At 64.6% G+C, this 57,671-nt stretch carries 54 protein-coding genes (2 of these 54 cut by a window edge); 22 read left to right on the top strand and 32 right to left on the bottom strand.

Annotation, left to right across the window (positions count from 1 at the left end; genetic code table 11):
- A protein-coding gene (locus tag BS38_RS0103525; protein WP_028269559.1) for a sensor histidine kinase crosses the window boundary here: on the bottom strand, positions 1–1,594 show its 5' portion. 92 nt of this gene lie to the left of the window's left edge; only the first 1,594 of its 1,686 coding nucleotides appear in the window; its start codon is at positions 1,592–1,594; its stop codon lies off the left edge, out of view.
- Between the two features lie 278 nt (positions 1,595–1,872).
- Between BS38_RS0103525 and BS38_RS0103520 the strand changes: the two genes are divergently transcribed.
- Positions 1,873–2,721, top strand: a complete 849-nt coding sequence (locus tag BS38_RS0103520) for a response regulator transcription factor (protein ID WP_028269558.1) — start codon at positions 1,873–1,875, stop codon at positions 2,719–2,721.
- 49 nt (positions 2,722–2,770) lie between these two features.
- Here BS38_RS0103520 and BS38_RS0103515 read toward each other — a convergent pair whose 3' ends face one another.
- The 19 genes from BS38_RS0103515 to BS38_RS24270 form a co-directional block, all read right to left on the bottom strand.
- A complete protein-coding gene (locus BS38_RS0103515; protein ID WP_028269557.1) occupies positions 2,771–3,235 on the bottom strand; it encodes an Hpt domain-containing protein in 465 nt (154 codons plus the stop codon).
- A gap of 109 nt (positions 3,236–3,344) precedes the next feature.
- Positions 3,345–4,229 (bottom strand): type II secretion system F family protein, encoded by an 885-nt coding sequence (locus tag BS38_RS0103510; protein ID WP_028269556.1) that lies wholly within the window; start codon positions 4,227–4,229, stop codon positions 3,345–3,347.
- Between the two features lie 7 nt (positions 4,230–4,236).
- Entirely contained in the window at positions 4,237–5,169 is a 933-nt protein-coding gene (locus BS38_RS0103505; protein ID WP_028269555.1) for a type II secretion system F family protein, read from the bottom strand.
- Positions 5,170–5,176: 7 nt separating this feature from the next.
- On the bottom strand, positions 5,177–6,802 hold the full coding sequence (locus tag BS38_RS24275) for a CpaF family protein (RefSeq protein ID WP_231511024.1): 1,626 nt from the start codon (positions 6,800–6,802) through the stop codon (positions 5,177–5,179).
- Positions 6,803–7,999: an AAA family ATPase gene (locus tag BS38_RS0103495; protein WP_028269554.1), complete on the bottom strand. Its 1,197-nt coding sequence runs from the start codon at positions 7,997–7,999 to the stop codon at positions 6,803–6,805. It lies immediately after the preceding gene.
- Positions 7,996–8,769: a Flp pilus assembly protein CpaB gene (cpaB, locus tag BS38_RS0103490; RefSeq protein WP_028269553.1), complete on the bottom strand. Its 774-nt coding sequence runs from the start codon at positions 8,767–8,769 to the stop codon at positions 7,996–7,998. Before cpaB (BS38_RS0103490) ends, BS38_RS0103495 begins: the two co-directional genes overlap by 4 nt.
- Before the next feature lie 38 nt (positions 8,770–8,807).
- A complete protein-coding gene (locus tag BS38_RS0103485; protein ID WP_028269552.1) occupies positions 8,808–9,848 on the bottom strand; it encodes a pilus assembly protein TadG-related protein in 1,041 nt (346 codons plus the stop codon).
- On the bottom strand, positions 9,836–10,225 hold the full coding sequence (locus BS38_RS0103480) for a TadE/TadG family type IV pilus assembly protein (protein WP_028269551.1): 390 nt from the start codon (positions 10,223–10,225) through the stop codon (positions 9,836–9,838). The genes BS38_RS0103485 and BS38_RS0103480 overlap by 13 nt, the downstream gene beginning before the upstream one ends.
- A gap of 121 nt (positions 10,226–10,346) precedes the next feature.
- Positions 10,347–10,586: a Flp family type IVb pilin gene (locus tag BS38_RS0103475; RefSeq protein ID WP_028269550.1), complete on the bottom strand. Its 240-nt coding sequence runs from the start codon at positions 10,584–10,586 to the stop codon at positions 10,347–10,349.
- A gap of 410 nt (positions 10,587–10,996) precedes the next feature.
- Entirely contained in the window at positions 10,997–11,875 is an 879-nt protein-coding gene (locus BS38_RS0103470) for a type II secretion system F family protein (RefSeq protein ID WP_028269549.1), read from the bottom strand.
- A gap of 11 nt (positions 11,876–11,886) precedes the next feature.
- Entirely contained in the window at positions 11,887–12,828 is a 942-nt protein-coding gene (locus tag BS38_RS0103465) for a type II secretion system F family protein (protein ID WP_028269548.1), read from the bottom strand.
- A 2-nt stretch (positions 12,829–12,830) separates the two neighbouring features.
- Positions 12,831–14,315 (bottom strand): CpaF family protein, encoded by a 1,485-nt coding sequence (locus BS38_RS0103460; RefSeq protein WP_028269547.1) that lies wholly within the window; start codon positions 14,313–14,315, stop codon positions 12,831–12,833.
- Positions 14,312–15,511, bottom strand: coding sequence for an AAA family ATPase (locus BS38_RS0103455; RefSeq protein ID WP_028269546.1), 1,200 nt, complete (start codon positions 15,509–15,511; stop codon positions 14,312–14,314). Before BS38_RS0103455 ends, BS38_RS0103460 begins: the two co-directional genes overlap by 4 nt.
- On the bottom strand, positions 15,511–16,272 hold the full coding sequence (cpaB, locus tag BS38_RS0103450) for a Flp pilus assembly protein CpaB (RefSeq protein WP_028269545.1): 762 nt from the start codon (positions 16,270–16,272) through the stop codon (positions 15,511–15,513). Before cpaB (BS38_RS0103450) ends, BS38_RS0103455 begins: the two co-directional genes overlap by 1 nt.
- A gap of 59 nt (positions 16,273–16,331) precedes the next feature.
- Positions 16,332–17,387, bottom strand: coding sequence for a Tad domain-containing protein (locus BS38_RS0103445; RefSeq protein WP_051628704.1), 1,056 nt, complete (start codon positions 17,385–17,387; stop codon positions 16,332–16,334).
- A complete protein-coding gene (locus tag BS38_RS0103440; protein WP_028269543.1) occupies positions 17,375–17,782 on the bottom strand; it encodes a TadE/TadG family type IV pilus assembly protein in 408 nt (135 codons plus the stop codon). The genes BS38_RS0103445 and BS38_RS0103440 overlap by 13 nt, the downstream gene beginning before the upstream one ends.
- A gap of 121 nt (positions 17,783–17,903) precedes the next feature.
- A complete protein-coding gene (locus BS38_RS0103435; RefSeq protein WP_028269542.1) occupies positions 17,904–18,095 on the bottom strand; it encodes a Flp family type IVb pilin in 192 nt (63 codons plus the stop codon).
- A 121-nt stretch (positions 18,096–18,216) separates the two neighbouring features.
- Positions 18,217–18,411, bottom strand: coding sequence for a Flp family type IVb pilin (locus tag BS38_RS0103430; RefSeq protein WP_043437555.1), 195 nt, complete (start codon positions 18,409–18,411; stop codon positions 18,217–18,219).
- Between the two features lie 222 nt (positions 18,412–18,633).
- Positions 18,634–19,317, bottom strand: a complete 684-nt coding sequence (locus BS38_RS24270) for a prepilin peptidase (protein WP_051628703.1) — start codon at positions 19,315–19,317, stop codon at positions 18,634–18,636.
- 334 nt (positions 19,318–19,651) lie between these two features.
- On the opposite strand from BS38_RS24270, the gene rplM reads away from it, so the two are divergent.
- A complete protein-coding gene (gene rplM, locus BS38_RS0103420) occupies positions 19,652–20,095 on the top strand; it encodes a 50S ribosomal protein L13 (RefSeq protein WP_011692756.1) in 444 nt (147 codons plus the stop codon).
- 37 nt (positions 20,096–20,132) lie between these two features.
- On the top strand, positions 20,133–20,642 hold the full coding sequence (rpsI, locus tag BS38_RS24265; RefSeq protein ID WP_051628702.1) for a 30S ribosomal protein S9: 510 nt from the start codon (positions 20,133–20,135) through the stop codon (positions 20,640–20,642).
- 62 nt (positions 20,643–20,704) lie between these two features.
- Here rpsI and BS38_RS24260 read toward each other — a convergent pair whose 3' ends face one another.
- Both BS38_RS24260 and BS38_RS0103405 read right to left on the bottom strand, forming a co-directional pair.
- Positions 20,705–22,414, bottom strand: coding sequence for a glycosyltransferase family 39 protein (locus BS38_RS24260; protein ID WP_269319487.1), 1,710 nt, complete (start codon positions 22,412–22,414; stop codon positions 20,705–20,707).
- 206 nt (positions 22,415–22,620) lie between these two features.
- Complete coding sequence (locus BS38_RS0103405) at positions 22,621–23,838, bottom strand: glycosyltransferase (protein ID WP_442853332.1); 1,218 nt, start codon at positions 23,836–23,838, stop codon at positions 22,621–22,623.
- Between the two features lie 212 nt (positions 23,839–24,050).
- On the opposite strand from BS38_RS0103405, the gene glmM reads away from it, so the two are divergent.
- Entirely contained in the window at positions 24,051–25,409 is a 1,359-nt protein-coding gene (glmM, locus tag BS38_RS0103400; RefSeq protein ID WP_028269538.1) for a phosphoglucosamine mutase, read from the top strand.
- Positions 25,410–25,492: 83 nt separating this feature from the next.
- Here the strand turns inward: glmM and mscL are convergent, their stop codons facing one another.
- On the bottom strand, positions 25,493–25,885 hold the full coding sequence (mscL, locus tag BS38_RS0103395) for a large conductance mechanosensitive channel protein MscL (protein WP_028269537.1): 393 nt from the start codon (positions 25,883–25,885) through the stop codon (positions 25,493–25,495).
- 203 nt (positions 25,886–26,088) lie between these two features.
- On the opposite strand from mscL, the gene BS38_RS0103390 reads away from it, so the two are divergent.
- On the top strand, positions 26,089–27,150 hold the full coding sequence (locus tag BS38_RS0103390) for an acyltransferase family protein (RefSeq protein WP_028269536.1): 1,062 nt from the start codon (positions 26,089–26,091) through the stop codon (positions 27,148–27,150).
- Positions 27,151–27,210: 60 nt separating this feature from the next.
- Here BS38_RS0103390 and BS38_RS0103385 read toward each other — a convergent pair whose 3' ends face one another.
- On the bottom strand, positions 27,211–28,089 hold the full coding sequence (locus BS38_RS0103385) for a M15 family metallopeptidase (protein WP_028269535.1): 879 nt from the start codon (positions 28,087–28,089) through the stop codon (positions 27,211–27,213).
- 47 nt (positions 28,090–28,136) lie between these two features.
- Entirely contained in the window at positions 28,137–29,111 is a 975-nt protein-coding gene (gene coaA, locus BS38_RS0103380) for a type I pantothenate kinase (RefSeq protein WP_197024893.1), read from the bottom strand.
- 125 nt (positions 29,112–29,236) lie between these two features.
- Here coaA and glmS point away from each other — a divergent pair, with 125 nt between their 5' ends.
- The 8 genes from glmS to BS38_RS0103340 all read left to right on the top strand — a co-directional run bounded on the left by glmS (position 29,237) and on the right by BS38_RS0103340 (position 41,995).
- Positions 29,237–31,129, top strand: coding sequence for a glutamine--fructose-6-phosphate transaminase (isomerizing) (gene glmS, locus BS38_RS0103375; protein ID WP_028269533.1), 1,893 nt, complete (start codon positions 29,237–29,239; stop codon positions 31,127–31,129).
- Between the two features lie 5 nt (positions 31,130–31,134).
- Entirely contained in the window at positions 31,135–31,482 is a 348-nt protein-coding gene (locus tag BS38_RS0103370; RefSeq protein ID WP_011692749.1) for a holo-ACP synthase, read from the top strand.
- Between the two features lie 54 nt (positions 31,483–31,536).
- Positions 31,537–33,063, top strand: coding sequence for a bifunctional ADP-dependent NAD(P)H-hydrate dehydratase/NAD(P)H-hydrate epimerase (locus tag BS38_RS0103365; protein ID WP_028269532.1), 1,527 nt, complete (start codon positions 31,537–31,539; stop codon positions 33,061–33,063).
- 90 nt (positions 33,064–33,153) lie between these two features.
- Positions 33,154–35,409, top strand: coding sequence for a glycogen debranching protein GlgX (gene glgX, locus BS38_RS0103360; protein WP_028269531.1), 2,256 nt, complete (start codon positions 33,154–33,156; stop codon positions 35,407–35,409).
- On the top strand, positions 35,406–37,778 hold the full coding sequence (gene treY, locus BS38_RS0103355) for a malto-oligosyltrehalose synthase (protein WP_028269530.1): 2,373 nt from the start codon (positions 35,406–35,408) through the stop codon (positions 37,776–37,778). The genes glgX and treY overlap by 4 nt, the downstream gene beginning before the upstream one ends.
- Positions 37,778–39,532: a malto-oligosyltrehalose trehalohydrolase gene (gene treZ / locus BS38_RS0103350; RefSeq protein ID WP_028269529.1), complete on the top strand. Its 1,755-nt coding sequence runs from the start codon at positions 37,778–37,780 to the stop codon at positions 39,530–39,532. Before treY ends, treZ begins: the two co-directional genes overlap by 1 nt.
- A gap of 129 nt (positions 39,533–39,661) precedes the next feature.
- Positions 39,662–40,705, top strand: coding sequence for an L-glyceraldehyde 3-phosphate reductase (mgrA, locus tag BS38_RS0103345; RefSeq protein ID WP_028269528.1), 1,044 nt, complete (start codon positions 39,662–39,664; stop codon positions 40,703–40,705).
- 204 nt (positions 40,706–40,909) lie between these two features.
- Positions 40,910–41,995, top strand: a complete 1,086-nt coding sequence (locus BS38_RS0103340; protein ID WP_028269527.1) for an inositol-3-phosphate synthase — start codon at positions 40,910–40,912, stop codon at positions 41,993–41,995.
- A gap of 93 nt (positions 41,996–42,088) precedes the next feature.
- Here the strand turns inward: BS38_RS0103340 and BS38_RS0103335 are convergent, their stop codons facing one another.
- Positions 42,089–42,712, bottom strand: a complete 624-nt coding sequence (locus tag BS38_RS0103335; protein ID WP_028269526.1) for a MerR family transcriptional regulator — start codon at positions 42,710–42,712, stop codon at positions 42,089–42,091.
- Between the two features lie 100 nt (positions 42,713–42,812).
- Between BS38_RS0103335 and BS38_RS0103330 the strand changes: the two genes are divergently transcribed.
- On the top strand, positions 42,813–43,322 hold the full coding sequence (locus tag BS38_RS0103330) for a DUF2306 domain-containing protein (protein ID WP_028269525.1): 510 nt from the start codon (positions 42,813–42,815) through the stop codon (positions 43,320–43,322).
- Positions 43,323–43,367: 45 nt separating this feature from the next.
- Here the strand turns inward: BS38_RS0103330 and BS38_RS24255 are convergent, their stop codons facing one another.
- From BS38_RS24255 to mshA, 3 genes are all read right to left on the bottom strand, one after another.
- Positions 43,368–44,048 carry an endonuclease domain-containing protein gene (locus tag BS38_RS24255; RefSeq protein ID WP_231511022.1) on the bottom strand — a complete coding sequence of 227 codons (681 nt, stop codon included), beginning with the start codon at positions 44,046–44,048 and terminating at the stop codon, positions 43,368–43,370.
- A 79-nt stretch (positions 44,049–44,127) separates the two neighbouring features.
- Positions 44,128–45,825: a formate--tetrahydrofolate ligase gene (locus tag BS38_RS0103320; protein WP_028269524.1), complete on the bottom strand. Its 1,698-nt coding sequence runs from the start codon at positions 45,823–45,825 to the stop codon at positions 44,128–44,130.
- 62 nt (positions 45,826–45,887) lie between these two features.
- Positions 45,888–47,153 (bottom strand): D-inositol-3-phosphate glycosyltransferase, encoded by a 1,266-nt coding sequence (mshA, locus tag BS38_RS0103315; protein ID WP_028269523.1) that lies wholly within the window; start codon positions 47,151–47,153, stop codon positions 45,888–45,890.
- A 132-nt stretch (positions 47,154–47,285) separates the two neighbouring features.
- Between mshA and BS38_RS0103310 the strand changes: the two genes are divergently transcribed.
- The gene (locus BS38_RS0103310) at positions 47,286–47,822 is read left to right on the top strand and encodes a GNAT family N-acetyltransferase (RefSeq protein WP_269319486.1); all 537 of its coding nucleotides are present in this window, start codon (positions 47,286–47,288) and stop codon (positions 47,820–47,822) included.
- A gap of 12 nt (positions 47,823–47,834) precedes the next feature.
- On the opposite strand, the gene BS38_RS0103305 is transcribed toward BS38_RS0103310, so the two are convergent.
- Positions 47,835–49,256, bottom strand: a complete 1,422-nt coding sequence (locus BS38_RS0103305) for a family 4 glycosyl hydrolase (protein ID WP_028269521.1) — start codon at positions 49,254–49,256, stop codon at positions 47,835–47,837.
- 116 nt (positions 49,257–49,372) lie between these two features.
- Here BS38_RS0103305 and BS38_RS0103300 point away from each other — a divergent pair, with 116 nt between their 5' ends.
- Complete coding sequence (locus BS38_RS0103300; protein WP_028269520.1) at positions 49,373–50,464, top strand: PfkB family carbohydrate kinase; 1,092 nt, start codon at positions 49,373–49,375, stop codon at positions 50,462–50,464.
- Between the two features lie 34 nt (positions 50,465–50,498).
- Here the strand turns inward: BS38_RS0103300 and BS38_RS0103295 are convergent, their stop codons facing one another.
- The gene (locus BS38_RS0103295) at positions 50,499–51,236 is read right to left on the bottom strand and encodes a VOC family protein (RefSeq protein ID WP_028269519.1); all 738 of its coding nucleotides are present in this window, start codon (positions 51,234–51,236) and stop codon (positions 50,499–50,501) included.
- Positions 51,237–51,330: 94 nt separating this feature from the next.
- Between BS38_RS0103295 and alr the strand changes: the two genes are divergently transcribed.
- Genes alr through tsaD form a run of 5 tightly spaced genes read left to right on the top strand, consistent with a single transcriptional unit; the run spans position 51,331 to position 55,460 of the window.
- The gene (alr, locus tag BS38_RS24250) at positions 51,331–52,569 is read left to right on the top strand and encodes an alanine racemase (protein ID WP_043437553.1); all 1,239 of its coding nucleotides are present in this window, start codon (positions 51,331–51,333) and stop codon (positions 52,567–52,569) included.
- On the top strand, positions 52,566–53,129 hold the full coding sequence (gene tsaE / locus BS38_RS0103285; protein ID WP_028269518.1) for a tRNA (adenosine(37)-N6)-threonylcarbamoyltransferase complex ATPase subunit type 1 TsaE: 564 nt from the start codon (positions 52,566–52,568) through the stop codon (positions 53,127–53,129). The genes alr and tsaE overlap by 4 nt, the downstream gene beginning before the upstream one ends.
- Entirely contained in the window at positions 53,129–53,800 is a 672-nt protein-coding gene (gene tsaB, locus BS38_RS0103280) for a tRNA (adenosine(37)-N6)-threonylcarbamoyltransferase complex dimerization subunit type 1 TsaB (RefSeq protein ID WP_028269517.1), read from the top strand. The genes tsaE and tsaB overlap by 1 nt, the downstream gene beginning before the upstream one ends.
- A gap of 56 nt (positions 53,801–53,856) precedes the next feature.
- Positions 53,857–54,372, top strand: coding sequence for a ribosomal protein S18-alanine N-acetyltransferase (rimI, locus tag BS38_RS24245; RefSeq protein WP_051628714.1), 516 nt, complete (start codon positions 53,857–53,859; stop codon positions 54,370–54,372).
- Complete coding sequence (gene tsaD, locus BS38_RS0103270; RefSeq protein WP_028269516.1) at positions 54,369–55,460, top strand: tRNA (adenosine(37)-N6)-threonylcarbamoyltransferase complex transferase subunit TsaD; 1,092 nt, start codon at positions 54,369–54,371, stop codon at positions 55,458–55,460. Before rimI ends, tsaD begins: the two co-directional genes overlap by 4 nt.
- Positions 55,461–55,486: 26 nt before the next feature.
- Here tsaD and BS38_RS0103265 read toward each other — a convergent pair whose 3' ends face one another.
- On the bottom strand, positions 55,487–56,638 hold the full coding sequence (locus BS38_RS0103265; RefSeq protein WP_028269515.1) for a glutamate--cysteine ligase: 1,152 nt from the start codon (positions 56,636–56,638) through the stop codon (positions 55,487–55,489).
- Between the two features lie 177 nt (positions 56,639–56,815).
- Here BS38_RS0103265 and BS38_RS0103255 point away from each other — a divergent pair, with 177 nt between their 5' ends.
- Positions 56,816–57,671: the 5' portion of a glycoside hydrolase family 3 N-terminal domain-containing protein gene (locus tag BS38_RS0103255; RefSeq protein WP_081818803.1), read on the top strand. Its footprint extends 809 nt past the window's final position; only the first 856 of its 1,665 coding nucleotides appear in the window; its start codon is at positions 56,816–56,818; the stop codon falls past the right edge of the window.

Raw genomic sequence — 57,671 nt, 5'->3', positions numbered from 1 at the left:
GCAGGTCCACGATGGCCTTCGTGATGGAGAGCCCCAGGCCGACGCCGGGGATGCCGGACTGCAGCACATCGCGGCTGCGGAAGAACCTGTTGAACACCTGCGCCGCGTCGGCCGGAGTCATTCCCATCCCGGTGTCGTCCACGCGCAGGTACACCTGCTCGGCTTCCGCCCGGGCCGTGACCCGGACCGTCCCGCCGTCGGGCGAGTATTTGATGGCGTTGGACAGGAGGTTGTCCAGGACCTGGCCGAGCCGGAGCGGGTCCACCTGCGCCCATAAAGGCACCGGCACGTCGGCACGAAGCGACACCTTGGCGGCGGCGGCATGTTCCTGCGCCGAACCAACGCAGAAATCCACCAGTCCGGACAAGTCCGTCCTCCGCGGATGCACCGGCAGCGACGCCGACGCCGACAGCAGCAGATCCGACACCAGGGTGAGGAGCCGTTCCGTGTTGCGCTGCGCCACCTCCAGCCGTTGAGCGGCCAGGGGCGGGAGTCCGTGCTCGCCGTCGAGCACCAGATCGAGGTTCCCTATGACGGAATTCAGGGGGGTGCGCAGTTCGTGGGTCACGTTGGACAGGAAATCGTCCTTGGCCGCCATCGCCTCCACCAGGCCGGTCACGTCATTGAACACCACCACGGCGCCGTTGAAGTCGCCGTCGTCATTCCTCAGGGACCGGGCCGCCGTGGAAATGGCCCGGCGCTGCGGTCCTTCACCGAACCAGACCAGGTAATCGGCAAAGGACTCACCCTGGGTGGCCCGGTAAACGGGACGTTTATCCGGGGCCAATGGCGATTTCCCGTCCTGGCTGAGGAGTGTCAGTTGCTCCTCGATTCTCGATGCCGGCAATTGATCCGAAAGACCTCCCGGGGACGCCGCGGCTTCCAGCTGGGATTGCCGGACATTTGTCAGCAGCCGGTCACCCTTGGCATTCACGGCGACAATGCCGACGTCGACAGTTTCCAGGATTGTGTCCAGCAGCTTTTCGCGCTCCTTGCTTTCCTCGAAGAGCGCACGCATTTCACGGTCCTTCGCCTCCAAATCCCGCTGTTGCAGCTTCAGGTTCACGCTGGCGAAGCGGATCGCGAGGGACACTGTGAGCATCATGAGCGGCAAAAGCAGCGCGGACGCCACGTCCGAGGCGGAAACCGCCGGAAGCCGGGAAAACAACGGGGGCAGGGAAATTAACAGGGGCCCGCAGAAGCTTAGGAAGAGGCTGCTCCGGGCGGGCAGCGACGAGGCGGACACCCAGATCACCGGGAAAATTGCCAGGACGCCGAGGCCCGGAACGCCGGGCGGCACGCCGAGGCGGGTCAGCCAGATGGCGATGAAATCAAACATGGGAATGAATAGCGGAACGTACGGCCCAAGCTTTTCCCAAGGCAGCAGGATGCATGCCAGGAAAAGGAGGGCGTGCATCCCCAAAGCCATCAGGAAGACGTCGTTGCCGAATATGCCGGGCCAAGCGAGGAATGCCGTGACTGCCAGTGCCAGGACCACAAATGAAAGCGGTAATTGGCACAGGATCACCTGGGTGCGAGGCCCCAGCGCACGGAAGAAACGGTCGGCGCTGGGAGCCAGCGATGTCTCAGCCACGCAGGTGGGCCCTGGTCCCCGCCCTGAGCACAACGCCGCCGGCCCACTCACCTTGGCCGGGCGAATGCTGGTGGCGAATGGTGGCAATCATGGGGCCCGGGCCTTTCTTGGACGTCATTGTTTACTGTGAAGTCATGCTAATTGACATTCATACATCTGCCACGGAAAAAGAGCCGCCAATAAGCGAGATTTCTTGTAGCGTAGTCCTTTGGGGGGTGTAACAGGCATTTGCGATGGGCAGATGCTTGCATGGGGTCTGGGGATTTATGGGGTTGACCATGAGCGATCTGGGAGTAGCTGTGGTTGTCGAGGACGACAAGGACATACGTAACTTGTTGGAATCGGTCTTCCTTCAAGCGGGGTTTGAGGTGCACACCGCCTCGGACGGCCGCGAAGGCGTGGAATTGGTACGACATCAACAGGCGAATATTGTCACCTTGGATGTGGGGCTGCCGGACATTGACGGCTACGAGGTGCTGCGGCGCATCCGGCAGTTCAGTGATGCCTACGTGGTGATGCTGACAGGCCGGAGCGAAGAACCGGATATGTTGACCGGCCTGCACTCGGGCGCGGACGACTACATCACCAAGCCGTTCCGTCCCCTGGAACTCCGCGCGAGGGTGGCGGCCATGATGCGGCGGCCACGGTACAGCGGCGCGCAACGCCAGGACGGGCTGCGGCAGGACGCACAGCAGCAGCCGGCGCCGGCGAAACCGGCACCGCATGCCCAACCCGGCGCCGCGCACGGAACCGGGGCAGCGCATGGAACCGGGGCAGCGCACGGAACCGGCACCAGGGACGTCCTGGAGCACCGCGATCTCAGGCTCAGCCCCCGGACACGGTCCGCCGAACTGGCCGGCAAGGAACTGGAGCTGACGCGCAGCGAGTTTGTGTTGCTGGAGGAACTGCTGCGGGCCGGCGGCGGTGTGTGCACGCGGGCTGACCTGGTGAAAGTGGTCCGAGGGGACTACTACCAGGACGACACGTACATCAGCGAGGCTGACGAGCGTGCCGTGGAGGTCCACATCGGCAACCTCCGCAAAAAGCTCCACGAGGATGCCCACACGCCGCAATTGCTGCAGACCGTGCGGGGCGTGGGGTACCGGCTGGGAGCCGCCAAGCTCTAGCGGCTCCGGCAGGCTGCCTGGCCGATCGGGCTACCAACGGCCCGGCGGGCTACTCGGCCGAGTGGCCTGCCGGCAGGTAGCTCCGGCGCAGCTGCGCAACGGTTTCGCGGCCGAGTTCTGCGATGAGGGCCAGCATTGACTGGCCCTTGTCCCAGCACCCTGACCGGATGATGGCCTCGACGTCTTCCGCAAGGCGGGCCAGGCGGAGGCCTCCCACCATTGCCGAGCCGATCTTCAGGCTGATCGCGGCATCGAGTGCGGTGGTGCGGTCCTGGCCGGAAATTGCGTTCCTCAGGTTCACGTAGCGCTGATCCCAGATTTCGATGTAATCCAGGGCGAACTTCCTGGCGACGGCCGGCTGGGCCAGCTGGCTTTCAAGGTCCTGCAGCACCAGGAGGTCCACGAGCGGGATTTCCTCAAAAGCCAGGCTGGCGTCAGTGCCCGGGGCAGCCGAGGGAAGGGTGCAGATGTGGTCCGCACCTTCGTCTTCGGTACAGCTGCCTGAAATGGACATATGACAACGCTACTTCCTGAATCTGTCAATTCGCTCGACCTAGGCAGATATTGTGCAAACCTTGAGTCTCTTGGGGTAACAAGCGGTGATCGGTGTCACTTTGGGCACTCTATTGACTGCTGAATGTGACAACGGTGTTGATGACGGCGGGGCCCAGAATGGCGATGAACAGCACCGGGAAGATGAAGAACAGCAGCGGGAACAGGATCATCACGGGCAGCTTCATGGCTTTTTCCTCCGCGCGTTGCCGTCGCTTCACCCTCATGACCTTCGCCTGGATCCGCAGGACCCGGCTGATGGCGATGCCGTAGGTGTCGGCCTGGACGATCGCCTGGACGAAGCTGCGCAGCTCCGGGATGTTGGTCCGCTCGGCCAGCGCGATGTAGGACTCCCGCCGGCTTCGTCCCACCTGCATGTCCTGCAGCGTGCGGATGATTTCCTCGGCCAGCGGGCCCTTGCCGTTTTCGCCTGCCCGGGCCATGGCACCCTCGAAGCCGAGGCCGGCTTCCACGGAGATCAGCATCTGGTCCAGGGTGTTGGCGAGTTCCAGTTGCATGGCCTTCTGGCGCTCCATGCCTTTGCTGTACAGGAGCAGGTCCGGGATGAAGTAACCCAGGAAGAGCAGGAACAGGCCGGCGAGTTTGATCATCGGTTTGGGGCTGCTCATGCTGATGAGGATGAAAAGGGAGGCCCCCACCAGTCCGAGGACGGGCTTCGCCGCGAGGATGCGGCCCAGGGGCCAGGCAACGGGCCGGCCGGCCAGGGAGAGCAGCCGGTCGAGTTTGCGGACATAGGCGGCGGGTGTCAGGCCGTAGCCGATCCTGTCGAGCAAATTGCCCCGGGTCTTTTCGGGGACGTCGGCAGCCCTCCTGCCACGGTTGAGGATGGCCACTGTTGCGGTCCGGGACTTGCGGTCCACGGACAGGACGGACCATGCCAGGTAGCCTACGGGGAGGCAGACCAGGAGGAGCGAGGCGAGCACCACGGGATTCATGGACACCTCAAAATTTCAGATCGATGATTTTGCGCATCCACAGGCTGCCGATGGTCATGAGCACCACGGATCCGGCCATCATGGCCCAGCCCAGGGGGTGCGTGAACATGGCGTCCATGTAGCCGGGGTTCACCGCCATCAGCATCAGCACGATGCCGATGGGCATGGCAATCAGGATGTAGGCGGAGAACTTGCCCTCCGCCGCGAGTGCCTTGATATGGCCCTTGATCTCGGACCTTTCCCGGATCGTTTCATTGACCTGGTCGAGGACCTCCGCCAGGTTGCCGCCCACCTCGCGGTTGATCTGGATGGCCTGCGCGATCCAGACGAAGTCCTCGTTCTTCATGCGTTCCGAGGTGTCCGTCAGGGAGGCCAGCAGGTCCCGGCCCAGGCTGGTTTCGGTGATGACCCGGCGCATTTCTTCCGAGGTGGGGCTTTGGGACTCGGCAGCGGCGGCATCGATGGCGCGGAGGATGCTGTGGCCGGCCCGCAGCCCGCCGGCGAGGAGCTGGAGGGTGTCGCCGAGCTGCTGGTCGAACTTGGCACGCCGCTTGCCGGCCAGGAAGCCGAGCACCAGGTGCCCCACGAAGGGGGCGAGGATGACGAGCAGGACGGACACGGCGGGCACGCCGATGACCAGGCCCACCAGGGCGCCCACGATGGCGCCGGCGATCACCAGGACAATGAACTCGGCCTGGGTGAGCCGGACACCGGCCGTTTCCAGTGCCTCCCGGTTGTAGAGGCGGACATTCCGGGCGGCCAGGAACCGGTCCAGGGCGCCGACGGTGAGGTTGGCCAGGCGTGTCAGCCGCGAGGGCGGGTCAAAGGCGAACGGCCGGCGACGGCTGAGTGCGATCTCCGGAGCGCCGGGGATCAGTATCGCCACGCCGAGCAGCAGCGGTGCAAGGAAAAGGAGCGCGGCTCCGATGGTCATGAGCATGGCGCCCCTAGGCCGTTCCGTGGCCGGAGGGGGCCGCATGGCCGCCGTGCCGGCCAGGACCGGAGGGCCCTCCCTGCCCGGAAGGCCCGCTGGTTCCGGGCCCCGCGGGCGTGGCGAAGACGGCGGGGGAGACGTGGATTCCGAGGTCCTCGAAGCGGTCGATGAAGCGCGGGCGGATCCCGGTGGCAACCGGCCGTCCGAGGAAGCGGCCCTGGGCGTCGACGCCGGCCGAGTAGTCGAAAACAAAGGCGTCCTGCAGCGTGACGATGTCACCTTCCATGCCCTGCACCTCGGTCACGTGGGTGATGCGGCGGCTGCCGTCCCGCAGGCGTGAAATCTGGACGATCAGGTTAACCGCCGAGGCTATCTGTTCCCGGATGGCCCGCAGCGGCAGGTCCATCCCGGCCATGAGCACCAGGGTTTCCAGGCGCGCCACGGCATCACGCGGGGAATTGGAGTGCACCGTGGACAGGGAACCGTCGTGGCCGGTGTTCATGGCCTGGAGCATGTCCAGCGACTCGCCGCCGCGGACCTCACCCACCACGATGCGGTCGGGGCGCATACGCAGCGAGTTCCGCAGCAGTTCGCGGATGGTCACTTCGCCCTTGCCTTCGGTATTGGGCGGGCGGCTTTCCAGCCGGACCACATGTTCCTGCTGGATCTGCAGTTCCACGGCGTCCTCGATGGTGACGATCCGTTCGTCCGAGGGCAGGAACGAGGAGAGCACGTTCAAGAGGGTGGTCTTCCCGGTGCCCGTGCCGCCCGAGACGATGATGTTGAGCTTGGCCTTGACGCAGGCGTTGAGGAGCTCTGCCATCTCAGGAGTCAGAGTGCCGTAGTCGATCAGGTTCCGGACGGTGAGCGGAACCTTGCTGAATTTTCGGATCGTCAGCGACGATCCGCCCACGGCCAGCGGCGGGATCACCGCGTTGACGCGGGAGCCGTCTTCCAGCCGGGCATCCACCAGGGGCGAGGATTCGTCAATGCGGCGGCCTACCTTGGACACGATGCGCTCGATGACCTTCCGCAGGTGTTCTTCCGAGCTGAAGCGGGAATCGGCCAGCGTGAGGTGGCCCTTGCGTTCGACGTAGATCTGGTCCATCCGGTTGACCATGATTTCGGTGACGGCGGGGTCGTCCAGCAGCCGCTGCAGGGGACCGTAGCCCAGCACGTCGTCGGCGACGTCCTGGACCAGGCGCGTGCGTTCCTCCGAGGAGAGCGGCACCTGTTCGGCGTCGATGATGCGGGTGAGCTCCTCACGGGCGGACGTCCGGAGCTCCAGCTCGGTGATGGCCGAATCGTTGAAGCGGGCACCCATGCGCTCGAACAGCGCCGTGGCCGCCCGCTCCTTCAGCGCGGCAAACGCGTCCACCGGCTGCTGGGCTTTCGGTTTCGCCTCTTCCGCATGGTCAGGCGCCGCGGAAGGTACGACGACGGCGGCAGCCGGTGCCGCCGTCGTCGTCCGTTTGTCCGTCCTCACCGGAGCCCACGGTTCCGGCTGCGGGGCCGGCAATTCCGGGCGTTCCCGTTCCAGCGTTGCGGTGGCGGTGCGCGAGGTCTGTAGCGGCGCTGCAATTTGGGTGCGTGACTGCGACTTCGCTTGCACCGCGCTGATGCGTTCTGAAAGTTTCATCTAGACCACGACCCTTCGGTGCAGTTTGCGTTGGGATTTGGCCCGCCAGGCGGGGTTGAAACGGTCGACGAGCTGGTTCAGGCTCTTGCTTGCCGGGTCCTTGGCTGATTCCTGGAGGACGGGGATGCCGCGGTTGGTGGACAGGGCGACGGCGCGGGACCTCGGAATGCTCACGTCCACGGGCGCGCCGATGGTCGATTCGAGGTCCTGGACGGTCAGGCCCAGCTTGGAATCGGCCATGTTCAGCACCACGTGCCTGGTCTCGGGGAGGATTTCCAGCTGGCGCAGCACTTCCAGGCCGGAGCGCAGGCCGCGGACGCTGGGGATGTCCATCCCGCTGACCCACACCACATCGGTGCACTGCTCCATGGCAGCCAGGCCGATTTCGGGAAGCCCCGGTGCGGTGTCCACCACCACGTACTGGAACTGCTCCGACAGCTGTTCCAGCAGCCGGCTGACCTGGTCCGGGGTGATCTCGTCCGCATCAACGGGAGTGGGGGGAGCGCACACGGCGTAAATGCCGCCGGGGTGGACCGTCAGGAAGGCCTTGAGGACCAGGGAGTCCTGGCTCGCAGCGGGGGACACTGCGTCCGTGACGGTGTGCTGCGGATCGAGGTAGAGTCCGGAGGCGACGTCGCCGAACTGCAGGTCCAGGTCCACGATCACCACACTCATCGGGGCGATCTTGCCCAGGCCGATGGCGAGGTTGGTGGCGATGGTGGTTTTGCCGACACCGCCCTTGGGGGAGAAGACCCCGATCACGAGGCCCTTGTTGGATTCCGTCATTGGCGGGGCGGCCTGAACACGGTATCTGCTGGCAAACGATTGGTTGGCGCGTTCCAGGAGCACCCGGATCTGGGCGGGATCGGAGCCGGGGGAGAGGATGTCCCTGATGCCGGCGCGCATTGCCTGCAGGATGAAGTCCGGGTCCGGTTCGGCGGCGAGGATGACGCTCAGTTCCGGGAACCGGACGTTCATCACCGTGGCAAACCGGAGGGCTTCATCGACGGGGACGTCGGGTCCCAGGATGAGCACCTCGGTCAGTTCCTGGTTGAGGGCTGCGAACAGGTCGTTGGGATCGGCGGGGAGCACGCTTGTGAAGAAGGTCTGCACGCCGCCTTGGAGACCGCCGGCAACGGCCTGGCGGAGGCGGCCGTCGAAGTCGACGTCCGGTGTGATGAGGGTGAAGCGGCTCATTTGTAGACGTCCGGCCGGATCATGATGCGCGGTCCGTTGTCCTCGGCGTCGAGGGGTTCGCGGGTGAGCCAGATGGCATCTCCGAACTCGGACGCGAATACGATCTTGCCGGCGTTGATGTCGTTGACTGCAACGGTGATCATCAGGGAGCCGGTGGGGAGGTTCACGTCCCGGGGATTAGGGTCCGTTCCGGCGCTCGCCGACGGCGCCGGGTTGGCGGCGGCTCCCTCGGGGGCGCGCTGGACGGCGGTGACCAGGACCTTGTGGATGGAGAGCTGGGTGGTCTCTCTGTCCGACTTCGCCTCGATGCCGCCTGTTTTCATGGAGATGAAGACGCCCACGTGGTCGCCCGGTTGAAGGCGCCCGCCCACCATGCGCTGCGGCTCCAGCTGGAACGAGACTTCCTGGAGGCCTGCCGGGACTTTGACTGAACCGGAGGTCTGGAGGTCTTCAGGTTCCACCATTTTTTCCTTCAGCAGCTGTTCGCCCGGGACGAGATTCGAGGCGGCCACCTTGCCGGCGGAATCTTCGAGGGTGTCCAGCGCGGATTTTGCGACGGCGGTGCCGGGCACCTGCTCCAGGGCCACCGATGCCTTCACTGTGTCCACGGTTGCGCCGGCCGGGATCGCTTTGGTGACCACCAGAACTCCCACCGGATCCAGGTCCTTGACTGCCCGCTGGTCAGCGCCCTGGGCGTAAGTGACGACAAGCACCGCCCCGACGATGGCCAACAGGACTGCCACCACTCCTGCCAACAAACGTGACTTCACTGACTGCTCCTGTGGTTAAACATGCGGGGTGGACGAAACTATTTGCTGAGGGCAACGACAGTCGCGCCGTCGGGGTTGACGGGGCCGAGCGTGTAGCCGTTGGCCAGGGAAACATACTTGACGAAGGTTCCGATGATTCCGCGGCATGGTTCCCTGCATTCGAGTGCGGCCGGAACGTCAGGGGCCCGGTTGCGAAAGGTGTACGGAAGGCCCGAGCTGCCAACTTTCCATCCGGCAACTTTGAACGCGGCAAAAGTGGTCAGTCCGTAGATAGCGTTGGTACCGGTTCCGGTGACGGAATTGAAGATCGGCAGCAACACGAAGACGTCTTTGTTTGCGTTCATGTCCGCCGCCCAGCCGTTCAACGTGGCCTCGCAGTTTGGCGGCGCATTGTTGCCGGTATCTCCTCCGGCTGTGCTCTTGGCGACGTCGATGAAGGCGCCGCATTGGCCGATATCTTGTTTGAGGCCACCGAAACCGCCCTCAACGAACGCGCCCGATGGACCGTAGTTGCAGTCCACGTTCGCGTTTTTTCCGTGCAGTTGGAGCAACTGCATGATGTCCGTACTGTTGCGGACCTGGCAGACCGACACAGTGATGGGAAAGGGAGTCGTCCCTTTTTCGGGGCTGCCCCACACGACTGTTGAACGGGCATTGACTTCGGTCGAGTTCATGCCCAGCACCCGGGCAAAGAACAGCGAGACTTCGTTGGGAGTCCTGCCTTTCTCCTGTGCGCCGGCCGTGACCGTGACGCTGCGAGCGGCCTTATCCAGCACGGTGGATTTGATGTTGCTGCGGGCGTCATTGGCGTTCGAGTTGGCAAGGCTTGCGGCCAGAGTGGAAGTGGTGGAACAGTCTGCGTCGATCGAGCTGGGGGCGCTCTTGGCGCATTTTTGGGCAATGGCCAGCGCCGCTGCGTCTGCTCCGTTTCGTAGCTGGGTTCGTTCGGCGTAGAGCATGCCGACGTCCACGGCTATGGCCCCAAAGCCCAACAGCACCACAAGCATGACGGCAACGATCACGCTCACGGCGCCGCGTTCGCCGTCGTATTTATGCCCGGGGTGACTTAGCCGCCGCATAGCATGGCCCCTTTACCGGTCATGGCGAACGGGCCGGCGATGCCGGTCATGGTTGAGAGGTTGTAGCTGATGATGACGGTGATGCGGTTACCCGGTGCACAACTGGTGGTGCCGGTGTCGAGATTCTTGAAAACGATGTTCGTGTCCTTCAGCCCGGGCTGAAGCGATACCGCAGTATCCCTCGCAGCCTTGTTGGCATCAGAGACTTTGTTGGAGATAGCCATGACGCGCACGCCTTCGCGGGCTGCGGCGGAGAGTGAGGCCTGGGCGTTGTAAGCCCGGCTGAATTCGACGATGCCCAAGAGCAACATGATGAGGACGGGCGCCAGGATCGCAAACTCGACCGCAACAGCTCCGCGCTCGGATGCCCTGGACATGGTGGTGCCTTTCCTCTGGCTGATGGTGTGGTGAAGACAGCCGAAGTGGCGGCGGCTTGGATGCCGCCGCCACTTCGGTTGGTGGACGTGCCGGGGCGCGTCGGGAGGGTGGGCTAGCGCCTTACGGGGCGGCCTTGGGGGTGCAGGTTCCCAGCCCGGCCTCAGCGCCGGCACCGTAAGTGCCACCGCTGACTGAGCACGACACCTGGGTAAACATATCGGTCAAAGTTCCGCCGAGAATGGTGACGGCTACGATGATCACGACGGCGATGAGGGCAACCATGATGCCGTATTCGACGGCGGTAGCGCCCTTTTCGTCGCTGCGAAGGCGGATCATGAGGTTGGTGTGGAGAGAAAGCATGGGGACTCCTGAGCGAGTTTGGGTGGGCTGGTCCTGCACCAGCTCTGCCAAAAAAATAGCAACCGTGTGACCGCTTTCGGTTGGATCTTGGTGCATCCTTCGCCAAGCCTGCTCGCATTGCGTATGGGCAGCGCCAAACCTGCGCTTAATCTGCGGATTTGCTGGGACTGCAGGCGGCTTCCTCACACATAAGGACTCCCTCAACCTTGCGGCTGAAGGAGTCCTTGGCAGACACCCGAGCGATATGGTGATTTTTTCCCACGAAGGCCCTGAACGAGCACTCACACGCGCTCAGGGCCTTCGCCCGGTGCGAGATCCTACTCCTCGCTGCCGGGTGGCAACGGACTCCTCGGTTCTGGGTGCCAAGGAGCCCGGGTCTGTGCGGCCAGAACTCTGGCCGTTGGAAAGCCCTAGCTAAACGCCTTCATGATGTTGATTGCGGCCGGCCCCAGGATCACGATGAACAGGACGGGGAAGATGCAAAGCAACAAGGGAAACAGCACCTTGACCGGAAGCTTCATGGCCTTCTCTTCGGCCCGCTGGCGCCGCTTGATCCTGGATTGCTTGGCTTGCATCCGAAGTACCTTTGCAATCCCGATGCCGTACTTGTCAGCTTGGACCACCGCGCGAACAAAGCTCCGGAGGTCCTGAACAGAAGACCGTGCCGCCAGTGCAGCGTAGGCCTCCTGCCGGGGACGTCCTACCTGGATGTCCTGGAGGGTCCGGACCAGCTCTTGGGCCAGCGCTCCGGTGCCGTTTTGTCCAGCGCGAGCCATTGCGGCTTCAAATCCCAGCCCGGCTTCTACTGAAATGAGCATCTGATCGAGCGTATTGGGCAGCTCCATTTCTATTTCCTGCTGGCGCTTGATTCCCTTGTTGTAGATGAGCAGGTCCGGCAGGAAATAGAAGAACGCGGTGATTGCCAATCCCAAGGCAAACGTCTGAGGCGATGGGCTGTTGCTGAAGAGCAGCAGCCCCAACATCGCGCCGCCAAGCGCCAGGCTGGGCTTGGCAACAAGGAGCCTGTCTAGCGGCATGGACGCTGGTCTTCCGGCCAGAGACAGCCAGCGGTCGAGCTTTCCGACGTAGCCGGTCGGAGTCAATCTCTTCGCAGCACCCAGGAGAGCCGGGGTCCGCTGGATGGCAGCGTTCCCGTTGACACTGAATCCCTGGCCCAAGTTCGTTTGGACTGCCACCATCCCCCGCCGGTCGATCGACACGAGCGACCACGCCAGGAAGGTGACCGGGATAACAACCAGCGCTATTAGCGCCAGGACTGTGATGTTCATTTGGAATCCCCCTAGAACTTGATCTTGACGATCCGGCTAAGCCAGAAGCCGCCGACGATGAACATGATGACGCTGAGCACCATGAGGATGATCCCGACGAAGTGTTCGACGAACACGTTGAGGTATCCCGGATTGATGACCCCTAGGAACAAAGCAACGCCGACTGGCAGTGCCATCAGGATGTACGCCGACATTTTCCCTTCGGCACTGAGAGACCGGATCTGGCCCTTGATGTCGCTTCGTTCGCGAATGGTTGCGGCCACTTGTTCGAGCACTTCGGCTAGGTCCCCGCCGACTTCCCTGTTGATCTGGACAGCCTGGGCAATCCACCGGAAATCTTCACTGTCCATGCGATCCGCGGCGTCCTCGATTGCCACGCGTGCGTCCTTGCCAATCCGGGTCTCATTGACGATCCGGGCAAGTTCCTCCGATGTCGGAGCATCCGCCTCCAGTGACGCTGCCTCGATGGACCGCATTACGCTGTGACCGACGCGGAGGCCTCCAATCAACATCTGGATGGTGTCTGTCAGTTGGGCTTCGAACTTTCCGCGGCGCTTGTCCGTGAGAATGTTGAGGACCAGTTTGGTGGCAAACGGCGTAGCTGCTGCTACGAGGAATCCGATCAAAATGTGCGTCAGGAACCAGGCGAATACACCTGCGAACACAGACCCGATCCCTACCGCCACCGTGAAGTCGGCCGGCGACATCTTGACCCCGGCGTTGTAGAGCACTGCCCTGTTGTAGGGGCCCCCCGATTCGCCGATAACTCCGTCAACGGCGGTTACGGCTGATTGAGTGAAGCGGCTAACTGTTGATGCTTGCGGCTGAGACGAGTTCCGGCGGCGCTCCATGGGGATGGCACCGTAACGCGGCTTAAGCACTACAAGGAAGACCAATATCAATGCGGCAAGGCACAAACAGATGGCAAAACCGAGGACGGCCGGCGAATCCATGATCACCGCCTCCCTGAAGAAACCGGAGCCGAAGCCGCACCGAAGACGCCCGGGGATACTGCGATGCCCAGATCAGCGAAACGATCCAGGAACCGAGGACGGATTCCTGTGGGAACCGGCTTTCCAAGAAACCTGCCTTGGGCGTCCATACCTGCGGAATAGTCGAAGACGAAGGCATCCTGGAGCGTAACGATTTCTCCCTCCATGCCTTGAACTTCGGTGACATGTGTGACCCGGCGGCTTCCGTCACGCAGACGGGTTACCTGGATGATCAGGTCAACGGCGGACGCTATCTGCTCCCGTATGGCCCGCAAGGGAAGGTCCATCCCGGCCATGAGGACCAGCGTTTCAAGTCGGGCAACGGCATCGCGCGGAGCGTTAGCGTGAACGGTGGACAACGAGCCATCGTGGCCGGTGTTCATGGCCTGGAGCATGTCCAGTGATTCGCCGCCACGGACTTCGCCGACAATGATGCGGTCAGGACGCATGCGGAGCGAGTTCCTGAGGAGTTCGCGAATGGGCACTGCACCCTTGCCCTCGATATTGGGTGGCCGGCTTTCCAACCGGACCACGTGCTCTTGCTGCAACTGCAGTTCCACCGCGTCCTCGATGGTGACGATCCTGTCGTCCTCGGGAATGAAGGAGGAAAGGACGTTGAGAAGTGTCGTCTTGCCTGTTCCTGTTCCGCCAGAGACGATGATATTCAGCCGTGCTCGCACACATGCGCTGAGGAGCTCCGCCATTTCCGGAGTCATGGACCCCCAGTCAATGAGGTTCTGCACAGTCAACGGGACCTGGCTGAACTTACGGATGGTAAGTGATGGTCCGTTCACAGCCAAGGGCGGGATGATCGCATTCACACGCGAACCGTCTTCCAGCCTTGCATCGACGAGCGGAGACGATTCATCGATGCGGCGGCCCACTTTGGAGACGATGCGCTCGATTACCTTCCGCAAGTGATCATCCGAGCTGAACTGTGATCCGGTCAGTGAGAGACGTCCGTTACGTTCCACGTAGATTTGATCGGAACGATTGACCATGATTTCGGTTACAGCCGGATCCTCCAGGAGGCGCTGAAGCGGACCCAAGCCCATGACTTCGTCGGCAACGTCACGGATGAGGCGACGTCGTTCTTCGGGCGAAAGCGGAACCTGCTCCTGATCAATCACCGCCGATAGTTCTTCAACGGCGCTTGCGCGGAGATCTTCTTCGGACGCCGAGGTGTCGCCGAAACGCGTTCCCATCCGCTCAAATAGTGCGAGTGCCGCGCGTTGCTTCAGCCCGGCCAACGCGTCGACAACAGGGACGACGGGGCCGCCTCCGAGCGAGGGCGCGGTGGCGAGGGCGATTGGGCTCCCGCCCGCAGCCGGTGACGCGAAAGGAATTGAAGAGGCGGGCCCTGAGACGGGAGCTTCATCGATTGTTCCGTTGGGAGGCTGTGAGGCACCCTCCCGCTGCGTCCTGGAAAGTCGGTCTGAGAGTTTCATGAGACAACCACCCGTCGGTGCAATTTGTTGTGATTAGAGGACACCCACTGGGGGTCAAAGCGGTCTACCAGCTTCTTCAGGCCTTTGGTGGCCGAGTCCCTGGAAGTGCTCTGCAGAACGGGTATCCCGCGATTCGTCGAGTACGGCAAAGTCCGGGATCGTGGCACCACTGCATCTATCGGGACCCCGATTGTCGCTTCAACATCCTGTACCGACAGTCCGCTTTTGCGATCAGCGAAATTCAGGACGGTATGCCGTCCCTGCGGCAGCAACTGGAGCTCCTTAAGGACAGTGAAACACTTGCGGAGCCCGCGGACACTGGGAACATCCATGCCACAGACCCATACGCCGTCTGTAGCCAGCTCCAGGGTCGCAAGGACGTGTTCCCCCAGACCTGGTGCGGTGTCGACCACGACGTATTTGAACTCGCTCGCCAGTTGATTCAGCAGGCGACTGACGTGGTCGGCTGTGATGTAGTCAGATTCGGATGGCGTGCGGGGAGCGCAGAGTGCATAGATGCCCGCCGGATGGACGGTCAGAAACGCCTTCAAAACCATCGAATCCTGCGATGCGGCGCCGTGAACTGCCTCCGTGATGGAGTGTTCCGGTTCGAGCTGCAATCCCGACGCAACGTCTCCGAACTGAAGGTCCAGATCCACGAGAACTACGCTCATCGGGGCAACCTTGCCTAAACCAATTGCAAGATTCGTTGCGACTGTGGTTTTCCCGACGCCACCCTTGGGTGACATCACCGCAATGACCCGCCCACGGTCCTGGTCAGGTTCGGCAGCGGGGCCCATGCCTCGCCGGCGGCTGGCTGCGGCGAGGCACGCTCGTTCCAGTAGCACTCGCAGATCGTTGACTTCAATTTCTGGCGTGACAACATCGCGGATCCCCGAATGCATGGCCTTCAACACCAAGTCTGGGCTGGGCTCCGCAACAAGCAGAAGGCTGATCTCCGGGTACTGGAGGTCAAAGACCGTAGCCAGTTTCAACGCGGCTTCAGCTGTTACGCCGGGTCCGAGGATCAGAACCTCGGGCGGTGCACCATTGAGCTGCTTGAACACATCATCAGGTCCACCGGACAATACCTCCGGATTGAGGGTCTGCAGTTCTCCGTGCAAGGCCCCTGCGATGGCCTGGCGGACGCGGCCCTCAAAGTCGCGCACCGCCGTGACTGCGACAAAGCGGCTCATCAGTACAGCCCACCGAACGTCGTAATGGGAGGATTGGACTTAGCCGTGGACGCCGTCTGCTTGGACAGCCAGAGGGTACCGAACTCCGCCCCATAGATCATTTTGGAGGCGTCGGCGTCGCTGCGGGCGACAGTCACGTAGGCGGAACCGTTCGGCATCGCAACGGCATTGTCTGAGGACCCCGACTTAGCGTCCGGCTCGGCTTTCTGGACAGCTGTGACAAGTACATCGTGGAAGAGGAGCCCGGTGGACTGCTTCCATCCCTTGACTTCGGCCGGAACGTTGGCATTGTCCGGCATTGCATCCTCCGCCTTGAAGGAGCTGAAGACTGTTACTTTGTCTCCTGCTTCGAGCCGTCCGCCCAGGATCCGATCTGGTGCCAACAGGAAAGTGACCTCTTCAAGCCCCTCAGGTACCGGCACCGTTCCCGGCCGCAGGTCCCGAGGATCGACTAGCCTGGCTGAAAGGAGTTGCTCGCCGGGTTCCAAAGCCACGGAGGTGACTTTTCCCCCCTGCTCGCTTAGCTTGTCGAGGGCGCCCTCCGGCACTGCAGATTGAGGCATCGACTCCAGTTGGACCTTACCGTTCAGGTCTTCTGCCTTTGTGCCGGCAGGGACAGATTCTTTGACGACGAGTACATTTACGGGATCCAGTCCTTGCAATGCCCTGTTGTCAGCTCCCTGGACGTATACGACAAGTAGTACGGTTCCAGTGATTGCCAGCAGCAGCGCTGCAATGCCTCCCAGTAGGCGTGATTTCACTTTAGATGCTCCTTCTTAGTGTGTGAGTGCATCCGTTCCGCGATGAGAACGGCTTGTTTCTACTGCGTGAGTGCTACCCCGGATCCTCCGTAGTTGGGAGTTCCTGAACCGCCTAAGGCGAGGCCCTCGGCCAAGGAGACATAACGGGTGAAGTACCCCTGGATACCCCTGCAGTTGCCCGTGCAGGACGGTGCGGCGGAGTCAAGATTTGTCAGCGATGGCCCACCGCCGAACTTGTAGCCGGTGACCTTGAATGCCAAGAATCCAACCAAGGCGTATGTAGCGTGCTGCCCGTTTCCTGTCGCGGTGCTGAACACTGGAATGAGGACGGGCTCCATCAGGAGTGTGGCCAGGATGCCATTGCATTCGCTCGGAAAATCATTGCCGGGGTCGTTGCCAATTTCCGAATTGGCGATGTCGATGTTTGCCGAGCAGCCAGTGTCCCGGTCCAGCCAGCCGAAGCCGCCCTCAGCGTAACCATTCTGCGGCGGGCAACCAGGGTAATCCGGAGTATTTTCGTCGTAACGCAGGAGAATGTGCGTCGGGGTCGGATTGCCCGTGAAGTCACCGGTTGAGTTCAGCTCGGCAAGCTGGCTTGGCGTTAAGTACTTCTCGAAGACGCACTTGCTGATAGTCCACGGAAGGGTTGTTGCCTTGGTCGGCGCCCCCCAGCGTGCCTCGGCCACAGCTCGGATATCCGTAGTGTCGAAACCCATCACGCGGGCGAAGAAAAGGGAAAAGCTGTTGACTCCTGAGCCGGCCTGACGCGTGTTGGTTTCAACCCGGACCGATGTGGTGGTCGGGAACGTTATGGACGCAATTCCGCTGGAGTTGTCGTTGCTGTTGCTGTTGGCTAGTGCACTCCCCGTCGCGTTGTAACTGCCGCATGATCCTTTGCCACAGTCATTTGCGATAGCCAACGCGGAAGCGTCGGCTCCATTCTGCAGTTGGGCTTTTTCCGCATACATGGCGCCGACGTCAACGGCTAGGGCCCCGAACCCCATCAAGACAACGAGGAGCACTGCCACGATGACAGACGCGGCGCCGCGCTCGTCGCGCTCTGCTGCACGCACGGCCCGATGGTGGGCGAAACGTTGTGGAATCAACCGCCGCATCGCATTACTCCTACTCCAGTCATGGACAGCGGGAAAATAACCGGCTGGCCGAAGAAGCCGGCGTCGAGGAAGCCTGTCATTGAGGACATGGTCACCTTGGTGGTGACCGTGACATTTGTGCCGGACGTACAGCTGCCCGCATTGTGTGTGACCGTCACCGGGAGCCCCGAAAGGGACGGTGCCGCCGCCAAGGCCACGGCGCTTACGTCCAGTGACGAGTCGCTGTGATGGATGGCTGCGTACCTGGCCCCTTCACGGGCCGCCTGGGTCAGTGAGACCTGGACATTTAGCACTCGGCCGAATTCGATGATCCCGATAAGAACCAGTAGTAGCAGCGGGAGAACGATCGCCATCTCAACGGCCACTGCGCCGCGTTCTTTCCGTTTTGACTTCAAGACCGTCTCCCCAAACCTTTTGTTAGAGCGGTGAATGTTTCCTATAAGTGGAATGGGCCCTGACGGCGGTTATGCCCACCGCCAGAGCCCAAAGCGTCGTCAGCTCCGTTGAACAAATTTTCTAAAGAGCTGCCGAAACAGAAGTGAAGAGGTCGGCGACCTTCGGGCCGAGGATGATGACCGCAGCCATCACCACAACGGCGATGAAGGCGACCATGATGCCGTACTCGACCATCGTGGCGCCCTTTTCCTCTTGCAGCTTGCCTTTTGCTGTGTGAAGAACGGCATTGATTGTTGCTATGAACGAGTTCATGACTTGCTCCTTGTATAAGACCAAAATTTCAGCCTTCGGTGCCGGCCACTCGAAGAGTTCCCCAGCTGGCTGTGCGAAGGGTTGGTTGCGGTGGCACTTATGGCCACCGCAACCTCGTCGACTAGAGCTTTGCCGAAACTGACGTGAACAGGGCCGCAATCTGCGGGCCGAGGATGATGACAGCGGCCATAACCAGGACGGCGATGAAGGCGACCATGATGCCGTACTCCACCATCGTGGCGCCCTTCTCTTCGCGAGTGAGCCGGTTCTTGACGCCGGCGATAAAGGCAACCATGGAGACCAGTGCAGAGTTCATTTTGTGTTCCTTTTGTGAGTGCTGAATTGGCTTCGAATTCCCGCTCCCCCCAAAAAGGTGTTGCTGGAACTTCGATACACAAAGGAATACAGGAGTCACAAATAGCCCCACAATGAGTGGATGTACTCGTCTTTTAGACACCAGAATCGGGCGTCTACTTGGTGTTACATCCCTATAACCGCGCTACCCAAGTACGCGACTACTTGGTGTACTCGGAAAGGGCTATCGAGGGAAGACTGTGGGCAGGAGAATCCGCCCCACTTCGGCGGCCCATAGAACGGCCAGCAGGCATCCCGCGAACATGGACGGGCCGAAGGGCACAGCCGTCTTTCGGCCCGCAAACCCGCCCGTAACAAGGAGCACACTGGTCACGGCGCCCACAATAAAACCAAGGGCTATCCCGAGTATCAAGTGACCTATCGAGAGGTAGCCCAAGTACAAACCAAGTGGTGCCGAGAGCTTTACGTCGCCCATGCCCATTCCACGGGGGGAAATAACCGCCAAAATCAGGTAGATCACGAAAGTTGCGGCGCATCCGATGACTGCTACGAGCAGATTTCCCCATCGCTGGTTCATGCCGGCGTCCATTAGCAATAGTCCTAGACCGATTCCGAGGGTGGGAACAACGAGCCTGTTGGGCAATAACTTGTGCTGAAGATCGATTCGGGAGAGCACAAATCCAGCTGCGCAGAGGAAAAGGTAGGCCGGCAGCACCCAGGACCAGCCGAACCGCCAAGCCATCGCTCCGAACAGCACGCCGTTTGCAATTGCGCCGGCCCTAGCGTGCCAGCGGACGTGCCCTAGCTCGATATCGGGCAGTAACCGGCGCGTGATGAGAAGGGCAGCGGGTGCCGCGGCGAGGCCCAGGAGGGCGCAAGCGATTACCAGCAGGGCGGCCGGGGGCATTTCAGTCAACAGGGCACCTAAGCTCGGAGTTGTTCATGGTCCACGGCGCCGGACCCGAGCATCAGGTCCGGCGCAGACTGTCTACCTAGAGCCTATTTTGACCAGTGGCCTCTATACCCGCTATTCTTGATAGTCGTTGTGCGTGTCCTTTCTCGATGATGCGTGCCCGCTGAGAATCCGGTTGCAGGATAACTACTCCTCGGGCACATTCGAGACTTCTGGACCACTGGATTCTTGGAGCCCTCACCTCTGTTCCGGTAGCGCATAGATAGTAGGTGCACACGCTTACGTGACACCTAAACAAGAACGCCAGAACAAGAACGAGGCAAACACCGTGCGTACGTACACCCCGAAGCCCGGCGATATCAACCGCCAGTGGCACGTCATTGACGCCACCGACGTTGTCCTTGGTCGTCTCGCCAGCCAGACCGCAATCCTGCTGCGCGGCAAGCACAAGGCCACCTTTGCTCCCCACATGGACATGGGCGACTTCGTCATCATCATCAACGCCGAGAAGGTTGCCCTCACCGGCGCCAAGCTCGAGCAGAAGCGCGCTTACCGCCACTCCGGTTACCCGGGTGGTCTGACCTCCGTCAACTACGCGGAACTGCTTGAATCCAACCCGGTTCGCGCCGTGGAGAAGGCCATCAAGGGCATGCTCCCGAAGAACTCCCTCGCTGCACAGCAGCTGGGCAAGCTGAAGGTTTACCGCGGTGCAGAGCACCCGCACGCCGCTCAGCAGCCCAAGACTTTCGAAATTTCCCAGGTCGCCCAGTAGTCCTGGCCACCAACAACTTATCTATACAAGGAGAATCGTGGCTCAGAACGAAGAACTGACCACCGAGGCCGTTCCGGCTGAGGAAAACCTGACCAGCTACACCTCGGAAAGCGGTCCTGCAGAAGCAGAAGCGCCGAAGAAGGAACGCCCGGCACTGACTGTTGCCGGCGCAGCTGTTGGCCGCCGCAAGGAAGCCGTCGCCCGCGTCCGCATCGTTCCCGGCTCCGGCAAGTGGACCATCAACGGCCGCGAGCTGGCGAACTACTTCCCGAACAAGCTGCACCAGCAGGACGTCAACGAGCCCTTCAAGATCCTCGATCTTGACGGCGCCTACGACGTCATTGCCCGCATCCACGGTGGCGGCATCTCCGGCCAGGCCGGTGCACTGCGCCTCGGCATCGCCCGTTCACTGAACGAGATCGACGCCGAGAACAACCGCGCCACCCTGAAGAAGGCCGGTTACCTGCGTCGTGACGCCCGCGTCATCGAGCGCAAGAAGGCTGGTCTCAAGAAGGCCCGTAAGGCTCAGCAGTACTCCAAGCGCTAATCACGCTTCCCGGAAGCCCGTCCCGCCATTCGGCGGGGCGGGCTTCCGCTGTATGACGGCGCTTATCGCGTCAACTCGTAATAAACAGCCCCGCTGACCTGTTCTGCGACGAAATTTTCCCTCACCCAGAGCAATATTCTGGCTGACTCTCCGCGTCCTTCCAATGTCAATGGCGGCAGGTTCTGGAATGCGAGGGACTGAACCCGACCGTCCTTGACGAGGCTTTGGAATTGCTCCAGAGTCGGATACGGGTCTGTGCCGTCGAAGCCACCCAGGGGCAGCACAGCCCGTCCCGATTCCAGCTGGTAGTTTGCGGCTGTCTCCGAACCGATTACCGCAGTAGCCCACGTCTGGCTTGAGGGAGTTTCTCGTAGGCGACGTATCAGTTCCGGGCTGGGCGAGTCGCCAAACATCACGGACAGGTAGCTTTCGGGCGTCTTGGGCGAGGCACGTTCCCTGTCGTCCGTGCGCATTCCGAAAATGCTCGGCCCGGCAATGACGCCGGCGCCAACATGGCCGGTCAGGACGGTGTTCACGGACCAAATGACGGGGCCGCTTAGGAGGACGCCTATCGAAAGCATGCTGACTGCCCGTCTGACGACCTGTCGAGGCGGCCGCAGCAGGATCCCACCAACGGCAACGCTCCACATCACGACGACCGCGACGGGGAAGCCCGGGAAATCAGCAGTGGACCTGACAGCCGTCACAAACGCGAAGATCATGCTAGCGGCGAAAGTTACCGCTGCCGTGAAACGAATCTTGCTGCTGTCCAGGCCCCGAAGAAAGTACATAAGGGCCACCGCAGCCAAGCAACATAACGGGGGCACCGCAGAGAGCACGTAGTAAGGGTGCAGGATGCCAGACATGAACGCCAGGATCGTTGCCGAACAGCAGAACCAGACGGAGCACATTAGTAGGAAGACCCGGGACGTGAGTTCGCCTTCACGCCGCCTTAGCAGCCATACCGAGATACAAAGTCCAGCCACCGCCAGCGGCAGAAACCAACCGAACTGTCCTGAAAATTGAGGCTGAAGAAATCGTTGGAATCCAGCGTCCAGCTTCTCATTTAACCCGCTGCCAAGTCCGGAACCCATTGTTCGGCTTGCGTCCTCGCCGGTTAGTCGGTCCAAACCGTTGTATCCCATGGTGAGCTCGATAACGCTGTTGTTCCTCGAACCGCCAATGAACGGGCGGTCCGCAGGACTAGTCAACTGGACAACTGCCAACCACCAGCCAGCTGCGATGGCGGAAGCAGCGAGGGCCAGCGACAAGTGCAGCAGGCGTCTGATTACGGAAATGCGTGTGAACACCAGGTAGGCGACGGCCACTCCGGGCAGGACCACGAGCACTTGTAGCTGCTTTGTCAGAAAGGCCGCCCCCGTTAGCGCCCCCGCCATCATGAGCCACCGCAGTCTGCCGCGGTCAATAGACTCTAAGGTGCAAAAGACAATGCCAATCATGATCACGGTCAGTAAGGCGTCCGGGTTGTTATAGCGGAAGATCACAGTGGACACGGGCATTACCGCCATGAACGTCCCGGCGAGCAGTGCCGTGGCCGCGTCAAAGCGTTTCTCCACCATGCGATACAGAAGGTAGACGCTCAGGACTCCCATCACGGCTTGGGGTAGGAGGATGCTCCACGAATTCAGTCCAAACACCCGGGCGGAAAGCGCCATTATCCAGATGCTGAGAGGTGGTTTATCTACCGTGATCGCATTTCCTGGGTCCGAGGAGCCAAATAGGAGTGCAGTCCAATCGAGCGAACCCGACATGGCAGCGGCGGAATAGTAGGCATTGGCCCACCCGTTCCGGTCCAGGCCCCACGTGTAAAGAATCGCTGTGAACGTTAGAAGGGCCAGCAATGCGGGACGTTGCCACGCTGGGGATTTCTGGGGACCTCTGAAAAATTGAATGACAGGTGATGATAGCCGCCCATGTTCGCCCTTTGCTGACAGCTCGGCCTGTGCGGCTAGGCGGCTCACAGTGCCGGCTCTTTGGATGGGGTCAGGCTAACGGCGTGCACCGGCGCAGTGGAGCTCCGCCTGCGAAACACCCAGAGCCGAAGCAGTACGAACCTCATCAGCGTAGCCAGGACGTTAGCCGCGGTCAGGACGATCAGCTCATGGCTTGGCGTGGCATCCAAGTAGACAGTATGGAGTGCTGCCAGTGAAGCGGAGGTGATGGTCCAAGCCAACAGGAATACGATCATGCCTTGGAACTGCTGTGTGAAGAGCCTGGCCGGACCTCTGATCCCGAAAGTGAATCTGCGGTTCGCAGCGGTATTCCCCACCGCTGTTAACAGCAGAGACATGAAGTTGGCTTGCTGCGCGCCCATCGGTCCCTGAAGGACGAGGTAGAGCAAAGCGAAGGCGATGGTGGAGGCCGCACCGACAAGTCCGAATCGCAGGACCTGACCAAAGAAGCTTGGACGACCGGGCGGAACAAAAGGTCTGCGCCCAAGTTCCGCATAGATGGCTTGAACTGGAATGGAACCCTTCATCAGCCCTCCTCCAACCCTGATCAGGCCCCGCAGATCATCCACAGCCGTCTGCCTGATGTCGACTCGGCTATCGGGATCGTCAACCCAATCCACGGGTATCTCATGGATCCGGAGCCCTGAACGTTCGGCGATTATGAGCAGTTCGGTGTCGAAGAACCAGCCGTTGTCCTCCACGAGCGGAAGTAGCTTCTTCGCTACGTCAGCTCGGATGGCTTTGAAACCGCACTGTGCGTCAGAGAACTTGACCTGCATGGTCCGCTTGAGAAGAAAGTTGTAGCAGCGGGAAATGAATTCCCGTTTGGGGCCGCGGCTGACTCTGGAGGTGGCGCCCAACCTGGTGCCAATGGATACGTCCGAATGGCCGGACAGCAACGGGGCAACCAGCGGAGGCAGTGCTGCCAGATCCGTAGAGAGGTCGACGTCGAGGTACGCCAAGACCCTTGCGGTCGAGGCCCCCCATGCGTCCCTCAGTGCAAAGCCCCGGCCTTTGACCTGCAGCCTGCGATAAACAACGTTGGGCAATTGCGTTGCTAAGCGTGTGGCGATGACAGCAGTGTTGTCCGTGCTGGCATTGTCCGCGATGGTAATTTGCCACGTTGAAGGCATTTCCTGCGATAAGTATTCGGCGAGCCTGCTGATGCTTTTCTCGAGCACCGACTCTTCGTTGAAGACCGGTACTACGATTTCGAGCGCCAAGCCCCCAGAGCTAGGTGTCATGCCTCGAATGCTAGAGAGCCACTAGTAGCTCTGACGAGGGGTTTTGGGAAAGACGAGTACAAAGTGCGGCATATCCAAGTAGTCCAAACGAGTAGCCTCCTGGGGCTGCGTACTACCTGCGCGTCACCTGTCACCACAAGCACGGTGAGGGACAGCCCGGCCCAGTGGGTCCATCGTCTAAACTTGACCCGATGTCTAGATTATTTGGAACAGATGGTGTCCGGGGCCTGGCTAACGGCCTGCTCACAGCAGAGCTGGCGATGCAGCTGGCGCAAGCGGCCGCCGTCGTACTCGGCCACGAACGCACCACCAACGGCACCCGTCCGCGCGCCGTGGTGGCGCGCGATCCGCGTGCCAGCGGCGAGTTCATCTCGGCAGCGGTCGCGGCGGGACTCTCCAGTTCCGGCATCGATGTCTACGACGCCGGCGTCCTCCCCACACCTGCCGCCGCCTACCTGGTGGCCGACCTTAACGCCGACTTCGGCGTCATGATCTCTGCCTCCCACAACCCGGCGCCGGACAACGGCATCAAATTCTTCGCGCGGGGCGGCCAGAAGCTGCCTGACGAGGTGGAAGATGCCATCGAGGCGCAGATGGGCAAAGACCCTGTCCGGCCCACAGGCAGCGACGTGGGCCGTATCCAGACGTTCTCCGACGCCGAGGACCGCTACATCGTCCACCTCCTCGGAACCCTGCCGCACCGCCTCGACGGGCTGAAAGTGGTTCTCGACTGCGCCCACGGCGCAGCCAGCGGCTGTTCACCGCAGCTCTTCAACGACGCCGGCGCCGAGATCGTGGTCATTGGCGCCGAGCCCGACGGCCTGAACATCAACGACGGCGTGGGCTCAACCCACCTCGGCGCCCTCCAGCGCGCAGTGGTGGAACACGGTGCGGACCTGGGCATCGCCCACGACGGTGACGCCGACCGGTGCCTTGCCATCGACCATGAAGGCAACGAGGTGGACGGTGACCAGATCATGGCCATCCTCGCCCTGGCGCTGAAGGAATCCGGCAAGCTCACGGACAACGTCCTGGTGGCCACTGTCATGAGCAACCTCGGCTTGAAGATCGCCCTCCGCAACGCCGGCATCACCATCCGCGAAACTGCGGTGGGGGACCGCTACGTTCTCGAGGAAATGCGCGACGGCGGCTACAACCTTGGCGGCGAGCAGTCCGGTCACGTGATCTTCGCCGATCACGCCACTACAGGCGACGGCCTCCTGACCGGCCTGCAGCTGGCCGCCCAGGTGGCTCTCACGGGCAAGCCCTTGAAGGAACTCGCCACAGTGATGACCAAGCTTCCGCAGCTGATGATCAACGTCAAGAACGTGGACAAGGCCCGGGCTGGGACCGACGAAGGGGTTCTGGCTGCTGTGGCGGAGGCTTCCGCGGAACTCGGCGAGACCGGCCGTGTGCTCCTCCGGCCGTCCGGAACCGAGGCCTTGGTGCGTGTGATGGTGGAGGCTGCCGACATGCCCACCGCCGAACGGATCTGCAAGCATCTCGCGGCCGTGGTGCAGGAACGACTGGCGGTAGCGCCCGCAGCCTGACCCAGACCGTAGCCTAGCCCGATCCAGCAAACAAAAAGTGGTCCGCCTCTCCGGAGGCGGACCACTTTGTTATGTCCCGGAAGCTAGGCCCGGGGCCTGGCCTGGAGGGAATCGCGGATTTCCGTGAGGAGTGCGATCTGGGGGTCCTCGGCGGCCTCTTCCTTGACTTCGGTATCAATACCGAGCCGGCGGTTGCGGCGTTCGATCATGTGGTTCATCGGCATGATGACCACGAAGTAGATGGCGGCTGCCACCAGCAGGAACGAAATGATGGAGGAGATGACGGATCCGTACATGAACCCCTCCCACTGCATTTCTTCAATGCCCTTGGCATTGAACAGACGGCCGATCAGTGGAGTCAGCAAGCCTTCAACGATTGAGGTCACGACGGCGCCGAAGGCGGCACCCATGACCACTGCGACGGCAAGGTCTACGACGTTGCCCTTCATAATAAAATTCTTGAATCCGGTCAACATGGGACTGAGCTTAACCCTGTCTTGTGAACACGGTGTGACAGTAGGGTAATTTCGCGGGGTGTGTCGTCGGTCACTGGCCCTTGACGGCGGGAATTGGTTTCATATGTGTCGGGGCGTGCCGGTGTTAAAGTTAGCGGACTACTCTTCAGACTAATGACTTTGTAGCCGTATGCTTGCCCAACTACGGATGGGGGGCCGACGGAATGACACTGGAGAACGCGTTGGGCGCGACTCGAAACTCGCTAAACGGCATGCGACTAATTTTGGCTGTCTGGGTTATTGTCGCGCACAGCTGGTGGTTGACGGGGCTCGGACCCGGACCGGCGGTGGCCGGCGGTCAGTTGGGATCCTGGGCCGTAGTGGGTTTCTTTGGAATCTCTGGATATCTCATAACACTCAGCAGGCTGCGTTCCAGGAACGTTGCTGCGTTCTTCCGTGCGCGTTTCCTCCGGATAGTACCGGGGTTGGTCGTTTGCTTGATGTTGATCGCCTTTGTTATGGCCCCGATCGGGGCATTCCTTGGCAGTGGAACGTACAGCACTTTCGATGCAACGGCTTTCGTCGCAAACAACCTTTCACTTATCGGCACGCAATTAGGCAATGTTCCTATTGGCTCCACTCTTGCCGATGTGCCAGGGGCCGACGAATGGAACTCGCCGCTCTGGACGCTCTTCTGGGAGGTCCTGTGCTATGCCCTGGTTGGATCGCTCGCGCTGCTAAAGCCCGAGTTGTTTCGCGTAGCCATCGCAATCTTTTTCGGCCTAGCGATGGGCACTCTTGTTTTTCAGGTGATGGCCCAGGGTCCTACGGCAGGGCCATGGGGAAAAATTCTTTGCCCGACCGCAACCTTTCTCGCCGGATCTGTTTTGTGCCTCTTCCGGTCAAGGGTCTTCTTGCGAGGAGACATCGCAATGGTCGCCGCGGCTCTGCTTGCTCTGTCGTACTCTGCGGATTTCTTCATCGCCTTCTGCCCACTGCCCTTGGCGTACTTAATCCTTTGGTTCGGTTCGTCGCCGGCGCTCCACCGAATCGGTTCTCGATACGACATTTCCTACGGCATGTACATCTATGGCTGGCCAGTTCAGCAGCTCCTTGCTTTGGCTGGAGTGGACGCCCTGGTGCCATTGGGTGGCTTTGCCGTATTTTCCGTACTGGCAACAGCCCCTTTGGCTTGGCTGAGCTGTGTGCTGATTGAAGGTCCTGCGCAGCGCTTTGGTCGGCGAGTCTTCACCCCTCGCTTCGCATCCGCATTGGCGCTGGCCTGAGACCTGACGCGGGTCGACGATACACCGCGTCCCTGGCGAGAAGGGCTGAACGTGACCGCCCTACAAGTACCCCGGCGCCGCTTCCAGTCCGAAGTACTCTTCCAGCGTCACGATGCCCTTGGCGGCCATGTCCATGGCGGCTTCCACGCCGATGTATCTCAGGTGCCAGGACTCGTAGTAGTAGCCCGTGATCTGGTGGAACATCCACGGGTACCGCACCACGAAGCCGAAGCGGTGGGCGTTGGCTTTGGCCCACACCGCGGCCGGCTGCTCGGCGAAACACGGCTGGAACCCGCACGCCCCGCCGCCGTCGCCGATGTCGAAGGCCCAGCCGGTCTGGTGCTCCGAGAACCCGGGCCTGGCCGAAGCTGTGTCCGCCTCGGCCTGACCCCTGGACGCCACATAGCTGTTGTACGTTGCCACCTGGGTGCCGTAGGACCGGTAACCGCTCGCCAGCGTCATGGTGACGCCGTCTCCCGCGGCCGCGGCGAACATCTGCTCCGCGGCAGCCGCCGTGGTGCTGTTTAGCTGCGCCGACTCGCCCGAAACGGCCAGGGCGATGTTGGGCTGGACGAGGTCCGCCGGGACGTAGTCGGCGGGGGAGAGCGGCCGGTGCTTGTTGACCACCAGCCACGGGCTGGCGGGATCCGTCAACGAATGCTGCTGGGCCAGTCCGGCCGCGGGCGACGTAGGCGTCGGCGCGGCAGTGGGTGCCGGCGCGGCCACCGTTCCGGGTTCGGTGGCGGCAGCGCTCGTCTCCGGGCCGGCGGACGACGGCGGTGCCGCCTGCGAAGCGGAGGCGGAAGTTACGGACGGGGAAGCCGACGACGGCGGCCGGTTTCCGCCGTCGGGCGTGCAGGCTGCCAATGCAGTCAGTCCCGCGCCGGCGGCCAGGAGCCTTGCGATGGCCCGCCGGGTCGGTGCTGTGGGAGCAGGCACGGATTCAGCAGCCCCAGGAACCGCAGAACAGTTGTGGCACGCCTGTGCTAGACCTTCCGCAGGAGCATGCGGCGGATGGAGTGATCCGCTTCCTTGGTGAGCACGAGCTGCGCCCTGCCCCGCGTGGGGAGGACGTTTTCCTCGAGGTTGGGCTCGTTGATGCGTTTCCAGATGTCGCGGGCGGTGCTTTCTGCTTCCTCGTCGGACAGCGTCGCATAGCGGTGGAAGTAGGATTCCGGCTGGGCGAAGGCGGTGGTGCGCAGCTTGCGGAACCGGTCCACGTACCATTCCTCGATATAGGAGGTCTTCGCGTCCACGTAGATGGAGAAGTCGAAGAAGTCGCTCAGCGCGAGCCCCTGCTTGCCGTCATGGCGGGGCCGGGCGGGTGCCAGGACGTTCAAGCCTTCGACGATCAGCACGTCCGGGCGGCGGACCACCACTTCCTTGCCGGGCACAATGTCGTACGTGACGTGGGAGTACCAGGGTGCCCGGACCTCTTCCGCGCCGCCCTTGATCTCGCTCACGAAGCGGAGCAGGGCTCGGCGGTCGTACGACTCCGGGAAACCCTTCCGCTCCAGGAGGTGCCGGCGCTTGAGCTCTGCCAGGGGATACAGGAAACCGTCGGTGGTAATGAGCTCCACGTTCGGCGTCCCGGGCCAGCGGCGGAGCATCTCACGGAGCACGCGGGCGATGGTGGACTTGCCCACGGCCACGGAACCGGCCACGCCGATCACAAAGGGGGTGCGCTGCGTCTGCTCGCCGAGGAAGGTGGTGGTGGCGGCGTGCAGCTGGCCCGCGGCCTCGACGTAGAGGTGAAGCAGCCGGGACAGGGGCAAATAGACTTCGCGGACTTCCTTCATGTCCAGCGGATCACCGAGCCCTCTGAGACGGACCACGTCCTCTTCGTTAAGAGGCTGTTCCATCTGGGCTGCGAGCCGGGACCAGGTCTGCCTGTCCAGCTCCACGAACGGGGAGACGCCCTCTCCATTCGCTTCGTTGCGTTGCAAAGTCACGTTAGAGATTCTGCCCTCCGCGACGCTGAGAGCGAAATGCAGGGCGTCGCATCCGCTGCAACGGGGCCCGGGAACAGTGTCGCCGGGGCCGTGCCAGACCTCAGCGGACCACTACTCCATATAAGCTTGGCTCTATGTGTGGAATCGTAGGATACGTAGGCCATTCGTCAGGCCGGGTAAATGTTGGCCACGGCGCGTTGGACGTTGTCCTTGAGGGACTCCGCCGTCTGGAGTACCGCGGGTATGACTCGGCAGGCGTTGCTGTGGTGGCGGACGGAACCATTTCGTCGCGCAAGAAGTCCGGAAAGCTGAGCAACCTGCTCGCTGAACTGGAAGAGAAGCCGCTGCCGGATTCCGTCACCGGGATCGGGCACACCCGCTGGGCCACGCACGGCGGCCCCACGGACCAGAATGCGCACCCGCACCTGTCCGACGGCGGCAAGCTGGCCCTGATCCACAACGGCATCATCGAAAACTTCGCCGAGCTCAAGCTGGAACTGCTCGAAAAGGGCACCGTGTTCGCGTCCGAGACGGACACCGAGGTGGCCGCGGCGCTGCTGGGCGACATCTTCCGGAACCAGCTGAACGGCGACGCCTCCAACGGCGGCCTCACCAAGGCCATGCAGCTTGCCTGCCAGCGACTGGAAGGCGCCTTCACCCTGCTGGCCGTGCACGCGGATCAGCCCGACGTCGTCGTCGCCGCCCGCCGCAACTCCCCGCTCGTGGTGGGCCTGGGCGAGGGCGAGAACTTCCTCGGCTCAGACGTCTCCGGCTTCATCGACTACACCCGCCGGGCCGTGGAGCTGGGCCAGGACCAGATCGTGACCATCACCGCGGACACCGTGGAGATCACCGACTTCTTCGGCGCCCCGGCCCAGGGCAAGGAATACCACGTTGACTGGGATCCGGCCTCGGCCGAGAAGGGCGGCTACCCGTCCTTCATGGAGAAGGAGATCCATGACCAGCCCGACGCCGTCGCCAACACCCTGCTGGGCCGCTCGGACCTTGACGGCAAGCTGACCCTCGATGAAATGCGCATCGACCCGGAGCACCTGAAGAAGATCAACAAGATCATCGTGCTGGCCTGCGGCACCTCCGCGTACTCCGGCCAGGTGGCCAAGTACGCGATCGAGCACTGGTGCCGGATCGCCACCGAGGTGGAGCTCTCCCACGAGTTCCGCTACCGCGACCCGATCGTGGACGAGAACACGCTGATTGTGTCCATCTCGCAGTCCGGCGAGACCATGGACACCCTGATGGCCGTCCGCTACGCGAAGGAACAGGGCGCCAAGACCCTCTCCATCTGCAACACCAACGGCTCCACCATCCCGCGCGAATCCGACGCCGTGCTGTACACGCACGCCGGACCGGAGATCGCCGTCGCCTCCACCAAGGCCTTCCTGGCGCAGATCACCGCCGCCTACCTGCTGGGCCTGTATCTGGCACAGCTGCGCGGCAACAAGTTCCAGGGCGAGATCAAGGACATCCTGGCCGACCTGGGCAAGGTCCCGGCAAAGATCCAGCAGGTCCTGGACCATGTTGACGAGATCAAGGACCTGGCCCGGTCCATGGCCGGGGCCAAGTCCGTGCTGTTCCTGGGCCGCCACGTCGGGTTCCCGGTGGCCATGGAAGGCGCGCTCAAGCTCAAGGAACTGGCGTACATCCACGCCGAGGGCTTTGCCGCCGGCGAGCTGAAGCACGGCCCGATCGCGCTGATCGAGGAAGGCCAGCCGGTCTTCGTGGTGGTCCCGTCCCCGCGCGGCCGGAACTCGCTGCACGCCAAGGTGGTCTCCAACATCCAGGAAGTCCGGGCCCGCGGCGCGAAGACCATCGTCATCGCCGAGGAAGGCGACGAAGCGGTCAAGGCCTACGCCGAGCACGTCTTCTACATCCCCGAGACGCCTACGCTCCTGGCGCCGCTGCTGGCCGCCGTTCCGCTGCAGATCTTCGCCCTCGAACTTGCCACGGCCAAGGGATACGACGTGGACCAGCCACGCAACCTGGCCAAGAGCGTGACCGTAGAATAAGCCGCATGATTGTTGGCATTGGCGTAGACGTCGTAGACATTGAACGGTTCGGCCGGCAGCTGGAGCGGACCCCCGGGCTCCGTGACAGGCTGTTCGTTCCGGCCGAACGGGAACTGAACACCCGCTCCCTGGCCGCGCGCTTTGCGGCCAAGGAAGCCGTGGCCAAGGTATTGGGCGCGCCGGCGGGCATGAACTGGCAGGACTGCTGGATCGGCCTTGACCAGAACGGGCCCACCATCCAGGTTAAAGGCACCGTGCTGGCCGTCGCCGAGTCCAAGGGCGTCAAACGCTGGCACCTCTCGATGAGCCACGACGGCGGAATCGCCACGGCGACCGTCCTCGCGGAGGGCTGACGCGGACTTTCACCTGACAGCCCTGCCGCGGACCCAGCACCGATTGGACTGAATATGATCAGCGCCTACACCGGAACCCAAATACGGGAGGCCGAAAAACGGTTCTTTCAGGCAAGCCTGGACTCTGGTGCGGGCGCTGTTCTTATGCAACGCGCAGCCTACGGGCTGGCCAACGCCGTGGTCCGTGAGCTTGTTTCGCGCGGGATCCGCCCCTATGGTGCGAGCGTCGCCGTCCTTGCCGGCAAAGGCAACAACGGGGGAGACGGGCTTTTCGCCGCCGCTTTCCTGGCTGCCCGGGGAATGCGTACGACGGCGGTGCTCACCGCCGGTGACGCCCACCCTGACGGCCTGGCCGCCTTTGAACGGGCCGGCGGCCGTACCCTGACCCTCAGCGACCACAACGCTGGCGAGCTGGCAGCGGCCGGCGCCCGCGCCGACGTCGTCATTGATGCCGTGCTGGGGACCGGCGCCCAGGGAGGCCTCCGCGGCGCCGCGGCGTCCCTGATCGAGAAGCTGAACGGCGGGGCACACGGGTTTGTGGTGGCCTGCGACATTCCCAGCGGAGTGAACGCGGACACCGGCGAGTCCTATGACCCGGTCCTTCCAGCCGATATCACCGTGACTTTCGGCGGCGCGAAGGCCGGCCTGCTCGCCGATCCCGGCGCCGACCACGCCGGACGCGTACTGGTCATACCCATCGGCATCGAAACCGAACTGCCCCTGCCGGTGCTGCGGCGCCTGGAATCCGCCGACCTTGCCCGCCTGCTGCCCCCGCCGGCCCGCCGCTCCCACAAGTACACCCGCGGTGTCCTGGGAATCGTTGCCGGCTCACAGCAGTACCCGGGTGCCGCCGTGCTCGCCTGCCGGGGCGCCCTCGCGGCGGGGGCCGGCATGGTCCGGTACCTCGGCCCGCCCGAGGCAACCCGGCTGGTCCGGCAGGCCTGCCCGGAGGTAGTGTGCGGGCCGGATGCCGTGGCCGACGCCCACGTCCAGGCCTGGCTGGTTGGCCCGGGCATCGCCGACCGTGACGACGACCAGCTCCGCCGCGCGCGCGACGCCGTGGAGACCGGACTGCCCGTGGCTGCCGACGCCGGCGCGCTGCCGGCCCTCCCGGACGTCCTGCCGCCGCGTGTGGTGCTCACGCCCCACGGCGGCGAACTGGCCCGCCTCCTGCAGCGCTACGGGATCGACCTGGGGCGGCAGGGCGTTGACGGCGCCACGCTCGATGCCGTTCGCCAGGCGTCCGAACGCACCGGAGCCACCGTCCTGCTGAAGGGCGCCACCACACTGGTGGCGCCGCCGTCGGGCCCGGTTTTCAGCCAGTCGGAAGCCACCCCGTGGATGGCCACCGCCGGAAGCGGCGATGTGCTGGCCGGGATCCTCGGCTCCCTGCTGGCCCAGCATTCGGACGACGAGGACAAGTTTGACGCGTGCGGGATCTCCGCGGAACAGCGCTGGGCGGCCATCGGCGCAATGGCGGCGAGCCTGCACGGCCGAGCCGGAACCCTTGCCTCCGCCGGCGGACCCGTCACCGCCGGTGCCATCGCCAGCCACCTGCCCGAGGTGATGCGGACTTTGTAATCATTTGGCGCAAGACGCAGGAAACATAATAGTAATCCTACTTACTAGTAGTCTGTCTAGAGATTTATTCGTCACGCACGAGGAGTACACATGGAAGTCTGGCCCGGATCGGCATACCCACTGGGAGCCACTTTTAACGGCACTGGCACGAACTTTGCGCTGTTCAGCGAAAGGGCCGACAAGGTGGAACTGTGCCTCTTCGACGACAAGGGCGCGGAGACCCGGATCGAGCTCCTCGAAGTGGACGGCTACGTCTGGCACTGCTACCTGCCGCACATCCAGCCCGGACAGAAATACGGATACCGCGTCCACGGCGCCTACGATCCCGACTCCGGCAACCGGTTCAACCCGAACAAGCTGCTGCTGGACCCCTACGCCAAGGCCGTGCACGGCCAGATCGACTGGGACCCCGCGCTGTTCTCCTACAACATGGGCGATCCCGATTCCCGCAATGACGCCGATTCCGCCGCCCACATGATGATGGGCGTGGTGATCAACCCGTTCTTCGACTGGGACGGCGACCACCTGCCCCGCGTCCCGTACCACAAGTCCGTGATCTACGAGGCCCACGTCAAGGGCCTGACCCAGCTGCACCCGGAGGTGCCGGAGGACCAGCGCGGCACCTACGCCGGCGTCGCCCACCCCTCGGTCATCTCCCACCTGCAGAAGCTGGGCGTCACGGCGATCGAGCTGATGCCGGTGCACCAGTTCGTCAACGACGGCATCCTGGAGGACAAGGGCCTCAACAACTACTGGGGCTACAACACCATCGGTTTCTTCGCCCCGCACAACAGCTACAGCTCCACCGGTGACACCGGCCAGCAGGTGCAGGACTTCAAAGCCATGGTCCGCTCGCTGCACCAGGCGGGCATCGAAGTGATCCTCGACGTCGTTTACAACCACACCGCCGAAGGCAACCACCTAGGCCCCACTCTGTCCTTCAAGGGCATCGACAACGCCGCCTACTACCGGCTCATGGACGGCGACGAGAAGCACTACATGGACTACACGGGCACCGGCAACTCGCTCAACGTCCGCCACCCCCACTCGCTGCAGCTCCTGATGGATTCCCTGCGTTACTGGGTCACGGAAATGCACGTGGACGGTTTCCGGTTCGACCTCGCCTCCACCCTGGCGCGCGAATTCTATGACGTGGACAAGCTGTCCACCTTCTTCGAACTCATCCAGCAGGATCCGGTAGTGTCCCAGGTCAAGCTGATCGCCGAGCCGTGGGACGTCGGCCCCGGCGGCTACCAGGTGGGCAACTTCCCGCCGCAGTGGACGGAATGGAACGGCAAGTACCGCGACACGGTCCGCGACTTCTGGCGCGGAGAGCCGGCGACGCTTGGCGAATTCGCCTCCAGGATCACCGGCTCCGCCGACCTCTACGAGCACTCCGGCCGCCGTCCGGTCGCTTCGATCAACTTCGTCACCGCCCACGACGGCTTCACCCTGCAGGACCTGGTGTCCTACAACGAGAAGCACAATGAAGCCAACGGGGAAGACAACAACGACGGCGAATCGCACAACCGCTCGTGGAACTGCGGCGCCGAAGGCCCCACTGACGATCCCAAGGTCCTGGGCCTCCGCGCCCGGCAGCAGCGCAACTTCATCGCCTCGCTGCTGCTTTCGCAGGGTGTGCCGATGATCCTGCACGGCGACGAACTGGGCCGCACCCAGCAGGGCAACAACAACGGCTACTGCCAGGACTCCGAGCTGACCTGGATCAACTGGGACAACGTGGACCAGCCGCTGGTGGAATTCACCGCCGCCGTGAACGCCCTCCGGCACAAGCACCCCACCTTCCGGCGCAGCCGCTTCTTCGACGGCAGGCCGGTCCTCCGCGGCGAGGGCGAACGGCTTCCGGACATCGAATGGCTGGACGTTGACGGCTCCACCATGAAGCCCGAGGACTGGGACAGCGGCTTCGGCCGCTCGGTGGGCATGTTCCTCAACGGCGACGGCATCCGCGGCCGGGACGAACGCGGCCGCCGCATCACCGACGTCAACTTTGTGCTCTACTTCAACGCGCACGACGACGAAGTGAAGTTCACGCTGCCGTCCGACGAATACGCGCCCGCCTGGGACATCATCATCGACACTGCAGGGCACAACGCGGATACCGAACCGGTGGAAGCCGGAGACGCACTGCCCGTGGCCGCCAAGTCCCTCGTGGTACTCCGCGCCCACAGCGTCCCGGAAACGGAACCGGACCACTCGGTGGCGGCATCGCTCGCGGCCCTGTCCCAGACAACCACCAGCGACACCGCGGCACTCACCACGCCGGCCATCCCGGAACCCGCGCAGACCAGGAAGATAAAGGCGAAGGGCAAGGCGGATTCATGAGGACGCCTGTCTCCACCTACCGGCTCCAGATCCGCCCTTCCTTTACGCTCCAGGACGCTGCGGCCCAGGTTTCCTACCTGAAGTCGCTGGGCGCGGACTGGATCTACCTGTCCCCGATCCTGACGGCTGAAAAGGGGTCGGACCACGGGTACGACGTCACGGACCCGTCCGCGGTGGACCCCGACCGCGGCGGCCCCGACGGCCTCGAAGCGGTGTCCCGGGCGGCCCGGGACGCCGGCATGGGCGTGCTCGTGGACATCGTGCCCAACCACGTGGGAGTGGCGTCGCCGTACCAGAACCCCTGGTGGTGGTCCCTCCTCAAGGAAGGGCGGAAGTCCCGTTACGCGGAAGCGTTCGACGTCGACTGGGACGTCGCAGGCGGACGCATCCGGCTCCCTGTGCTGGGAAGCGATGACGAGCTGGACAAGCTCGAAGTCCGCGACGGCGAGCTCCGCTACTACGACCACCGTTTCCCGCTGGCCGACGGCAGCTACACCGACGGGGACGACCCCCGCGACGTCCACGACCGCCAGAACTACGAACTCGTGGGCTGGCGCCGCGCGGACAACGAGCTCAACTACCGCCGCTTTTTCGCCGTCAATACGCTGGCCGGCATCCGGGTGGAAGTCCCCCGGGTATTCGACGAAGCGCATGCCGAAGTGGTCCGCTGGTTCCGCGAGGGGCTGGCGGACGGACTCCGGATCGACCACCCGGACGGGCTGGCCGACCCGGAGGGCTACCTGCGGCGGCTCCGCGAAGCGACCGGCGGCAGGTACCTGCTGATCGAGAAGATCCTGGAACCGGGGGAGGAGCTGCCGGCTTCGTTCGAGTGCGAAGGCACCACCGGCTACGACGCCCTGGCGGACGTGGACCGGCTTTTCGTGGACCCTTCGGCGGAGGCGGCCCTTGACCAGCTCGACGGCAGGCTCCGCGGCGGAGAACCGGCAGACTACGAGGAGATGATCCGCGGAACCAAGCGCCGGATCACCGACGGTATCCTGCACTCGGAGATCCTCCGGCTGGAGCGGCTTATTCCGTCCGGAACCGACCCCGCCGGGACGGTGCTGGATGGCGGGCGGGCTGCTGATGCCATCTCCGAGATCATTGCCGCCTTCCCCGTGTACCGGACCTACCTCCCGTACGGCGAGGAAGTCCTGAAGGAAGCCTGCAGCCTGGCTGCGCGGAACCGGCCCGACCTGGCACCCGCGGTGGACCTCCTGCAGCCGCTGCTGCTGGATGCCGGTTCGGCGCTGGCACAGCGCTTCCAGCAAACCTCCGGCATGGTGATGGCCAAGGGCGTGGAGGACACCGCGTTCTTCCGCTACACCCGGCTGGGCACCCTGACCGAGGTGGGTGCCGACCCCACCGAGTTCGCCCTTGACCCGGCGGAATTCCACCACCGGATGGCGCGGCGTGAAGCCGAACTGCCGTTGTCCATGACCACGCTCAGCACCCACGACACCAAGCGCAGCGAGGACACCCGGGCCCGGATTTCGGTGATCTCCGAGTTCGTGACCGAATGGGAGCAGGTCCTGGCCAAACTGCAGGAACTTGCCCCGCTGCCTGACGGGCCGTTGGCCAGCCTGCTGTGGCAGGCCATCGCGGGGGCGTGGCCCGCCTCCCGGGAACGCCTGCAGCAATACGCCACCAAGGCTGCCCGCGAGGCCGGCAATTCCACCGACTGGCTGGACCCGAACGAGGCGTTTGAGCAAAAGCTGGCCGCCGCCGTCGATGCCGCGTTCGACAACCCGGATGTGCGTGCCGAACTGGAGGCCTTCGTGGCACTCCTGGAACCGTACGGCGCCGCCAACGCGCTGTCCGCGAAACTGGTGCAGCTGACCATGCCGGGCGTCCCCGACGTGTACCAGGGCACCGAGTTCTGGGACCGCTCGCTCACCGATCCGGACAACCGCCGCACCGTCGACTTCGCCGCGCGGCAGCGGGCGCTGGACGCGCTCGACGCCGGCGAGCCTCCGGCATCGTACCGGGACGACGCAGCCAAGCTGCTGGTGACCTCACGGGCGCTCCGGCTCCGGCGCGACCAGCCTGAGCTCTTCACTGGCTACACGGCAGTCACAGCTTCCGGTCCGGCCGCCGGGCACGTGGTGGCGTTCAGCCGCGGAACCGGCGAGTCTGCCGGCGCCCTGACCTTGGCCACCAGGCTGCCGCGCGGGCTGGAACAGTCCGGCGGCTGGCAGGACACCTCGGTGGAGCTGCCGGCAGCCATGACGGACGAACTCACAGGCAACGGCTTCGGACCTGGCACGGTCCGCGTTGCGGACATCCTGGCCGGGTACCCTGTAGCGTTGCTCGTTCCTGACGCTGCCCCTGCCGCCACTGCTGCGGCCCACGGATCGGAGAACCGCTGATGACGCGGCCCCTGAGCGGAAGCGGACGCTTCGACATCTGGGCCCCCGACGTCACCGCCATCACCCTGCTGGCTGAGGGCGCCGAGTACCCCATGAGCCGGCGCGACGGCGGCTGGTGGACCGCCCCGGACGCCCCGGCCGACGGGGAAGTGTTCTACGGCTACCTGCCAGGGACGGACACCACTCCGTTGCCGGACCCCCGGTCCCGCCGCCAGCCCGAGGGCGTCCACTCACTGTCCCGTACCTTTGACCCGTCCGCCCATGAGTGGGCGGACGGGGACTGGTCCGGCCGGGAGCTTCAGGGTGCCGTCATCTACGAACTGCACATCGGGACCTTCACGCCCGAAGGAACCCTGGAGGCAGCCGCCGGAAAGCTGGGCTACCTCAAGGACCTCGGCGTCGACTTCGTTGAGCTCCTGCCGGTCAACGGCTTCAACGGCACCCACAACTGGGGCTACGACGGCGTCCTCTGGTACACCGTCCATGAGGGCTACGGCGGCCCGGCGGCGTACCAGAGCTTCGTGGACGCCGCCCACGGCGCAGGCCTGGGCGTCATCCAGGACGTGGTCTACAACCACCTCGGCCCCAGCGGGAACTATCTGCCGAAGTTCGGGCCCTACCTCAAGTCCGGGGAGGGGAACACCTGGGGCGACTCGGTGAACCTGGACGGGAACGGCTCCGACGAGGTCCGCCGCTACATCCTGGACAACGCGGCCATGTGGCTCCGGGATTACCACGTTGACGGTCTGCGGATCGACGCCGTGCATGCCTTCAAGGACGAGCGCGCGGTCCACCTCCTCGAGGAATTCGGTGCCCTGGGGGACGCAGTGGCCGCGGAAACCGGCCGGCCGATCACCATGATCGCGGAGTCGGACCTCAACAACCCCCGCCTGCTGTACCCCCGCGATGTCAACGGCTACGGGCTGGAGGGGCAGTGGAGCGACGACTTCCACCACGCCGTCCACGTGAACGTCAGCGGTGAGACCGCAGGGTATTACAGCGACTTCGACTCATTGGGTGCCCTGGCCAAGGTCCTGCGGGACGGCTTCTTCCACGACGGCAGCTACTCCAGCTTCCGCGGCCGGCACCACGGGCGGCCCATCAACACGTCGCTCGTACACCCCGCCGCCCTGGTGGTGTGCAGCCAGAACCACGACCAGATCGGCAACCGCGCCACGGGCGACCGGCTTTCCCAGTCGCTGTCCTACGGCCAGTTGGCCCTGGCCGCTGTCCTCACGCTGACGTCGCCCTTCACTCCCATGCTCTTCATGGGCGAGGAATACGGTGCCACCACGCCCTGGCAGTTCTTCACCTCCCACCCGGAGCCGGAGCTGGGCAAGGCGACGGCGGAAGGCCGCATCAAGGAGTTCGAGCGCATGGGGTGGGACCCCGCCGTCGTGCCTGATCCCCAGGATCCGGAGACCTTCAACCGGTCGAAACTGAACTGGGCCGAGGCCGCCGGGGGCGACCACGCCCGCCTCCTGGACCTCTACCGTGCACTGACCGCGCTGCGCCGCACCACTCCGGAACTGGCCGGCCTGGAGTTCGCGGACACCGTGGTGGACTTCAGCGAGGACGAGCGCTGGCTGCGGTTCCGCCGCGGAGACGTCCAGGTGGCACTGAACTTCTCGGAGCAGGCGGTCAAGCTCGGGGACACTGCGGGCTCAGTGCTGCTCGCCACCGACGAGGCTACGGCCTTGCACGGCGGGGCACTGGTGCTGGCTCCGTGGAGTGCGGCCATCCTGAAGGGCTGACTTCAGGGGTCTGCTGCCGGGTTTGGTTGTTGCCGCGCCGCGGGATGTTCAGGGCTTTTCCTGTCAGCCCGCGGCGTAACAACGGACTTGTTGGCTGTAGGCTGCGTCACAGCTGGCAGGATTGCAGGTATGACTTATTCTGCAGCGGACAACCGCTATGAATCCATGCCCTACCGCCGCGTGGGACGCAGCGGCCTCAAACTTCCTGCCATTTCCCTTGGCCTCTGGCACAACTTCGGCGACGACAAGCGCTTCGACGAGCAGCGCGCCATCCTCCGCCGCGCCTTCGACCTCGGCGTCAACCACTTTGACCTCGCCAACAACTACGGCCCGCCGGACGGCTCGGCGGAAACCAACTTCGGCCGCCACCTGCAGGACGACTTCAAGCCCTACCGCGACGAACTGGTCATCTCCACCAAAGCGGGTTACTACATGTGGCCCGGCCCCTACGGCGAGTGGGGCTCCCGCAAATACCTGATCTCCAGCCTGGACCAGTCGCTGCAGCGCATGGGCCTGGACTACGTGGACATCTTCTACAGCCACCGCCCCGATCCGGAAACGCCCATGGAGGAAACCATGGGCGCGCTGGACTACGCCGTGCGCTCGGGCAAGGCCCTGTACGCGGGCATCTCCTCCTACACCCCGGAACAGACCCTCGAGGCCGCCCGGATCCTGAAGGAGCTCGGCACCCCGCTGCTCATCCACCAGCCCAGCTACTCCATGCTGAACCGCTGGACCGAGAACGGCGCCCCCAACCTGTACGAGGCGCTGGACCAGGTGGGTGCAGGTTCCATTGCGTTCTCCCCGCTCGCCCAGGGCATGCTGACGGACCGCTACCTGAACGGCGTCCCGGCCGATTCGCGCGCGGCCAAGGACCGCTTCCTGTCCGAGTCCGCCCTGACCGAGGACAAACTGGACCGGGTCCGCGGGCTTAATAAGATCGCCGCCGGCCGCGGGCAGTCGCTGGCTCAGATGGCCATCGCCTGGATCCTCCGCGACCAGCCCAAGGGGTCTCCCGTGACGTCCGCGCTGGTAGGCGCATCCAGCGTCAAGCAGCTGGAGGACACCCTGTCCGCTATCAACAACCTGGCGTTCTCGCTGGAGGAGCTGAAAGCGATCGACGAGTTCGCCGTCGAATCCGACATCAACCTCTGGGCCCAGAGCCGCTCCTAACGCAGCCGCTCCCAACGCGGCCGCGCGTAACAAAGCGTGCGTAACAGAACTGTCCGTGACAGTACGCCGGGGCCGGGAACAACTCCGGCCCCGGCGGCGTTGGCTACAATGCAAGGGCGCCCAATGGCGCCGTGCCCATCAGCCGCCGTCGCACATCAGAGTGCAGCCGCGCCGGGCACTGAAGTTTGTTCTCAAAGGAGTTCCGTGTCTTCAAATCCGATTCGTGTTGCCATTGTTGGCGTGGGTAACTGCGCTGCGTCCCTGGTCCAGGGTGTCCATTACTACCGGGATGCCGACCCCCAGGCCACGATTCCCGGTCTGATGCACGTGGAGTTCGGCAAGTACCACGTCAACGATGTTCAGTTCGTTGCGGCCTTCGATGTGGACGGCAAGAAGGTCGGAGTCGACCTCGCCGACGCCATCCTGGCCAGCGAAAACAACACCATCAAGATCGCCGACGTTCCCCCCACCGGTGTCACGGTCCAGCGCGGCCACACCCTGGACGGCCTCGGCAGGTACTACCTCGAGACCATCGAGCAGTCCCCGGCCGAACCGGTCGATGTTGTCCAGGCCCTCAAGGACGCCAAGGCTGACGTCATGGTCTGCTACCTGCCCGTTGGTTCGCAGGAAGCCGCCGAGTTCTACGCGCAGGCCGCAATCGATGCGGGCGTGGCGTTCGTCAACGCCCTGCCGGTGTTCCTCGCCGGCACCAAGGAGTGGGCCGACAAGTTCACCGCTGCCGGTGTGCCGATCGTGGGCGATGACATCAAGAGCCAAATCGGTGCCACCATCACGCACCGCGTCATGGCCAAGCTGTTCGAGGACCGCGGCGTCACGCTGGACCGCACGTACCAGCTCAACGTCGGCGGCAACATGGACTTCAAGAACATGCTCGAGCGCGACCGCCTCGAGTCCAAGAAGATCTCCAAGACCCAGGCCGTGACCTCCAACGTCGAGGCCGAACTGGCTGCCAAGGACGTGCACATCGGCCCCTCGGACTACGTCCAGTGGCTCGATGACCGCAAGTGGGCCTTCGTCCGCCTCGAGGGCCGCAACTTCGGCGACGCCCCCGTGTCGCTCGAGTACAAGCTGGAGGTCTGGGACTCACCCAACTCCGCCGGCGTGATCATCGACGCCATCCGTGCGGCCAAGATCGGCCTGGACCGCGGCATCGGCGGCCCGCTGCTCTCCGCCTCCAGCTACTTCATGAAGTCCCCGCCGGAGCAGTTCAACGACGACCTCGCCCGTGAAAAGGTCGAGGCCTTCATCCGCGGAGACCTGGAGCGCTAAACCCGTTCCTCCTTCCGCACAACGCTCTCTCACTTTTGGCGGGTTTCGGCGCGACGCTCTCTCGCTTTTGAACTGGTGGGGGAGCGTCGTGCCTTAAGCGTCCTGTTCATAGCGCCGGATCGCGTGGCTGGCCTGGGCCAGGGCGAGGAGCCGCAGCAGCAGCTGGCTGTGCATGTGCATGCCGACGGCGGCCGTCAGAATGAGCTCATCGACGCTGTCCGGGGCCGTCGTGGCCGCAATATCGACCCCCGCAACGTCGTCCATGGCCTTGCTGTAAGTGTCCAGGAGTTCGCCGGGCACCTGGATGTTGAGGCTCTCCATCAACTCCAGATGGGCATTCAACGCGTTCCGGGCATCACTGGGGAAATCAGGCCAGGCCCTAAGACGCACGACGGCGTCAGCCGGCCGGGCGCCGACCTCGCCACTGGCATTGGTGTAGGAGTCCAACTCCAGCACCACCCGCTGAACCGCCGCCAAGAGCTCAAGGCGCGTGGCGCCGTCGTCGGCCATTGTGAGGATGCCGCGAATCTGTTCGATGGTCAGACCGACTATCCGGCGGAGCGACTGGATCAGTTCCAGGCGTTCGACGTGCCGCGCTGAATATTGTGCGCGCGTGGCATGGACGGCCGCTCCCGGTGGCAGGAGGCCTTCGCGCAGGTAGTACTTGATGCTCGCGGCCGAGACTCCCGACCGCTCGCTCAGTTCCTTCAGCTGCATACCGGACATCCTTCCTGCGGGTCCCGAAGCCATCGGATAGCAGACCCGGCGCCAGCTATCCTGATGTACACGCATTGGATAGTGGCTCTATCCTAAAGCCATGGAGCACTGGAATGTACTGCTTGTCAGCCACGTCATTGCCGCGCTGTTCGTCCTGGTCATTGGACCCTTTCAAATCCTGCGCAGGCGCCGTGACCGCATCCACCGCACGATGGGCTACCTGTGGGTGGCCGCCATGTACTACGTCTGCGTCAGCAGTTTCTGGATTGTGACCGCCGGACATTTCACCTGGCTGCACGGGCTGTCGGCGTTCACCATCGTGACCGTGACCCTTGGGCTCGTCAGCGCCATCCGCCGCAACATCCCCTCGCACCTGGGGAACATGATCGGGAGCTACATCGGCATTGCCGTGGCGTTCGTTTTTGCCGTTGCGGTGCCGGGACGGGCCATTCCGCAGCTCCTCGCCGAGGACCCGGGTACCGCGGCATATGTTGCAGCTCTGGTGGTGCTGAGTGTGTTGATCACGTTCGTATCGCTGAAGCGCGGCGGACGTGCGGGTAAGGCGACCCCGTCGACGGATGGAACGCTCTCTCACTCCCTGCGCGTTTAGTACCGACCCTCTCTCACTTGTGGTGGGTCCCCGGCGGACCCTCGCTCACCCGGCGTCGGCGAAACCGGACGCCTGGGGGTGATCCAGCCATGCGGTGCGCAGTATCCGCTTGATCTTCCTGACGGCCGGTTGGCAACTGTCAGCAAGGTCATCCTTGTCGAGGATCAGGACCGTCCAGCCAGCCGACTCGAACGCCTTGTCCCGCCGCCGGTCGCTGAGGATCCGGGCGTCAAGAAGGTGATGCTCGCCGTCGTACTGGATGGCGAGGCGCCGATGGCGGTACCCGAGGTCGGCGGTCGCCGAGACGGCGTCGCCGGGGCGCAATGCAAGTTGGAGATCCGGCTCGGGGAGGCCCGCGTCGGCCATCGCCAGGCGGAGAAGCGTTTCCGGGGCGGAGTCGGAACCGACCCGCATGAGATCCAACGCTTCGCGGGCACGCATCACACCCTGCAGGTTTGGGTGGCGACCCACCAGAGCACGGAGTCCGACCAGGGTGTCATAGGGCTGTGTCCGATCCTCGAAGGACTCACGCGGGATGCGGATCAACTGGTCGCCCATGCACACCAGGTCGCTGACCGACACCCGTCGCGCCAGGTCCAGCCAGGTCCGCGACCGGGTGCTGATACGCATGCCGTCGATGGACTCGATCTCGTCATCCAGGGCCAGCACGGTGTGGCCGAAGATCCCGTTACGGCGAACCGAGGGCAATGACCGCGGCTTGCTCAAATGCAGCTCCGTTGAGTCCGCCAGCCAAGGCGGCAATAGCTGGCAGTGAAGCCGTGGGCGCCGGGAAGTGAGAGTGGGTTTAGAAGAGGCCGAGGGGCTTGCCCGTGTCGTCCACGTCCATCCGCAGGGCTGCCGGGACCTTGGGCAGGCCCGGCATGGTCATCACGGCCCCCGTTAGCGCCACGATGAACCCTGCCCCGGTCTTGGGTATCAGGTCCCGGACATGAACCGTGAACCCTTTCGGCGCACCCAGCTTCGTGGCGTCGTCGCTGAAGGAGTACTGAGTCTTGGCCATGCACACGGGCATGCCGGCCCAGCCGTTCTTCTCGATTTCGGCCAGGCGCTTGAGCGCGGGAACGGAGAAGTCCACGCCGTCGGCCCCGTACATTTCCTGAACGATGGTGCGGATCTTGTCCTCCACAGACAGTTCCAGCGGATACAGGTGCCGGAAACTGTGCGGTGCCTCCAGCGCTGCGAGCACCTTGGCGGCCAGATCGTCGCCGCCGTCCCCGCCCCCGCCACGGCCCCAGACGTCTGCCACAGCTGCCTGCACGCCTTCGCCGGCGCACCATTCCAGCAGCCAGTCGAGCTCCTCCTGGGTGTCCGTCGTGAACTTGTTGACGGCAACCACGGGGGTGATTCCGAACTTCTCCACGTTGCGGATGTGCCGCCGAAGGTTGGCCGTGCCGGAGGCCAGCGCCTCCGCGTTGGGCTCCTTCAGCCGTTCCTTGGCCACCCCGCCGTGCATCTTGAGTGCGCGGACAGTTGCCACGAGCACGACGGCGGATGGCGCCACGTCCGCCACCCTCGCCTTGATGTCCATGAATTTTTCGGCCCCCAGATCGGCGCCGAAGCCGGCTTCGGTTACCACGATGTCCGCGAGCCGCCGGGCGGTCTGGGTAGCGATCAGCGAGTTGCAGCCGTGTGCGATGTTGGCGAACGGGCCGCCGTGCACCAGGGCGGGAGTGCCGGCGATGGTCTGCACGAGGTTGGGCTTGATGGCATCCCGAAGCAGCAAGGTCAGGGCACCCTGGACGCCGAGGTCCGCCACCGTGACGGGCTCACGGTCATAGGTGTAGCCGAAGGTGATGCGGCCCAGCCTGCCGCGGAGATCCGCAATGTCCGTGGCCAGGCAGAAGACCGCCATGATCTCCGAGGCCACCGTGATATCGAAGCCGTCCTGCCGCGGAATACCCTGGGCCGGTCCGCCCAGGCCGATCACCACTTCGCGGAGCGAACGGTCATTCATGTCCAGGACCCGCTTGAAGGTCATCCGGCGGGGATCGATGTTGAGTTCGTTGCCCTGGAAGATGTGGTTGTCCACCAGGGCCATGAGCGCATTGTTCGCCGAGGTGATGGCGTGGAAGTCCCCGGTGAAGTGCAGGTTGATTTCCTCCATCGGGAGCACCTGCGAGTAACCGCCGCCGGTGGCACCGCCCTTCATGCCCAGGACGGGCCCCAGGGACGGCTCACGCAGCGCGATCATCACCTTCTGCCCGGCCCGCGCCAGGGAATCCGCCAGGCCCACGGTGGTGGTGGACTTTCCCTCGCCCGCCGGTGTGGGGGACATCGCCGAAACCAGCACCACCTTGCCCGGCAGGCGGCCGGGCGCGCCTTCCTGTAACAACAGCTTCGCCGGATCGATCTTTGCCTTGTACCGGCCGTGGAGTTCCAGGGCATCGGCGCTGATGCCTGCCGCGGCGGCGATTTCCTCGATGGGCCGCATGGTGGCGCGCTGGGCGATTTCCAGGTCACTCATGACGTTGTTGTCAGACATCGTTGTCCTTCAGTTCGTGGCTTCAGGCAAAGCCGTTCGGGGGTCCCTCCCGGCACTCCCGGCTAAGGCGTGTGGCCCGCCGGAATTCTGTGAGTATCAATGTACTGGTCGACGGCGGCATGGTAGCTTTCCAGCGTGATCGCGGCGGTTCGCTGCCAGCCGAAGCCCTGGGCCTGCACGGCTGCCGCGCGGCCCATGTCCTCCCGCGTGGCGGGGTCGTCATAGAGCGCCTCCAGCACTTCGGCCCAGTCCGCGGCCTTGTGGCCGTCCACCAGCAGCCCGGTCCGGCCCTCGAAGATGGCCCGGGACAGCCCGCCCACGCGGGTAGCCACCACGGGTGTCCCGCAGGCCTGGGCTTCGAGCGCCACCAGTCCGAAGGATTCGCTGTATGAGGGCATCACCACCACGTCGGCCGAGCGGAACCAGTTGGCAAGCGCCGGTGCGTTCACCGGCGGATGGTGGGTGACGACGTCGTCCATTCCGGCGTCGCTGATCAGCGACTTCAGGTCGAAGTCCTTCGCCCCGCTGAGGGCGCCCAAAATGGTGACCTGCAGGTCGATGTCCGGGCGGCGGGCGCGGAGCAGGGCTGCTGCCTTGACGAGGACCTGCGGGCCCTTGAGCCGCTGGATCCGCCCGGCGAAGAGCAGGTGGAACTTGCCGGCGGGCACGCCGAGCCGGGCGCGGGAACGCGTCCGGAAGGCCGGTGTGAACACCGTCAGGTCCACGCCCGGGGGAGCGACGTCGATGTGGTCGAAGTCGGCGTTGTAATGGGAAACGAGCTCGGCGGCTTCGGCCGGCGTGTTCGCGATCAGCCGTGTGGCGCCGTCGACAATGCGGTGTTCGCCGTCCTCGCGCCGCCGCGGTTCGGGTTTTTCGCCGGAGTGCAGGAGCATGTTCTTGACCTTGGCCATCGTGTGCATGGTGTGCACCAGCGGCACGCCCCACAGCCGCGAAAGCTCCAGCCCGGCCACGCCGGAAACCCAGTAGTGCGAATGGATGAGATCGTACCGGCCGTGCGGCTGGCGCTGCCGGATCCGTTCGACTTCCTCCACCATGCTGTGCAGCAGCTCCGGAAGTTCCTCCTTGGGCAGCTTCCGCGGCGGCCCGGAGATCACGTTGTGGACGCACACCCCGGGATCCGGGTGTTCGACGGCGGGCTGTCCCGACGACGTGGACCGTGTGAAGATTTCCACTTCCACACCGCTGGCCGCCAGCGCCGACGCGAGCGCACGCACGTACACGTTCATGCCGCCGGCGTCACCGGAACCGGGCTGTTCCATGGGCGAGGTGTGCAGGGAGAGGAACGCGACACGTCGGATCAGAGTCACGGCTCTCCTTTCGGCTGGCGGAACTGCATCCGATAAAACACTACTCCTGAAGTGCCCCGGCCTTCACAGCGGACCGCATGCTGTGCGGCCCTCCCGCGCGGCATCCGCGGCCATCCTGCTAACGTGGCGGCTGTGAGCCCCACCGCAGACGCAACCACAGACTCAGCCGGCCCCACCGCCGGCATCGAAATCCGCCCGGCCACCGCTGCCGACTGGCCCGGCATGTGGACGATCCTCGAACCGGTCATCCGGGCCGGCGACACCTTCACCTGGGACCGTGGCACCACAGAGGACGAAGCCCGGGCCCGCTGGTTCAAGGACGCCCCGGGCCAGGCCTTCGTGGCCGTCCAGGACGGTGTGGTGCTCGGCACCGGCGAGCTGCACGCCAACCAGGGCGGGGGAGGCAGCCATGTGGCCAACGCCGGCTACATGGTCCACCCGGACCACGCCGGCAAGGGCCTGGCGAAGGCGCTCTGCGCCTACTCCCTGGACGCGGCCCGCGCGGCCGGCTTCCGCGCCATGCAGTTCAACGCCGTGGTGGAGAGCAACGTCCGCGCGGTGGCGGCCTGGCAGGGCATGGGGTTCGACGTCCTGGCCACCATCCCGGAGGCTTTCAACCACCCGACGCTGGGCTACGTGGGCCTGAAAGTGATGTACCGCAAGCTGTAGGACACGCCGGCTTCAGGGCTTCCGGCTTTCAGGCCCGCCGCGCCACAGCCGACGGAGCGCCGGGAAAGCCGCTTCATACCCGGCGAGAAGCTCGACGGCGCGTTCCCCGGAATCGATGAGCGGATGCAGCGCGAACGCCCGGACGGCGTCGTCACGGCGGCCATGCACCGCCGCGGACACCGTCAGCCGCTCCACCTCCTTGACCCGCTGCATGAGGGCCAGCTGGGCGTCCGCCGGACGGTCCTGCGGCACCGGCACCGCGCCGTCGGAGGTCACCACGCAGGGAACCTCGACGACGGCGTCCGCCGGCAGCCCGGGAACCGCACCGGCGTTCGGGGTGTTCAGGATGAGCTCGGCGCTCCCGCCGGACGCACCTCCGGAGGCACCTGCGGACGCCCCTCCTGACAGGGCACGCATTACCCCGAGGGCGACGCGCTCGTAGCCGCCGCCGGCGAGGTCGTCCTCGTCGCGCTGTTCGCCGCTGGCCCGAGCCTCGGCCAGGTAGCCTTCCTCGCGCGAACGGCGGGCCGCGTCCCACAGTTCGTAGGCCCGGGACCCGGCTGCGGCCAGCGCCGGGTACAGCCCGGACTGCTGCTCGTGGATCGATTCGCCGCGGGTCTGCCGCATGGTCCGGATGACCCCGACGGCCCGCACGGTGTCGTAGTAGTAATACAGGTACTCGTTCGGCAGGCAGCCCAGGGACTGAAGGAACGGCTGCGGGAAAAGCCTGCCCTCCTCGAAGCCGGCCAGCGCCTGCGCATCCGCCAGCAGTCCGGGCAGCAGATCCTTGCCGCCGGACTCCAGCCGGTACAGCCAGCCCAGATGGTTGAGCCCGTAGTAGCCCACGCCGTCGAGCTTTCCCTCGGGCAGCGGGGCGCCGGCAGCGCGGGCCGCCCGGTGAACCAGGGCGCCCGCCGAATCGCAGATGCCGATCACCCTGCTGCCCAGAACCGGGACCAGCGCCTCGGTGACCATTCCGGCGGGGTTGGTGAAGTTGACCAGCCAGGCCTCAGGACAGCGCCGCTTCATTTCGCGGGCGAGTTCCAGCATCCCGGGGATGGATCGCAGCGCATAGGAGATTCCGCCGGCGCCCGTGGTTTCCTGGCCCAGGAGGCCGAGGCCGAGGGCAACGCGTTCGTCGGCTATCCGGCCGGCTGTTCCACCCGGGCGGATGGCAGCGAACACCATGTCGGTGCCGTCAAGGCCTTCGGCCAGTGAGGTGGTGGTGCTGACCGCAGGGGCGGAGTGTCCGGATGAAGCCGCACCGCCGGATGGAGCCATCGATGACAGGACGGCGCTGATCGCGGCCAGCCGCAGGGGGTCGACGTCGAAAAGCACAAGCTCGCGCACCAGCCCTGCGAAGGGGCCGGCGGTGAGCGCCCGGTACACCAGCGGGACACGGAACCCGCCGCCACCGGCAATCATGAGCCGCATACCACGCAGTCTATTCGGCCGCCCGGCCCACCCGGCCCACCCAGCCGGCCCACGCCCTGCGGTGTACCGCGGCGGGGCACTTTGCAGTGGTGGCGGGAGGGCGTAGTCTGCCGAACATGGACGCGATACCAGAGCGCCGGTTCGACCCGCTCTCCGCCGTCCGCACTCCCGCGGACGGGAGCTTCGATCTGCTCCTGACCGGGACCGTTTTCCAGGACATCATCTTCACCGGCCTGCCCCATGCGCCGGAGCCGGGGACCGAAATCTGGAGCGAAGGCATGGGCAGCTGCCCCGGCGGTGTGGCCAACCAGGCCATCGCCGCGGCGCGCCTTGGCCTGCGCACCGGGCTGGCGGCCGCCTTCGGTGACGACGGCTACGGGGACTACAACTGGAAGATCCTGGCCGCCCAGGAACACGTGGACCTGTCCCTCTCCAAGCGCATCCCCGGCTGGCACTCACCCGTGACGGTCTCGCTCAGCGTTCAGCACGACCGCTCCATGGTGACGCACGGCCACCCGGCGCCGGTCACCTCATCGGAACTGATCGGCACACCGCCCGCCGCGCTCGCCGCCGTCGCCGACCTGGACGAGGAACTGGCCCCGTGGGCCATTGCCGCCAACAGCGCGGGGGTCAAACTGTTCGGCGACGTCGGCTGGGACGCCACCGGCAAATGGTCCTCCGCCCGGCTGGACAACCTGCAGCATTTCCACGCCTTTATGCCCAACCAGCGCGAGGCCATGGCCTTTACCGGCCGGGACACACCGTGGGCGGCACTGTATGCGCTCGCTGACCGGGTTCCGGTGGCCGTGGTGACCCTGGGGCCGCAGGGTGCCATGGCCGTGGACTCCGAAACGGGCGAAGAGGAATGGGTACCGTCCCTGCCGGTCTCCGCCTATGACCCCACCGGTGCGGGAGACTGCTTCGGTGCGGCCTTCATTGTGGGCAGCCTGGCGCGCTGGCCGCTTGCTGACCGGCTCCGCTTCGCCAACCTGTGCGCGTCCCTGGCGGTCCAGGAAGTGGGCGGTTCGCTGGCAGCGCCCGGCTGGGGCGACATTGCCGACTGGTGGAAGCGGGCCAACGCCAGGCCGGAACGGCAGAGCAGCCAGTGGCTGCGGCGCTTCAGCTTCCTGGAGGAAATCGTGCGCGACGTTCCCCCGCAGGCCCTGCGCCGGGCCACAGCCACGATCGCACACCTCTCCGACGCGTAGGCCGCGTCCCCCGTTCGGGACGGCGGGCCGAGGTTCAGCCCGGGGTGAGGACGCAGAATTCGTTGCCCTCCGGGTCGGCGAGGCACACCCATGGCACATCGCCCTGGCCGACGTCGGCGTCAGTGGCCCCGAGGGCCCGCAGCCGGGCCACCTCCGCCGACTGATCGTCACCCGGATACGGCATCAGGTCGAGATGGACACGGTTCCACACGGTCTCCACGCCGGACGTACGAAGTAGTTCGAGATACGGCCCGACACCTTGGGCCGAACGCAGCCTCGCATGATCATCGGTCACCTCGTGCAGGGTCCAGTCCGTGGCTTCGCTCCAGAACCGGGCCATGGACCGGGGATCCGCGCAATTGACCACCACCGTGGCGATGGGCCCGGTGTCCCGGTAGATCGGCCGCGGCTCCAGCACGCAGAACGCATTGCCCTCCGGGTCGGCAAGAACCGTCCACGGCACATCACCCTGGCCCACATCGGCCGGCGTCGCACCGAGCTCCAACAGGCGCGCTACCAACTCCTCCTTATGGACCTCAGAGGTGGTGGCAAGATCGAGGTGTGCGCGGTACTTCACTGTCTCGGGGTCCGGGACGGTGACCACATCGACGCACACTGCGGAGGGGTCCGGCCAGGTGAAGCCCACGGGTTCGACGTTGGTCACCCCCGGTCCCTCGCTGGAAACACCCCAGCCGAGCGCCTCGGCCCAAAACCGGCCCAGGGCTGAGTCATCCCGGGCCTTGAAATTCACTTGAACAAGTCGCAGTGCCATACCGCACGACCCTATACCCCGGTAATAGAGCCCACAGTGGTGGCACGCCTGGCAGAGTTAAGCCACCCGCCGCGGCGCTACTAGAATCACTAGGGTGACCTACCCAGCAGCAACCGGCGACTTCCGGTCCGTCCCGGACGCAACCCCTGGCCCCGCAAGCGAACCTTCCGCCAGCGAACGTTCAGCAGTGATCGACCTGGACGCCATCCGGCACAACGTCCGCCACCTGGCGGCCGTTGCCTCACCGGCGCAGGTCATGGCCGTCGTGAAGGCGGATGCCTACGGGCACGGTGCCGTTCCGGTGGCCCGGGCAGCGCTCGACGCCGGAGCCCGGTGGCTCGGTGTTGCGCACATCTCCGAAGCGCTCGCCCTGCGCGCCGCCGGCATCGAGGCGCCGCTGCTCGCGTGGCTGCACACACCGGACAGCAACTTCGGTGCCGCCGTCGCCGCCGGCATCGACATCGGCTGCTCCGGCTGGGAGCTGGAGCGGATTGTCCTGGCGGCCCGTGAACAGGAACGGCCGGCACGGGTCCACCTGAAGGTGGACACCGGCCTGGGCCGCAACGGCGCCACGCTGGAAGCCTGGGACAGCCTGGTGGGCGAGGCGATGGAATACCAGGACGAAGGCCTGCTCCGTGTGGTGGGAATCTTCTCCCACCTCGCCGTCGCCGACGAACCGGACCGCCCGGAAACGGACCAGCAGCTGCAGGCCTTCCGCGAAGTCCTAGCCATCGCCGAGGACGCCGGAGTGGACCCCGAAGTCCGCCACCTGGCCAACACTCCGGCCACGCTGTCCCGCCCGGACACACACTTCGACCTGGTCCGGGTAGGACTGGGCATCTACGGGCTCTCGCCCTTCGACGGCCAGTCGCCGGCCGAACTGGGGCTCCGCCCGGCCATGACCGTCCGCACCAAGGTGTCGCACTGCAAGGACGTCCCGGCCGGCCAGGGTGTTTCCTACGGACTCAACTACCGCACCTCCGGCACCAGCACCCTGGGACTGATCCCGCTTGGATACGCCGACGGCGTGCCGCGCGTTGCCACCGGCGGCCCTGTCCGGGTGGAGGGCCGGAACTACCCGGTGGTGGGCAGGATCGCCATGGACCAGATGGTGATCGACCTCGGACCCCTTGGCGTTTCGTCCGGCGGCGCGAGCCTGCTGGGAGCCGAAGCGGTCCTCTTCGGCGACGGCTCGGACGGCGGCCCGACGGCGGACGACTGGGCCCGCGCCGCCGGCACCATCAACTACGAGATCGTCACCCGGATCAGCCCGCGCGTCCCGAGGCGGTACGTCAACGAAAAACCGGCAGACGGGCCGGGTGAATCACTGTGAGCGATCCGCAGTGGGAGCTGTCCTTCACGGTGCAGACCGCCGAGGAAACCCATGCCCTCGCGGCCGCGCTCGGCGCCGCTCTTGGGGCCGGGGACCTGGTCATCCTGACGGGCGAACTCGGCGCCGGCAAGACCACCTTCACGCAGGGCCTCGGTGAGGGCCTGGGGGTGCGGGCCGGCATCATTTCGCCGACGTTCGTCCTGGTCCGCATCCATCCCAACCTTCCGGACGGGCCGCGTCCCGGCGGACCGGACCTGGTGCACGTGGACGCGTACCGGCTGGAAAGCGCGGCGGAAATCGATGACATCGACCTCGAAAACACGCTGGACAGCACCGTCACGGTGGTGGAGTGGGGCCGCGGACGCGTGGAACACCTCAGCGACAGCCTGCTCGACGTCGAACTGCACCGGCCGTTGGTAAGCTCACCCGACTCGGAGGACGGCGTGCTGGACTTCGATACGGACGACGACGACGAACCCCGCACCATCGTGATCCGCGGCTTCGGCCCGCGCTGGGCTGAGCAGCCCCTGCTGCCTGCCGCCTTGAAAGGGAATGACTGATGCTGATCCTTGCCATCGACACGTCAGCCGTGGCCAGTGCCGCCCTGGTTTCAGACGATGCGCCCGAAGGGGTGCTGGCGAGTTTCTCCACTGAGGACACCCGCAGCCATGCCGAAGTGCTGGCTCCGGGCATCGATGACATGCTCGCCGACGCAGGCGTGACAGGTGCGGACATCGACGCGATTGTGACCGGTGTCGGCCCGGGACCGTTCACGGGACTGCGGTCCGGAATTGCCACCGCGCGCACCCTGTCCTTCGTGTGGGGCAAACCCCTGTACGGCCTGATGAGCCTGGACGCCATGGCGCTGGAAGTGGCCGAATCGACGTCCGCCGTGCCGGAATTCCTGGTGGCAACGGATGCCCGGCGCAAAGAGGTGTACTGGGCCCGCTACTCACTCGCCGACGGCCAGCTGCCCCGGCTGGTTGACGGCCCGCACGTGGGGTTCGCGGCCGGGCTGCCCGACCTCCCTGCCTACGGAGCCGGCGCAGGGATCTATGAGGACGTCCTCCGCGCCGATCCGGACTTCAGCGCCGAGCAGCCCGACGCCCTCTACCTGGGCCAGTTCGCCCTTGCGCGGCTGGCCGCGGGGGAGCAGCTGCCGGACTCCACCCCGTTGTACCTCCGCGAGTCCGATGCCCAGGTCCCGGGTCCCCGGAAGCGTGCGCTGTGAGCGGGACGGCAGGCGGCGCCGCCGGCACCACCCCCGCCGGCGTGACATTGCGGGCCATGAGCGGTGCGGACATTCCTGCCGTGCACCTGCTTGAATGCAGGCTGTTCCCGGTGGACGCCTGGCCGCTCCACATGTTCCATGACGAACTGGCCCAGACCGAAACCCGCCACTACCTGGTGGCCGAGGCTGCCGGCGAAATCGTGGGCTATGCCGGACTGATGTGCATCGAACCGATCGCGGACGTGCAAACCATCGCCGTGGTGCCGGAGTGTGAAGGGCAGGGGATCGGCTCCGCCATGCTGACCGAGCTCATCGCCGAAAGCCGGCGGCGCCGCGCGGCGGACGTACTGCTGGAAGTCAGGGCGGACAACCCCCGGGCCCAGCAGCTCTACCGCCGCTTTGGCTTCGAACAGATCCACGTCCGCCCGCGGTATTACCGGGACGGGGTGGACGCCCTGATCATGCGCCTCCAGCTCCCGGACTCCGGCCTTGTGGCACGACCCGCGGCCACGGATACGACCCCCGACCACTTGACAGCCGCGGAGCCGGCCACGGAGGCAGACACACCATGAACCGAACGCAGCCACTCGTCCTCGGCATCGAATCATCCTGCGATGAGACAGGCGTGGGCATCGTGCGCGGAACGGCACTGCTCAGCAACACCGTGTCCTCTTCCATGGAGGAGCACGTCCGCTTCGGCGGCGTCATCCCCGAGATCGCGTCGCGCGCACACCTGGACGCCTTTGTGCCCACGCTCCAGGCATCCCTCGCGGAAGCCGGTGTCACGCTCGACGACGTCGACGCTATAGCCGTCACCTCCGGTCCGGGCCTGGCCGGGGCGCTGATGGTGGGGGTCTGCGCTGCGAAGGCGCTCGCCGTGGCCACCGGCAAGCCGCTGTATGCCATCAACCACCTGGTGGCCCACGTCGGCGTCGGCCTGCTGCAGGCGGGAAACAGCCTGCCGGAGGACGCCTTGCCTGAAAATTTGGGCGCCCTGCTGGTGTCCGGCGGCCACACCGAAATCCTCCGGATCAGGAGCATCACCGACGACGTCGAGCTGCTGGGCTCCACCATCGACGACGCCGCCGGGGAAGCCTACGACAAGGTGGCCCGGCTTCTGGGCCTCGGCTACCCGGGCGGACCGGCCATCGACAAACTTGCCCGGACCGGCAACGCCAAGGCCATCCGGTTCCCGCGCGGGCTGACGCAGCCCAAATACATGGGCACCGCGGACGAACCCGGCCCGCACCGCTACGACTGGTCGTTCAGCGGACTGAAGACCGCCGTCGCCCGCTGCGTGGAACAGTTCGAAGCACGCGGCGAGGAGGTGCCGGTCGCGGACATCGCAGCGGCGTTCCAGGAGGCTGTGGTGGACGTCATCACGTCCAAGGCGGTCCTCGCCTGCAGGGAATACGGCATCACCGAACTGCTGCTGGGCGGCGGAGTTGCCGCGAACTCACGGCTGCGCCAGCTCACCGAACAGCGGTGCAGTGCGGCCGGGATCCGGCTGACCGTCCCGCCGCTGGATCTGTGCACGGATAACGGTGCCATGGTGGCCGCCCTCGGGGCCCAGCTGGTCATGGCCGGCATCGAGCCCAGCGGCATCAGCTTCGCCCCGGATTCCTCCATGCCGGTCACAGCGGTATCCCTTCCCGCCTGACCCCGCCTGGTTCAACCCGGAGAGGCTCAGGCGGTGGGGCCGTTCCGCATCTGCTTGACGAGGTCCAGCACCACGGCCTGGAGGTTGCCGCCGTTTTCCGCCGCGACACGGCGCTGCCGCTGGTACCCGGCACCGCGGCTGATGATCTTTTCGACGTCGGCGAGCTCGTCCGAGCAGCCGAGTTTCGCGGCCACGGGCCCGAGCCGGTTCAGAGTTTCGAGCAGGTGCTCGGTGACCAGCTGCTCCTTGCCCTGGGCGTCCAGGATGATGATCGCATCGAGGCCGTACCGGGCCGCACGCCACTTGTTTTCCTGGAGGTGCCAGGGCGGCATGGTGGGAATGGTGCCGCCGTTGTCCAGGATGGTGGAGAATTCGTCCACCAGGCACTGGGTCAGAGCCGCAATCGCGCCGACTTCCTCCAAAGTGGCCAGGCCGTCGCAGATGCGCATCTCGATGGTGCCCAGGTTGGGTACCGGGCGGATGTCCCAGCGGATCTCCGAGATGGTGTCGATCACACCAGTGGTGAACATGTCCTGGACATAGGATTCGTAGTCCGCCCAGGTGGAGAACTGGAACGGCAGGCCCGCGGTGGGCAGCTGCTGGAACATAAGCGCGCGGTGGGACGCGTAGCCGGTGTCCTCGCCGCCCCAGAAGGGACTCGAGGCGGACAGCGCCTGGAAATGCGGGAAGTAGTTCAGCAGGCCGTCCAGCACCGGCAGGACCTTGTCGCGGCTGTCCAGGCCCACGTGGACGTGCACGCCGTAGATCACCATCTGGCGCCCCCACCACTGGGTGCGGTCGATGAGCTTGGAATACCGTGCCTTGTCCGTGACCGGCTGCAGCTGCGGCGGGCTGAACGGATGGCTGCCGGCGCAGAAAAGCTCAACGCCCATCGGGTCGGTGACTTCCCGGACGGCGGCCAGCGAACTGCTGAGGTCCGCCTTGGCCTGCGCCACTGTCTCGCAGATGCCGGTAACGAGCTCCACCGTGTTCAGCAGGAGTTCCTGCTTGATGTGCGGGTGTTCGTCGTCCTCGTTGAGCTCGGGGTGGTTGGCGGCCACGCCGCGCAGCACCTCATTGGCTACCGAAGCCAGTTCGCCGGTCTGCGCATTGACCAGGGCGAGCTCCCATTCCACACCAAGAGTTGATTGCCTGGATGAAGCGAAATCAATCTTCATGTGGTCCCTTCACTGTTCCGCCGTCCGTTGCAGAAGCAGCCAGAGGGCGGGCAACGGGTGGTTCAAGTCTAGTGCAGGGGTAGCATCGAGATGATGGCTTGGTTTCAAGGACGCAGTGACAGTTTTCACACAAGGACTTTCCGTAAAACAGCGACGACGCTGGCGGTGACGGCGGCAATGCTTGCCACCGCCGCCTGTACCGGCGTTCCTTCCCCGGGCCCCTCCTCCGGAACGCAGTCCGGAACTCCATCGTCAACGGCGCCCGCGTCCGGCAGCGCCTTGCGTTCCGCGCCCGCCGCGTCGGGAAGCCCGGCAACGCCCACGCCGTCAACCCCCGACCCCGGGGAACGCCAGCTGGGCTGGGGACCGCAGCAGAAGGACGAAGAGGCTGCCCGCGCCGCCATCGCAAAAATGAGCGTTGAACAAAAGGCCGGCCAGGTGCTGATGCCCTTCTTCACCGGAACCGACTTTGCCGCCCACGCCGCCACCATGGAACGGCTGCACCTGGGCGGATCAATCGTCATGGGTGACAACGTGCCGCGGTCCGCCGACGGAACCGTTGACACCGCCGCGATGGCCTCCGGGATAGGCCTCCTGCAGAAGGCGGCCAGGGCGGACGGACGCACCTGGCCTGCCGTCATCGGAGTGGACCAGGAAGGCGGTGTTGTGGCCCGGCTGCGGGCACCCTTGACCGAGTGGCCGGCCCCGATGAGCTACGGAGCCGCCGGCAACGCCGGCCTCGCTGCCGACGCCGGCAGGGCGCTCGCCGCGGAACTTGCCGGGCTCGGCTTCACCGCGGACTTCGCGCCGGCCACGGATGTCACGGCCGGCCCGCTGGACCCGACCATCGGAGCCAGGGCCATGTCCGGCAACCCTGATGCTGCGGCGACCCTCGGCGTCGGTTTTGCCCAGGGAATGCTGGCCGCCGGGCTCCTGCCCGCCGCCAAGCATTTCCCCGGGCATGGCTCGGTGGCCGTCGATTCGCACGAGAACCTGCCGGTGCAGAAGGCAACCGTGGCGGAACTCCGGGCGA

Origin of the sequence: Arthrobacter sp. UNC362MFTsu5.1, assembly GCF_000685965.1 — a bacterium.
Lineage (GTDB): Bacteria > Actinomycetota > Actinomycetes > Actinomycetales > Micrococcaceae > Arthrobacter.
The sequence above is the reverse complement of the archived record's forward strand: the minus strand, read 5'-3'. Positions and strand labels throughout refer to the sequence as shown.

Coding starts and splice junctions, on each gene's coding strand:
- BS38_RS0103335 (WP_028269526.1), bottom strand. CDS start 42,712: ATGCAGCTGAAGGAACTGAGCGAGCGGTCGGGAGTCTCGGCCGCGAGC.
- treZ (WP_028269529.1), top strand. CDS start 37,778: ATGACGCGGCCCCTGAGCGGAAGCGGACGCTTCGACATCTGGGCCCCC.
- BS38_RS0103475 (WP_028269550.1), bottom strand. CDS start 10,586: ATGCTTTCTCTCCACACCAACCTCATGATCCGCCTTCGCAGCGACGAA.
- BS38_RS0103460 (WP_028269547.1), bottom strand. CDS start 14,315: ATGAAACTCTCAGACCGACTTTCCAGGACGCAGCGGGAGGGTGCCTCA.
- rimI (WP_051628714.1), top strand. CDS start 53,857: ATGAGCGGTGCGGACATTCCTGCCGTGCACCTGCTTGAATGCAGGCTG.
- BS38_RS0103295 (WP_028269519.1), bottom strand. CDS start 51,236: ATGGCACTGCGACTTGTTCAAGTGAATTTCAAGGCCCGGGATGACTCA.
- BS38_RS0103320 (WP_028269524.1), bottom strand. CDS start 45,825: ATGTCTGACAACAACGTCATGAGTGACCTGGAAATCGCCCAGCGCGCC.
- BS38_RS0103430 (WP_043437555.1), bottom strand. CDS start 18,411: ATGAACTCTGCACTGGTCTCCATGGTTGCCTTTATCGCCGGCGTCAAG.
- BS38_RS0103330 (WP_028269525.1), top strand. CDS start 42,813: ATGGAGCACTGGAATGTACTGCTTGTCAGCCACGTCATTGCCGCGCTG.
- BS38_RS0103480 (WP_028269551.1), bottom strand. CDS start 10,225: ATGTCCAGGGCATCCGAGCGCGGAGCTGTTGCGGTCGAGTTTGCGATC.
- glgX (WP_028269531.1), top strand. CDS start 33,154: ATGGAAGTCTGGCCCGGATCGGCATACCCACTGGGAGCCACTTTTAAC.
- tsaB (WP_028269517.1), top strand. CDS start 53,129: ATGCTGATCCTTGCCATCGACACGTCAGCCGTGGCCAGTGCCGCCCTG.
- tsaD (WP_028269516.1), top strand. CDS start 54,369: ATGAACCGAACGCAGCCACTCGTCCTCGGCATCGAATCATCCTGCGAT.
- BS38_RS24275 (WP_231511024.1), bottom strand. CDS start 6,802: ATGAAACTTTCAGAACGCATCAGCGCGGTGCAAGCGAAGTCGCAGTCA.
- treY (WP_028269530.1), top strand. CDS start 35,406: ATGAGGACGCCTGTCTCCACCTACCGGCTCCAGATCCGCCCTTCCTTT.
- BS38_RS0103365 (WP_028269532.1), top strand. CDS start 31,537: ATGATCAGCGCCTACACCGGAACCCAAATACGGGAGGCCGAAAAACGG.
- BS38_RS0103445 (WP_051628704.1), bottom strand. CDS start 17,387: ATGCGGCGGTTGATTCCACAACGTTTCGCCCACCATCGGGCCGTGCGT.
- BS38_RS0103510 (WP_028269556.1), bottom strand. CDS start 4,229: ATGAATCCCGTGGTGCTCGCCTCGCTCCTCCTGGTCTGCCTCCCCGTA.
- BS38_RS24270 (WP_051628703.1), bottom strand. CDS start 19,317: ATGCCCCCGGCCGCCCTGCTGGTAATCGCTTGCGCCCTCCTGGGCCTC.
- BS38_RS0103505 (WP_028269555.1), bottom strand. CDS start 5,169: ATGCTCATGACCATCGGAGCCGCGCTCCTTTTCCTTGCACCGCTGCTG.
- BS38_RS0103435 (WP_028269542.1), bottom strand. CDS start 18,095: ATGAACTCGTTCATAGCAACAATCAATGCCGTTCTTCACACAGCAAAA.
- BS38_RS0103455 (WP_028269546.1), bottom strand. CDS start 15,511: ATGAGCCGCTTTGTCGCAGTCACGGCGGTGCGCGACTTTGAGGGCCGC.
- BS38_RS0103515 (WP_028269557.1), bottom strand. CDS start 3,235: ATGTCCATTTCAGGCAGCTGTACCGAAGACGAAGGTGCGGACCACATC.
- BS38_RS0103265 (WP_028269515.1), bottom strand. CDS start 56,638: ATGAAGATTGATTTCGCTTCATCCAGGCAATCAACTCTTGGTGTGGAA.
- BS38_RS0103485 (WP_028269552.1), bottom strand. CDS start 9,848: ATGCGGCGGCTAAGTCACCCCGGGCATAAATACGACGGCGAACGCGGC.
- BS38_RS0103465 (WP_028269548.1), bottom strand. CDS start 12,828: ATGGATTCGCCGGCCGTCCTCGGTTTTGCCATCTGTTTGTGCCTTGCC.
- BS38_RS0103495 (WP_028269554.1), bottom strand. CDS start 7,999: ATGAGCCGCTTCACCCTCATCACACCGGACGTCGACTTCGACGGCCGC.
- BS38_RS0103305 (WP_028269521.1), bottom strand. CDS start 49,256: ATGCGGCTCATGATTGCCGGTGGCGGCGGGTTCCGTGTCCCGCTGGTG.
- BS38_RS24260 (WP_269319487.1), bottom strand. CDS start 22,414: ATGTCGGGTTCGCTCGATTGGACTGCACTCCTATTTGGCTCCTCGGAC.
- glmS (WP_028269533.1), top strand. CDS start 29,237: ATGTGTGGAATCGTAGGATACGTAGGCCATTCGTCAGGCCGGGTAAAT.
- BS38_RS0103520 (WP_028269558.1), top strand. CDS start 1,873: ATGAGCGATCTGGGAGTAGCTGTGGTTGTCGAGGACGACAAGGACATA.
- glmM (WP_028269538.1), top strand. CDS start 24,051: ATGTCTAGATTATTTGGAACAGATGGTGTCCGGGGCCTGGCTAACGGC.
- BS38_RS0103300 (WP_028269520.1), top strand. CDS start 49,373: ATGGACGCGATACCAGAGCGCCGGTTCGACCCGCTCTCCGCCGTCCGC.
- mgrA (WP_028269528.1), top strand. CDS start 39,662: ATGACTTATTCTGCAGCGGACAACCGCTATGAATCCATGCCCTACCGC.
- BS38_RS0103370 (WP_011692749.1), top strand. CDS start 31,135: ATGATTGTTGGCATTGGCGTAGACGTCGTAGACATTGAACGGTTCGGC.
- mscL (WP_028269537.1), bottom strand. CDS start 25,885: ATGTTGACCGGATTCAAGAATTTTATTATGAAGGGCAACGTCGTAGAC.
- BS38_RS0103390 (WP_028269536.1), top strand. CDS start 26,089: ATGACACTGGAGAACGCGTTGGGCGCGACTCGAAACTCGCTAAACGGC.
- BS38_RS0103470 (WP_028269549.1), bottom strand. CDS start 11,875: ATGAACATCACAGTCCTGGCGCTAATAGCGCTGGTTGTTATCCCGGTC.